The organism is Thermosynechococcus sp. GLH187, from assembly GCF_031583395.1.
GTDB lineage: Bacteria > Cyanobacteriota > Cyanobacteriia > Thermosynechococcales > Thermosynechococcaceae > Thermosynechococcus.
Map to the genome: position 1 here is coordinate 1,948,254 of NZ_CP134175.1, position 56,035 is coordinate 2,004,288.

The 56,035-nt window shown below is 53.9% G+C and carries 58 protein-coding genes, 2 pseudogenes and 1 riboswitch (2 of these 61 only partly in view); of the genes and pseudogenes, 31 read left to right on the forward strand and 29 right to left on the reverse strand.

Annotated features, from left to right (window positions below; genetic code table 11):
- Window positions 1-224, reverse strand: the 5' portion of a protein-coding gene (locus RHI63_RS09565; protein ID WP_206199967.1) for a thioesterase family protein. Its footprint begins 211 nt before the window's first position; only the first 224 of its 435 coding nucleotides appear in the window; it begins with the start codon at window positions 222-224; its stop codon lies off the left edge, out of view.
- Window positions 225-345: 121 nt separating this feature from the next.
- Between RHI63_RS09565 and RHI63_RS09570 the strand changes: the two genes are divergently transcribed.
- On the forward strand, window positions 346-1,392 hold the full coding sequence (locus RHI63_RS09570; RefSeq protein WP_310742966.1) for a WD40 repeat domain-containing protein: 1,047 nt from the start codon (window positions 346-348) through the stop codon (window positions 1,390-1,392).
- A gap of 88 nt (window positions 1,393-1,480) precedes the next feature.
- Here the strand turns inward: RHI63_RS09570 and sufB are convergent, their stop codons facing one another.
- Entirely contained in the window at window positions 1,481-2,917 is a 1,437-nt protein-coding gene (gene sufB / locus RHI63_RS09575; protein WP_206199969.1) for a Fe-S cluster assembly protein SufB, read from the reverse strand.
- A gap of 121 nt (window positions 2,918-3,038) precedes the next feature.
- Between sufB and sufR the strand changes: the two genes are divergently transcribed.
- The 5 genes from sufR (at window position 3,039) to aroQ (ending at window position 5,713) form a co-directional block, all read left to right on the forward strand.
- Entirely contained in the window at window positions 3,039-3,698 is a 660-nt protein-coding gene (gene sufR, locus RHI63_RS09580) for an iron-sulfur cluster biosynthesis transcriptional regulator SufR (protein ID WP_149818916.1), read from the forward strand.
- A gap of 1 nt (window position 3,699) precedes the next feature.
- Window positions 3,700-4,578 carry an alpha/beta hydrolase gene (locus RHI63_RS09585; protein WP_310821527.1) on the forward strand — a complete coding sequence of 293 codons (879 nt, stop codon included), beginning with the start codon at window positions 3,700-3,702 and terminating at the stop codon, window positions 4,576-4,578.
- Window positions 4,579-4,628: 50 nt separating this feature from the next.
- Window positions 4,629-4,961, forward strand: coding sequence for a photosystem II reaction center protein Psb28 (psb28, locus tag RHI63_RS09590; RefSeq protein ID WP_149818920.1), 333 nt, complete (start codon window positions 4,629-4,631; stop codon window positions 4,959-4,961).
- A gap of 126 nt (window positions 4,962-5,087) precedes the next feature.
- Window positions 5,088-5,216, forward strand: a complete 129-nt coding sequence (locus tag RHI63_RS09595; protein WP_255451719.1) for a hypothetical protein — start codon at window positions 5,088-5,090, stop codon at window positions 5,214-5,216.
- A 50-nt stretch (window positions 5,217-5,266) separates the two neighbouring features.
- Window positions 5,267-5,713: a type II 3-dehydroquinate dehydratase gene (gene aroQ / locus RHI63_RS09600; protein WP_190278250.1), complete on the forward strand. Its 447-nt coding sequence runs from the start codon at window positions 5,267-5,269 to the stop codon at window positions 5,711-5,713.
- Here aroQ and RHI63_RS09605 read toward each other — a convergent pair.
- Complete coding sequence (locus RHI63_RS09605; RefSeq protein WP_206199971.1) at window positions 5,710-6,249, reverse strand: YqeG family HAD IIIA-type phosphatase; 540 nt, start codon at window positions 6,247-6,249, stop codon at window positions 5,710-5,712. The genes aroQ and RHI63_RS09605 overlap by 4 nt on opposite strands.
- A 143-nt stretch (window positions 6,250-6,392) precedes the next feature.
- Between RHI63_RS09605 and RHI63_RS09610 the strand changes: the two genes are divergently transcribed.
- The 4 genes from RHI63_RS09610 to RHI63_RS09625 all read left to right on the forward strand — a co-directional run bounded on the left by RHI63_RS09610 (window position 6,393) and on the right by RHI63_RS09625 (window position 9,651).
- The gene (locus RHI63_RS09610; RefSeq protein WP_206199972.1) at window positions 6,393-6,890 is read left to right on the forward strand and encodes an HNH endonuclease; all 498 of its coding nucleotides are present in this window, start codon (window positions 6,393-6,395) and stop codon (window positions 6,888-6,890) included.
- 172 nt (window positions 6,891-7,062) lie between these two features.
- Window positions 7,063-7,773 (forward strand): Crp/Fnr family transcriptional regulator, encoded by a 711-nt coding sequence (locus RHI63_RS09615; RefSeq protein ID WP_206199973.1) that lies wholly within the window; start codon window positions 7,063-7,065, stop codon window positions 7,771-7,773.
- Window positions 7,774-7,841: 68 nt separating this feature from the next.
- On the forward strand, window positions 7,842-8,426 hold the full coding sequence (locus RHI63_RS09620; RefSeq protein ID WP_206199974.1) for a hypothetical protein: 585 nt from the start codon (window positions 7,842-7,844) through the stop codon (window positions 8,424-8,426).
- Window positions 8,427-8,538: 112 nt separating this feature from the next.
- Window positions 8,539-9,651: a sigma-70 family RNA polymerase sigma factor gene (locus RHI63_RS09625; protein WP_206199975.1), complete on the forward strand. Its 1,113-nt coding sequence runs from the start codon at window positions 8,539-8,541 to the stop codon at window positions 9,649-9,651.
- Here the strand turns inward: RHI63_RS09625 and ispE are convergent.
- On the reverse strand, window positions 9,648-10,583 hold the full coding sequence (ispE, locus tag RHI63_RS09630; protein WP_310821528.1) for a 4-(cytidine 5'-diphospho)-2-C-methyl-D-erythritol kinase: 936 nt from the start codon (window positions 10,581-10,583) through the stop codon (window positions 9,648-9,650). The two genes, RHI63_RS09625 and ispE, sit on opposite strands and share 4 nt — an antisense overlap.
- Window positions 10,584-10,665: 82 nt before the next feature.
- Between ispE and RHI63_RS09635 the strand changes: the two genes are divergently transcribed.
- The gene (locus tag RHI63_RS09635; protein ID WP_310438138.1) at window positions 10,666-11,520 is read left to right on the forward strand and encodes a metal ABC transporter permease; all 855 of its coding nucleotides are present in this window, start codon (window positions 10,666-10,668) and stop codon (window positions 11,518-11,520) included.
- Here RHI63_RS09635 and tsaD read toward each other — a convergent pair.
- A complete protein-coding gene (gene tsaD, locus RHI63_RS09640) occupies window positions 11,465-12,526 on the reverse strand; it encodes a tRNA (adenosine(37)-N6)-threonylcarbamoyltransferase complex transferase subunit TsaD (RefSeq protein ID WP_302678173.1) in 1,062 nt (353 codons plus the stop codon). The genes RHI63_RS09635 and tsaD overlap by 56 nt on opposite strands.
- Window positions 12,527-12,741: 215 nt before the next feature.
- Between tsaD and RHI63_RS09645 the strand changes: the two genes are divergently transcribed.
- Both RHI63_RS09645 and cysK read left to right on the forward strand, forming a co-directional pair.
- Complete coding sequence (locus RHI63_RS09645) at window positions 12,742-13,179, forward strand: Rrf2 family transcriptional regulator (RefSeq protein WP_149818936.1); 438 nt, start codon at window positions 12,742-12,744, stop codon at window positions 13,177-13,179.
- A 63-nt stretch (window positions 13,180-13,242) separates the two neighbouring features.
- Complete coding sequence (gene cysK / locus RHI63_RS09650) at window positions 13,243-14,208, forward strand: cysteine synthase A (protein WP_310821529.1); 966 nt, start codon at window positions 13,243-13,245, stop codon at window positions 14,206-14,208.
- An 85-nt stretch (window positions 14,209-14,293) separates the two neighbouring features.
- On the opposite strand, the pseudogene RHI63_RS09655 reads toward cysK, so the two are convergent.
- From RHI63_RS09655 to RHI63_RS09665, 3 genes and pseudogenes are all read right to left on the reverse strand, one after another.
- Window positions 14,294-14,569, reverse strand: a pseudogene (locus tag RHI63_RS09655) (transposase); the annotation flags it as partial.
- An 83-nt stretch (window positions 14,570-14,652) separates the two neighbouring features.
- On the reverse strand, window positions 14,653-15,174 hold the full coding sequence (locus RHI63_RS09660; RefSeq protein ID WP_206199980.1) for a hypothetical protein: 522 nt from the start codon (window positions 15,172-15,174) through the stop codon (window positions 14,653-14,655).
- A gap of 92 nt (window positions 15,175-15,266) precedes the next feature.
- Window positions 15,267-16,658 (reverse strand): ParA family protein, encoded by a 1,392-nt coding sequence (locus tag RHI63_RS09665; protein WP_310821530.1) that lies wholly within the window; start codon window positions 16,656-16,658, stop codon window positions 15,267-15,269.
- Between the two features lie 218 nt (window positions 16,659-16,876).
- On the opposite strand from RHI63_RS09665, the gene rpsB reads away from it, so the two are divergent.
- Both rpsB and tsf read left to right on the forward strand, forming a co-directional pair.
- A complete protein-coding gene (gene rpsB / locus RHI63_RS09670) occupies window positions 16,877-17,668 on the forward strand; it encodes a 30S ribosomal protein S2 (RefSeq protein WP_149818942.1) in 792 nt (263 codons plus the stop codon).
- A gap of 17 nt (window positions 17,669-17,685) precedes the next feature.
- A complete protein-coding gene (tsf, locus tag RHI63_RS09675) occupies window positions 17,686-18,612 on the forward strand; it encodes a translation elongation factor Ts (RefSeq protein ID WP_206199982.1) in 927 nt (308 codons plus the stop codon).
- 5 nt (window positions 18,613-18,617) lie between these two features.
- Here tsf and RHI63_RS09680 read toward each other — a convergent pair whose 3' ends face one another.
- Genes RHI63_RS09680 through RHI63_RS09700 form a run of 5 tightly spaced genes read right to left on the reverse strand, consistent with a single transcriptional unit; the run spans window position 18,618 to window position 25,421 of the window.
- Window positions 18,618-19,268: a riboflavin synthase gene (locus tag RHI63_RS09680; protein WP_302678174.1), complete on the reverse strand. Its 651-nt coding sequence runs from the start codon at window positions 19,266-19,268 to the stop codon at window positions 18,618-18,620.
- A gap of 7 nt (window positions 19,269-19,275) precedes the next feature.
- Window positions 19,276-21,126: a prolyl oligopeptidase family serine peptidase gene (locus tag RHI63_RS09685; RefSeq protein WP_206199984.1), complete on the reverse strand. Its 1,851-nt coding sequence runs from the start codon at window positions 21,124-21,126 to the stop codon at window positions 19,276-19,278.
- Window positions 21,123-22,571: an amidophosphoribosyltransferase gene (gene purF, locus RHI63_RS09690; protein ID WP_206199985.1), complete on the reverse strand. Its 1,449-nt coding sequence runs from the start codon at window positions 22,569-22,571 to the stop codon at window positions 21,123-21,125. The genes RHI63_RS09685 and purF overlap by 4 nt, the downstream gene beginning before the upstream one ends.
- The gene (gene purL, locus RHI63_RS09695) at window positions 22,572-24,857 is read right to left on the reverse strand and encodes a phosphoribosylformylglycinamidine synthase subunit PurL (protein WP_310821531.1); all 2,286 of its coding nucleotides are present in this window, start codon (window positions 24,855-24,857) and stop codon (window positions 22,572-22,574) included.
- A 39-nt stretch (window positions 24,858-24,896) separates the two neighbouring features.
- On the reverse strand, window positions 24,897-25,421 hold the full coding sequence (locus RHI63_RS09700) for a GNAT family N-acetyltransferase (RefSeq protein WP_302677753.1): 525 nt from the start codon (window positions 25,419-25,421) through the stop codon (window positions 24,897-24,899).
- Between the two features lie 71 nt (window positions 25,422-25,492).
- Between RHI63_RS09700 and RHI63_RS09705 the strand changes: the two genes are divergently transcribed.
- Complete coding sequence (locus tag RHI63_RS09705) at window positions 25,493-26,215, forward strand: hypothetical protein (RefSeq protein WP_149818954.1); 723 nt, start codon at window positions 25,493-25,495, stop codon at window positions 26,213-26,215.
- A 40-nt stretch (window positions 26,216-26,255) separates the two neighbouring features.
- Entirely contained in the window at window positions 26,256-27,914 is a 1,659-nt protein-coding gene (locus tag RHI63_RS09710; protein ID WP_310744492.1) for a Ppx/GppA phosphatase family protein, read from the forward strand.
- A gap of 10 nt (window positions 27,915-27,924) precedes the next feature.
- Here RHI63_RS09710 and RHI63_RS09715 read toward each other — a convergent pair whose 3' ends face one another.
- From RHI63_RS09715 to RHI63_RS09740, 6 genes are all read right to left on the reverse strand, one after another.
- Window positions 27,925-28,860, reverse strand: coding sequence for a branched-chain amino acid ABC transporter permease (locus RHI63_RS09715; protein WP_206199990.1), 936 nt, complete (start codon window positions 28,858-28,860; stop codon window positions 27,925-27,927).
- Window positions 28,861-29,244: a glycine cleavage system protein GcvH gene (gcvH, locus tag RHI63_RS09720; protein ID WP_206199991.1), complete on the reverse strand. Its 384-nt coding sequence runs from the start codon at window positions 29,242-29,244 to the stop codon at window positions 28,861-28,863.
- Between the two features lie 16 nt (window positions 29,245-29,260).
- Window positions 29,261-29,458 carry a hypothetical protein gene (locus RHI63_RS09725; RefSeq protein WP_206199992.1) on the reverse strand — a complete coding sequence of 66 codons (198 nt, stop codon included), beginning with the start codon at window positions 29,456-29,458 and terminating at the stop codon, window positions 29,261-29,263.
- 18 nt (window positions 29,459-29,476) lie between these two features.
- Entirely contained in the window at window positions 29,477-30,043 is a 567-nt protein-coding gene (def, locus tag RHI63_RS09730; protein ID WP_149818965.1) for a peptide deformylase, read from the reverse strand.
- 72 nt (window positions 30,044-30,115) lie between these two features.
- Window positions 30,116-30,457: a LapA family protein gene (locus RHI63_RS09735; protein WP_149818967.1), complete on the reverse strand. Its 342-nt coding sequence runs from the start codon at window positions 30,455-30,457 to the stop codon at window positions 30,116-30,118.
- 95 nt (window positions 30,458-30,552) lie between these two features.
- On the reverse strand, window positions 30,553-30,918 hold the full coding sequence (locus tag RHI63_RS09740) for a hypothetical protein (RefSeq protein ID WP_206199993.1): 366 nt from the start codon (window positions 30,916-30,918) through the stop codon (window positions 30,553-30,555).
- 78 nt (window positions 30,919-30,996) lie between these two features.
- Between RHI63_RS09740 and RHI63_RS09745 the strand changes: the two genes are divergently transcribed.
- The 4 genes from RHI63_RS09745 (at window position 30,997) to RHI63_RS09760 (ending at window position 34,868) form a co-directional block, all read left to right on the forward strand.
- Window positions 30,997-31,824: an aldose epimerase gene (locus tag RHI63_RS09745; RefSeq protein WP_302678177.1), complete on the forward strand. Its 828-nt coding sequence runs from the start codon at window positions 30,997-30,999 to the stop codon at window positions 31,822-31,824.
- 33 nt (window positions 31,825-31,857) lie between these two features.
- Window positions 31,858-33,378 (forward strand): anthranilate synthase component I, encoded by a 1,521-nt coding sequence (gene trpE, locus RHI63_RS09750; RefSeq protein ID WP_302677743.1) that lies wholly within the window; start codon window positions 31,858-31,860, stop codon window positions 33,376-33,378.
- A gap of 166 nt (window positions 33,379-33,544) precedes the next feature.
- Complete coding sequence (locus RHI63_RS09755) at window positions 33,545-34,162, forward strand: Crp/Fnr family transcriptional regulator (RefSeq protein WP_206199996.1); 618 nt, start codon at window positions 33,545-33,547, stop codon at window positions 34,160-34,162.
- A 124-nt stretch (window positions 34,163-34,286) separates the two neighbouring features.
- Window positions 34,287-34,371: riboswitch (Glutamine riboswitch) on the forward strand.
- Window positions 34,372-34,409: 38 nt separating this feature from the next.
- Entirely contained in the window at window positions 34,410-34,868 is a 459-nt protein-coding gene (locus RHI63_RS09760) for a DUF4278 domain-containing protein (RefSeq protein ID WP_310821532.1), read from the forward strand.
- Window positions 34,869-34,985: 117 nt separating this feature from the next.
- Here RHI63_RS09760 and RHI63_RS09765 read toward each other — a convergent pair whose 3' ends face one another.
- From RHI63_RS09765 to RHI63_RS13110, 3 genes and pseudogenes are all read right to left on the reverse strand, one after another.
- Window positions 34,986-35,534: a hypothetical protein gene (locus RHI63_RS09765; protein ID WP_302677741.1), complete on the reverse strand. Its 549-nt coding sequence runs from the start codon at window positions 35,532-35,534 to the stop codon at window positions 34,986-34,988.
- Window positions 35,535-36,085: 551 nt separating this feature from the next.
- Window positions 36,086-36,220, reverse strand: coding sequence for an FmdB family zinc ribbon protein (locus tag RHI63_RS09770; protein WP_225901716.1), 135 nt, complete (start codon window positions 36,218-36,220; stop codon window positions 36,086-36,088).
- A gap of 5 nt (window positions 36,221-36,225) precedes the next feature.
- Window positions 36,226-36,342: pseudogene (locus tag RHI63_RS13110) on the reverse strand (acetamidase/formamidase family protein); the annotation flags it as partial.
- 130 nt (window positions 36,343-36,472) lie between these two features.
- Between RHI63_RS13110 and RHI63_RS09780 the strand changes: the two are divergent.
- Complete coding sequence (locus RHI63_RS09780) at window positions 36,473-37,672, forward strand: DNA double-strand break repair nuclease NurA (RefSeq protein WP_310821533.1); 1,200 nt, start codon at window positions 36,473-36,475, stop codon at window positions 37,670-37,672.
- Window positions 37,623-39,143, forward strand: a complete 1,521-nt coding sequence (gene lnt / locus RHI63_RS09785; protein ID WP_310821534.1) for an apolipoprotein N-acyltransferase — start codon at window positions 37,623-37,625, stop codon at window positions 39,141-39,143. Before RHI63_RS09780 ends, lnt begins: the two co-directional genes overlap by 50 nt.
- On the opposite strand, the gene RHI63_RS09790 is transcribed toward lnt, so the two are convergent.
- The gene (locus RHI63_RS09790) at window positions 39,106-39,933 is read right to left on the reverse strand and encodes a DUF3598 family protein (RefSeq protein ID WP_302678180.1); all 828 of its coding nucleotides are present in this window, start codon (window positions 39,931-39,933) and stop codon (window positions 39,106-39,108) included. The genes lnt and RHI63_RS09790 overlap by 38 nt on opposite strands.
- A gap of 176 nt (window positions 39,934-40,109) precedes the next feature.
- Here RHI63_RS09790 and RHI63_RS09795 point away from each other — a divergent pair, with 176 nt between their 5' ends.
- The 3 genes from RHI63_RS09795 to RHI63_RS09805 are packed head-to-tail and all read left to right on the forward strand — an operon-like array spanning window position 40,110 to window position 43,566.
- Window positions 40,110-40,976 (forward strand): response regulator, encoded by an 867-nt coding sequence (locus RHI63_RS09795; protein ID WP_310821535.1) that lies wholly within the window; start codon window positions 40,110-40,112, stop codon window positions 40,974-40,976.
- A complete protein-coding gene (locus RHI63_RS09800) occupies window positions 40,973-42,220 on the forward strand; it encodes an FAD-binding oxidoreductase (protein WP_302678182.1) in 1,248 nt (415 codons plus the stop codon). Before RHI63_RS09795 ends, RHI63_RS09800 begins: the two co-directional genes overlap by 4 nt.
- Window positions 42,221-42,240: 20 nt before the next feature.
- Entirely contained in the window at window positions 42,241-43,566 is a 1,326-nt protein-coding gene (locus RHI63_RS09805; protein WP_310821536.1) for a heterodisulfide reductase-related iron-sulfur binding cluster, read from the forward strand.
- On the opposite strand, the gene RHI63_RS09810 is transcribed toward RHI63_RS09805, so the two are convergent.
- From RHI63_RS09810 to RHI63_RS09820, 3 genes are read right to left on the reverse strand one after another with little or no spacing between them, the layout of a single operon-like run.
- Entirely contained in the window at window positions 43,563-43,997 is a 435-nt protein-coding gene (locus RHI63_RS09810) for a hypothetical protein (RefSeq protein ID WP_206200005.1), read from the reverse strand. The genes RHI63_RS09805 and RHI63_RS09810 overlap by 4 nt on opposite strands.
- Window positions 43,998-44,024: 27 nt before the next feature.
- Window positions 44,025-44,396 carry a hypothetical protein gene (locus RHI63_RS09815; protein WP_149818994.1) on the reverse strand — a complete coding sequence of 124 codons (372 nt, stop codon included), beginning with the start codon at window positions 44,394-44,396 and terminating at the stop codon, window positions 44,025-44,027.
- Window positions 44,397-44,450: 54 nt separating this feature from the next.
- A complete protein-coding gene (locus tag RHI63_RS09820) occupies window positions 44,451-46,160 on the reverse strand; it encodes an AarF/ABC1/UbiB kinase family protein (RefSeq protein WP_206200006.1) in 1,710 nt (569 codons plus the stop codon).
- 357 nt (window positions 46,161-46,517) lie between these two features.
- On the opposite strand from RHI63_RS09820, the gene RHI63_RS09825 reads away from it, so the two are divergent.
- On the forward strand, window positions 46,518-48,443 hold the full coding sequence (locus tag RHI63_RS09825) for a DICT sensory domain-containing protein (RefSeq protein ID WP_206200007.1): 1,926 nt from the start codon (window positions 46,518-46,520) through the stop codon (window positions 48,441-48,443).
- A 48-nt stretch (window positions 48,444-48,491) separates the two neighbouring features.
- Complete coding sequence (locus RHI63_RS09830) at window positions 48,492-49,217, forward strand: segregation/condensation protein A (protein ID WP_310742979.1); 726 nt, start codon at window positions 48,492-48,494, stop codon at window positions 49,215-49,217.
- Here the strand turns inward: RHI63_RS09830 and RHI63_RS09835 are convergent.
- Both RHI63_RS09835 and RHI63_RS09840 read right to left on the reverse strand, forming a co-directional pair.
- On the reverse strand, window positions 49,214-50,065 hold the full coding sequence (locus RHI63_RS09835; RefSeq protein WP_206200009.1) for an inositol monophosphatase family protein: 852 nt from the start codon (window positions 50,063-50,065) through the stop codon (window positions 49,214-49,216). The genes RHI63_RS09830 and RHI63_RS09835 overlap by 4 nt on opposite strands.
- Before the next feature lie 6 nt (window positions 50,066-50,071).
- Complete coding sequence (locus RHI63_RS09840) at window positions 50,072-50,464, reverse strand: 2Fe-2S iron-sulfur cluster binding domain-containing protein (RefSeq protein ID WP_225901556.1); 393 nt, start codon at window positions 50,462-50,464, stop codon at window positions 50,072-50,074.
- 141 nt (window positions 50,465-50,605) lie between these two features.
- On the opposite strand from RHI63_RS09840, the gene RHI63_RS09845 reads away from it, so the two are divergent.
- Together RHI63_RS09845 and RHI63_RS09850 are read left to right on the forward strand one after the other, a co-directional pair.
- A complete protein-coding gene (locus tag RHI63_RS09845; RefSeq protein ID WP_206200010.1) occupies window positions 50,606-51,154 on the forward strand; it encodes a DUF1269 domain-containing protein in 549 nt (182 codons plus the stop codon).
- Window positions 51,155-51,385: 231 nt separating this feature from the next.
- Window positions 51,386-53,158, forward strand: a complete 1,773-nt coding sequence (locus tag RHI63_RS09850; RefSeq protein ID WP_206200011.1) for a hypothetical protein — start codon at window positions 51,386-51,388, stop codon at window positions 53,156-53,158.
- 6 nt (window positions 53,159-53,164) lie between these two features.
- Here the strand turns inward: RHI63_RS09850 and RHI63_RS09855 are convergent, their stop codons facing one another.
- Window positions 53,165-53,998: an acyl-CoA desaturase gene (locus tag RHI63_RS09855; protein WP_206200012.1), complete on the reverse strand. Its 834-nt coding sequence runs from the start codon at window positions 53,996-53,998 to the stop codon at window positions 53,165-53,167.
- Between the two features lie 702 nt (window positions 53,999-54,700).
- Here RHI63_RS09855 and RHI63_RS09860 point away from each other — a divergent pair.
- A protein-coding gene (locus RHI63_RS09860) for an MGH1-like glycoside hydrolase domain-containing protein (RefSeq protein WP_206200013.1) crosses the window boundary here: on the forward strand, window positions 54,701-56,035 show its beginning. Its footprint extends 1,392 nt past the window's final position; the window shows 1,335 of its 2,727 coding nt (coding positions 1-1,335); the start codon lies at window positions 54,701-54,703; its stop codon lies off the right edge, out of view.

The following is a 56,035-nucleotide window of genomic DNA, read 5'->3' on the forward strand; positions in this document are numbered from 1 at the left end:
CCACAGTAGAGGGGCTGAAGACAACGCACCTGCGCCTCCGTAATCGGCACAATCAGGCCATTGTTGCTAAAAAATTGCCGCAGATCCACCCCCAACTGGGCAAGGACATCCTCATAGGCCTCATGGCAAAACCGCAGCAGATTAGCAAAGTAAACTACCCCAGCGGCATCCGTGTCAGCAAAATAAACCGTGCGCTCATAGTCGCGAAGGGGTGTTGTATTCATTGATAACCATCCCATAGGGTTGCCCAACACAAGTCGTACAAGTCGTACGCAAAAACGCACCACAGCCTTTATTGTTAATGTAGAGTACAGCCCTTTCGCAAGCTATTGGGGTACGGGACGGATGAGGAACAAAGGCAGTTCTGATCTGCGACTTCTTTTGAGCACGCTTGTCATCAGCGGCTTGGTCGCAGCACTGGCCTATTGGCAACTCAGTCAACGCTGGACGCCCTCCCCCGATCAGAATGGTGGCTCCCCTACAGAAACCACCTCCAAGTGGCAAAAAATTGCCCTCGCTACGACGCTGCGCGGCCATCAAGATGAAGTGAACGCGATCGCCCTTAGTCCCGACGGTAATTTACTCGTCAGTGGTGGCGACGATCGCAAGCTGTATTTTTGGAATTTGGCTACGGGAACTGCCCTCGGACAAGCCACCGGTCACACCGATTGGATCTACGCCCTTGTGATCACGCCCGATGGTCAAACCGTAATTAGCGGCAGCAAAGACAAAACCATCAAACTCTGGGGTGTGAGCGATCGCCAGCTCCAAGCCACCCTCACTGGCCACCAAGATTTTGTAAATGGCTTAGCCCTCAGTCCCGATGGCCGCACCCTTGCCAGTGCCAGCTATGATCACACCGTCAAACTGTGGGATCTCCCTAGCCGTCAGGAAATCACTACCCTAAAAGGCAATGAGGGCATCATGCTCAGCGTTGCCATTAGTCGCGATGGGCGTTTTTTAGCCACTGGCGGAGTGGATAAGCTGATCCGCATTTGGGATTTGCCCTCGCGCCGCCTCCTGCGCACCCTCGAAGGACACACTAGCGATGTCAATAGCCTCGCCTTCACCCCCGACAGCAGCCAACTAGTGAGCGGCAGCGACAAAGACGGGATCAAAGTCTGGAACTTGGCCACAGGAGAACTTCAGCATCAGTTTGGCACCGAAGGTGGGCAAGTCTTTAGTGTGGCGGTGAGTCCCGATGGCAGCACCATTGCCAGTGGCCACGGCGATCAAACCGTCAAACTTTGGTCCCTCTCTGGTCAGCCATTGCGTACCCTCAAAGGCCACTCTGGTGCCGTGTACAGTGTCGTCTTTGGTCAGGATCAACTGATCTCCGCCAGTGAAGACAGCACCATTAAGGTGTGGCGCCTCTTTCCCGGAAGCTCATAGAGAACTTATATGTCTCAACTGCGAAGCAAAAAAAACGGCTAAGATGCCCAAGAATCTTAGCCACGGAGAACAACGGCTTGAATCTTCTTTAGCCAACACTCCCCTCGAGCTTCAGGCTCAGCAGGCGATCGGCCTCGACCGCGAATTCCATCGGCAACTGGTTAAAGACATCGCGACAGAAGCCACTAATCATCATTGAGACCGCATCTTCGGTAGAAATGCCCCGCTGGGCAAAGTAGAAAAGTTGATCCTCACCAATTTTTGAGGTTGAGGCCTCATGCTCCACCTGTGCCGTGGGGTTTTGCACCTGAATATAGGGGAAGGTATTGGCGGCTGCCGTATCACCAATGAGCATCGAATCGCATTGGGAATAGTTGCGTGCTCCCGTGGCCTTCGGCCCAATTTTCACCAAGCCGCGATAGCTATTTTGGGAGTGCCCTGCCGAGATCCCCTTGGAGACAATCGTGCTGCGGGTATTTTTGCCAATGTGGATCATCTTGGTCCCTGTGTCCGCCTGCTGGTAATGATTGGTGAGGGCAACGGAGTAGAATTCACCCACGGAATTATCCCCCACCAAGACACAACTGGGGTACTTCCAAGTAATGGCTGAACCTGTTTCCACCTGTGTCCAAGAAATCTTGGAATTGCGGCCAAGGCAGAGTCCACGCTTGGTCACAAAGTTATAGATGCCCCCCTTGCCGTTTTCATCGCCAGCGTACCAGTTTTGCACCGTGGAGTATTTGATTTCGGCATTGTCAAGGGCCACCAGTTCTACGACTGCTGCGTGGAGTTGATTGGTATCGAACATGGGAGCAGTACAGCCTTCAAGGTAGCTCACATAGCTGCCCTCATCAGCAATAATCAGCGTGCGCTCAAACTGCCCCGACTCCCCATTGTTAATGCGGAAATAGGTGGATAGCTCCATCGGACAGCGGGTGTTCTTGGGAATATAGACAAAAGAGCCATCGGAAAAGACGGCGGAGTTCAAAGCAGCATAGAAGTTATCGCCAATGGGGACAACGCTGCCCAAGTATTTCTGCACCAACTCGGGATATTCGTGGAGCGCTTCAGAAATAGAGCAGAAAATAATCCCTTGCTTGGCCAACTCCTCACGGAAGGTGGTGGCCACTGACACGCTATCGAAAATGGCATCTACGGCCACATTGCTCAGCCGCTTTTGCTCTGAAAGGGGAATCCCCAGTTTCTCAAAGGTTTCCAGCAGGACGGGATCCACTTCATCCAAGCTCTTCAGCTTTTCCTTTTGTTTTGGAGCCGAATAATAGACAATGTCTTGGTAGTTGATGGGGGGATAGCTCACCCGTGGCCATGTGGGTTCGCTCATCTTCAGCCATTGGCGATAGGCCCGCAGGCGAAACTCCAGCATGAACTCTGGCTCGTTCTTTTTGGCAGAGATGAGGCGGATAATGTCCTCGTTGAGACCTCGGGGAATGGTTTCCGTCTCAATTTGGGTGACAAAGCCGTATTTATAGGGCTGATTGACGAGGGATTGTACCGTTGCCGACATCGAGTGTTCTCTTGGGTGAAGGAATGGCCAAAATTTAGAGTATATTAAGCAACAAGATGGTTGCTTTATCTCTAGGACTAATTTAGCAACAAAACGGTTGTTTTAGTCAAGGGGGCGTTGCGTGACGCTCACATCAGATACTAAACAGGACATCTTACACTGCCTTCTCCGCGACGGTCACCTCAGTGCCCAGGAGTTGGCGGCACAACTGGCGATTAGTCCGCAAGCGGTGCGGCGGCACCTCAAGGATCTAGAGGCGGAGCAACTAGTGACCTATGAAGTCCTGTCGGGTACGGTGGGGCGTCCCCAATACCGTTACACGATTAGCGAGGCGGGACGAGAGGAACTACGGCAACTGCAACTGCGGCAACAGTCGAGTCAGACAAAGGGCTTTGCCGTTGAACTCTTGGAATCCGTAGCAGCAACCCTGGGCCCCGAGCAGATGCAGGACGTATTGCAGGCAGCTTGGCAGCGCAAGGCATTGGCCTATCGCGAGCAAATGGGAAGCGGTACGTTGGCGGAACGCTTGGCACGACTGGTGGCCCTGCGGCGACAGGAAGGGTATATGGCAGAGTTTTACCCCGTAAGTGAGCCTCAAGGTGCCTATCTCTTTACGGAATACAATTGTGCAATTTCCGCGGTTGCCCAGTCTTTTCCCACCGTCTGTAATCATGAGTTAGAGATGTTTGCGATCGCCCTTGGGGATTGTGCTGTGGAGCGCACCCATTGGCTTGTGGATGGTGAACATCGCTGTGGTTACCTGATTCGTCCTCTGAAGTAGCATGGCCTTTTGTCCGCCCACGTTTGTCCAGCAGAGCTTTAGCACCAGCAGTGGCCGTATGGTCTATTACACCCCCAGCGATCGCTACTGGGGTCAGGTGCAATCTCGCCCTCCCCTGGTCTTTCTCCACAGCTTGGGGGGTGGGTCTAGCCACTACGAGTGGTCGCAGGTGTATCCTGCCTTTGCGGCTCGCTACCGCGTTATTGCTCCGGATCTCATTGGTTGGGGGGAGTCGGATCACCCTGCCCGCGACTACAGCACTAGTGATTACTGGCTAATGATTGCTGAACTGTTGCGGATGCTGGGTTCCCCTGTGCCGGTGGTTGCCTCCTCCCTAACGGCGGGCATTGTGGTGCGCTTGGCGATTCAGCAACCCCATCTTTTTGAGCGTTTGTGTCTGGTCTGCCCCAGTGGATTCAATGACTTTGGTGAAGATCAAGGACAGGCGATCGCCAATGCCCTGCTGAGGGTGCCGATTCTTGATCGCCTCATTTACACCGTTGCTGCTGCTAACCCCTTGGCAGTGCGCAACTTCCTGAGCCAGTTTATTTTTGCCGACCCCCAGCGGCTTAAAGAAGAAACCGTAGAAGCGTACCTCCACTCTGCCTGTCGTCCCAATGCTGAATGGGCAGCTCTGGCCACCCTGAAGGGAAATCTCTCCTTTGATCTCAGCCAGTATTTACCCCAGTTAACGATCTCCACCGTGATCCTCTGGGGAGAAAAGGCCAAGCTCACGCCCCTTTCTCTAGGTGAGCGACTCTATGCCACCGCCCGCGATCGCCTGCAAGCATTCCATGTGATCCCCAACGCAGGGGTCTTACCCCATCTGGAGCAACCCGAATGGGTGATCTACAGCCTGCGGCGCGATTTCTTGCTTTAAGTTGTTCCCGATACAGGTATCCTAGAAGTATTGCTTGAAGTATTGGTGCAATGGCAGAAATTCAATTTATCCGTGGCGTTGATGAAGAAGTGGTTCCCGATGTGCGTTTGACGCGGGCACGGGATGGCAGCAGTGGTCAAGCCATGTTTTACTTTGATAACCCGAAAATCGTCCAAGAGGGCAATTTGGAGATCACGGGGATGTACATGGTGGACGAAGAAGGCGAAATTGTTACCCGTGATGTCAATGCCAAGTTCATTAACGGCCAGCCCGTTGCCATTGAGGCCACCTACACGATGCGCAGCCCCCAAGAGTGGGATCGCTTTATTCGCTTTATGGATCGCTACGCTGCCAGCCATGGCCTTGGCTTCCAGAAGTCCTAACCAGTCTTAAATTGATCGGGTGCCGATTCAAAAAGATTGTGCTAGCTTAAAGTTACGATGCCTTTTTTGTCTTTATTCAGGACACAGGGCATCTGCAAGTTCTATAGCGATACAGTAGGGACATCAATGGATTATCTAGAGAGCCTGCTTGACACCCTCAAATCGTGGTTAAAAAAACTGTTGGAACTTCTAGGTGGCGCCGATCCCACCCCTGAGCTGGAGCCAATTCCGATTCCCGTGCGCGATCGCCGATAGAGCGACAGCATTCAACACCATTGAGTCAGTTTTGAACGGTTAGGTTAAGCTTGGCCTTTCATATTTTGGTGCTTCATGGCCCCAATCTAAACCTGTTAGGGCAACGGGAGCCGGGGATTTATGGGGTTGTGACACTAGCGAGCATCAACCAATCTTTGGCAGCCTTGGCGCAGGAGTTAGGGGTAACCATTGAGTGCCTCCAATCCAATCATGAAGGGGTCTTGGTAGATGCGATTCAAGAGGCAATGGGGCGTGCCCAAGGCATTTTGATTAACCCCGCAGCCTATACCCACACCAGCGTAGCTCTACGAGATGCGATTGCTGCGGTTGCCCTGCCCACTGTGGAAGTTCACCTGAGTAACATTCATCAACGGGAAACTTTTCGCCATCATTCCTACATTGCGCCGGTGGCGATCGGTCAAATTGCTGGCTTTGGTGCTGATAGTTATTTGTTGGGGTTACGGGCACTGGTCAATTATTTACAAGCAAAAGGCTAATTCTCAGCGGGGGGGGCGATCGCCAGCGGTGTTCCCAACTGTCGTGCCAGCCAAAATTCCAGATTGCGTACCCAAGATTTACCATCAAGGCGCTTGACAAGAACGGGTTGCACCAAGATCGTGAACATCCCCAAGCGATTGCCCACGAGAATATCCGTAAACAGGCGATCGCCCACCATGGCCACCTGATCATAGGGCAAATTCATGGCTTGCACGGCCTGACGAATCTTACGCCGCGAGGGCTTGCCTGCCCCCATCAAAAAGGGTAACTCCACCTGCTGGGCAATACGTTCAATGCGGCGATGGTTCAAGTTATTGCTCACTAGCCAGATCGGCATCTGATGCTTGATCTCCAGTAGCCACGCCAGAATTTTCGGCGGCAGATCTTCATCCCACGTGGGGAGGAGCGTATCATCCACATCCAGCACCATGCCCCGCAGATGATATTTTTCCAACAGACTGGGGTGCAACTGTTCAATGGTGCTTTCAAGAATTAAATCCGGTTGCAGCAGTGCTGCTAGAGACCCAGTGGCCATTGAAAACGCAAATAACAAAGAAGAAGCTTCTGCCAGACTATCACGATCCTAGGGGAGAGTGGGAACTGCAAAAATCTTTCCTAGCGTTACTCCAATCACAAAGGATATGCTACCATCTGAGAGAATGCCGCGTGTCAACGGATATGGCGAAGGTTCTGGTACTCAATGCCTCCTATGAACCACTCAATATTACGAGTTGGCAACGGGCAGTTGTCCTTTTAATCAAGGGCAAGGCGGAGCAAGTCGAGCACAACGGCAAGATGGTTTACAACAATTTTCCCTTGCCGACCGTCATTCGCCTGCGGCATTATGTCGTCACTCCCTACAAAGAAATTCCCCTTACTCGCCGCAATATCCTGCATCGAGATGGCCATTCTTGCCAATACTGTGGCTATACCGGGGATGAGCTCACCCTTGATCACGTCATCCCCAAATCGCGAGGGGGAGGGGACACTTGGGAAAATATTGTGACCGCTTGTGTGCGCTGTAATGTCAAGAAGGGGAATCGCACCCCAAAAGAGGCCAATATGCCCCTACGGCAAACACCGCGGCGCCCCATTAGTAGTTTGTACTTTGAGGTTACAAAGCACGTGCGCACGGGTACTCACCAAGAATGGCGTAAGTATGTTATTGGTGCCTAGTTTTTTCCACTCCATTGAATCCTGAGGGGAAAAGTGGCGGCCTCTCTCTGCAAAAGCCTTACCGAGACCTTTGGCAAGAATCAGTGGCTAGCAAGGGAGAAGTGAGGCGATCGCGTATTCTAGTATCGTAGGGAAGAAGCTTTACCTTTGAACAACTCCACTTAAGGTCGTTATGTCAAGTATTGAGGCCGAAAACTTTAGTCAACTCTTTCCACTGTTTGCAGCCAGTTCCGAGGCGGCACTTTCTTCAATGCTGTCAGTGGCTTGGCATAACACCTACCCGGCGGGGCGTGCCATTCTAATTGAAGATGCGTGGGGCAATGCGGTTTACTTTATCCTCTCAGGCTGGGTGAAGGTGCGGCGACTGCTCGCTGATGGGGATTTCATGACCCTAGCGATCCTTGGGCCGGGGGATTTTTTTGGTGAAATGGCCATTCTTGACCAATCACCCCGCTCAACAGATGTGGTGGCACTGTGTCCAGCGGAAGTTTTGTCTGTGCCGGCGCAAAAATTTGTCCATGTCCTGCGCCATGAGCCGGATCTGCACTATCGGATGCTGCAATTGATGGCACAACGGCTACGCTTGACCAATACGCGCATTGAACTGTTGCACAAACCTCCTGCCGTCAAACTAGCCCATGTCTTGGTGAATTTGGCACGGCGCTATGGTCAGCATCCAGGGGGCAATGCCAACACAGCCGTGATTTTCAATGTGCCCATCAAGGATTTAGCGGATGTGGCCAACATTAGCCCTGATGAAGCCCATCAACTGCTGGATAAACTGGTGGCGAAAAACTGGATCAAGATTGATGCGGCCAAGCAACAACTCCAAATTCTCAATTTGCCGCAACTAGAGCAATTGGCACAGCAAGCGGTGAATTAAAGTTCTGTTGGCTTGTTGAGGCGCAGTGACCTCGCCTAGGATAACAATAGTTGCAAGCTCTTTCTGCTATGGCGATCGCCCCCAACCTCTACGAACACACCTTGGTTCGCTACACGGATCCGCTGCATGCGACAGAACTCCTGCGGCAATATCGCCCGTACCTAGAAATGATTCCCAGTATGCGGCGACCTCAAGAGAGTTTAATTCCAATTCCGCTGCCGATCGCCCATATTCAGGTTCCTGCCGCCACAACCTCGAACCAACGTCCCCAAGTGAAGTCGGTGATGGTGCCCTGTGATTTGGTCTTTGTCCTGTGCGATCCCGAGTGGAAAGTCAAAACCGACATTGAACTGCTGGTCTTTATCCATCGGCCAGGGGAAAGCTTTACGGAACTGCTGACCCGCTGGCGCCAATCCCAAGTGCTCCTCAGTCGCAGTTATAGCTGGGATATGCCCCTGCAACATCGCGATATATTTAGCGAGGGCGCCAATCGTCAATTTCCCCTCTTTGTCCTCTTTCAAGAAACCCTTGCCGTGATCAAGCGCGGTCTCAAGGCTGCCCGATTGCCCTGCGTGATTGATACCACGATTCTCAAGGAACAGCCGTCTTCAGCCACAAAGCTTATGACGGGTGCCTCAGAAAGCACAGAATAGGTTGATCAATATCACAACTTAAGCACCAGCTCCATCACTGCCCTCCCCCTCGCCAAGGGCAGAGAATACCACTATCGAGCTGAATTCTCGATGTTGTGAGTTGAGTTGTCCTATGGTGGCTACCCCCATTCAACCCGTGTCCGATCGTCCATTGACAACGGATTTGGTGCGGCAGTATTTGCAGGAAATTGGCCGTGTGCCCTTGCTCACCCCTAGCCAAGAACTGCGCCTTGCCCAACAGGTTCAGCAGTACCAAGCTCTGCTCGCAGTGCGAGATCAGTCCGATGACCCCCAGATCAAGCGCTATGTGGCGGCTGTGAGGGAGCGCGATCGCCAGCAGCGGCAGTTGGGGCGTCCCCTTACCCGTACCCAATGGGCTGCGCGACTTAAGATGAGTGTGGCTGAATTGCAAACCTGTGTGCAGGCGGGTCGTCAAGCTTGGGCAAAGGCAGCGAATATGACCCTAAGTGAACTTCAGCACATTGAGCGGCAAGGACAGCGGGCAAAAACCCAATTGCTGCAAGCCAACCTGCGCTTGGTGGTGAATATTGCCAAAAAATATCAACATCGCGGCGTGGAATTTTTAGATCTGATCCAAGAGGGGAGTTTGGGTCTAGAACGTGCCGTTGAAAAATTCGATCCGACCAAGGGATTTCGCTTTAGCACCTATGCCTACTGGTGGATTCGCCAAAGTGTCACCCGTGCCGTTGCTAGCCAAAGCCGCACAATCCGCTTGCCCATTCACATGGTGGAAAAACTCAATAAAATTAAGCGTGCCCAACGGCGTCTTGCGGCTCAACAAGGCGCGATGCCCAGTCTAGCGGACATTGCCCAAGAACTGAATCTGGAGGTGTCACAGGTGCGGGAAGTGCTCATGGCTGTTCCCAAATCCGTGGCCTTGGAACAGCGGGTTGGCTCCGACCAAGAAACGGAATTGCAGGAGCTAATTGAATCCACTGCCCCCACCCCCAATCAAGTGATCATGCGTGAGTCCCTGCGTACTACTTTGAAGCAACTCCTCAGTGATCTATCGCCCCGTGAGCGGCAAGTGATGGAACTGCGCTATGGCCTCGGCGAGCAGCCCGCCCTTGAGATGGCGGAAATTGCGGCACTGCTGGGACTGAGTCGGGAGCGGATTCGCCAAATTGAGCACCGTGCCCTGCAAAAGTTGCGGCAGCCCCAACGGCGCCGAGAAATTCAAGACTATCTTGAGGAGTTTGCCTAGGGCGTCTCCAACTGAATGCCGTGGGGACAGCACTCACAGATCCATAGATCAAGGTCGGGGTCTGGTAGGGCGCGCCGTACCCGTTGCATGATGCTGTAACCTTCATCGGCAGAGGGCGCTAGGGCAAACACTGTTGGCCCAGATCCTGACATCATGCTGGCGATCGCCCCAGCGGCGAGGAATTGCTCCTTTAACTCTGCCACCAACGGATAGCGGGGCAACACTACCTTCTCTAAATCATTACGGAGGCTGGCGGCCAATTTGGCGATGTCACGCTGCTGAATGGCCTGTAACAGGGTTGCGGATCCCCCCTCTTGGCGGGCTTTTTCCTGCTCGTTGGGGGTTTGGGCATAGGTGGCGGCGAATTCTTGCCGATAGGTTTGATAGGCCCAAGGGGTGGCCACACTGAGGGAGCGATACTTCCCTAGGATCACAGTTAATCCCTGTAAATCCGCTAGGGGTGTCAACTGTTCACCGCGCCCTAGGGCTAAGGCGGTTCCCCCTTGCAGACAGAAGGGCACATCAGCCCCCAATTGCGCTGCAAAGGTTTGCAATTCCGCTTGCGTCAGACCCAACTGCCACAGGAGATCTAAGCCCACGAGTACCGCTGCTCCATTGGTGGAACCCCCGGCCAAGCCTGCCCCCATAGGAATTCGTTTTTCAATGAAAATTTCAACGCCATCGAGATCGGGAAAATGCTGCTGGAGTAAGGCCGCTGCTTTGTAGGCGAGATTTCGTTGATCGCAGGGGACAGCCGGGTTGGTGCAATGGACTTTAATTTGGCGATCGCGCCGCGGGATGAGTTCAATGCGATCCATGAGGGAAACCGCCTGCATGACCATTACCAGCTCGTGGTAGCCACTGCCATCTAAACAATTGCCAACAATTTGTAAAAAGAGATTAATTTTGGCAGGTGCCAGCAAACGATACACGCAGCCCCATCCTCACAACCACCTCGTTCAATAGCATATTATTCTTCTATTCCTCTTTGGCAGGCGCTAAACAGAAGTCCCCATGATTTTGGAACGAATGATTGAGCTGTTGCAGTTGCCCTTTATGCAGCGGGCACTGTGGGCAGGGATCTTTACGGGAGGGATGGCGGGTGCCCTCGGTAGCTTTACAATCCTGCGGCAACTTTCTTTTTTTAGTGATGCCTTGGGGCACTCAGCCCTACTGGGAATTAGCCTAGGAATTATTCTAGGATTGAATCCCTCCGTGATGTTGCTGCCCTTTGCCGTGGTGTTTGCCCTCGGGGTGACCTATCTGCTGGAGCATACGCGACTGTGGACGGATGCCCTCTTGAATATCATCTACTCAGCCTCCTTAGCGCTGGCGGTGATTTTGCTGAGTATCAGCGATCGCTATCAGGGGGGGCTAAATAATTTACTCTTTGGCGATATTTTGGCGGTGCGCCCAGCCGATCTCGTCATGAGTGGCATGCTCTGCGCCCTTGTCGGCACTTTCATCCTGCTCACGTTACGGGTGCAATTGTTAATCACAGTGAATGAGGCCTTGGCGGTGGCGCGGGGGGCGGCGGTGGGGATTCAGCGGCTGCTGTTTATCACCCTATTGGCCTTGGTGGTTGCCGTCTCGATTAAGACAGTGGGGGTATTGCTCATTAGTGCTTTTGTGGTGATTCCCGCCTGTGGCGCTCGCCTGTGGAGTCGGCAATTTTCGCAGTACGTGGTTTTGGCGGCCCTAGTAGGGGTAGGCAGTGCCATTGTTGGTATGCTCTTGTCAGCAGGGATGAATTGGCCATCGGGGCCGAGTATTGTGGTCTGTCAACTGGTGTTCTTTTTAGGCTCGATCGCGATTAACTCACTGCGAGGGGCGTGGCTGCATAGAGGGCAGAAATCTCCAGCAAGCTGAGGCGTGAACGGGCTGTCAGCTCCAAGGGGGAGCGATCGCCCCGCTGGAAATGATCCACTGCCGCACAGCCAATCATCGCTGCATTATCGGTACATAGCCGCAGAGGCGGAAAAATCAACTGTAGCCCCAAGGGTTCAGCAGCCGCAGTCAGGTGTTGTCGCAGTCCAGAATTTGCCGCTACGCCTCCCCCAATGGCGAGGGTTTTGAATCCATGATCCACTGCTGCCGCGATCGCCCGCTTGGTCAAGGCCTGTGCCACCGCCTTCTGAAAACTGGCCGCAAGGTCAGCCACCGGCAATTCATCATGGGTTTGACGCAGCTCCTCCACGAGTCGTGCCACTGCGGTTTTCAGCCCACTAAAACTGGAATCGTAGGGATGCACCTTGCCATCGGGGAGGCGGATATTTCCCTCTGGTAGATCAAAGGCCTCTGGATTGCCCTGCTGCGCCAAGCGATCGAGCACTGGCCCCCCTGGATAGCCCAAGCCCAGTAGGCGTGCTACCTTATCGTAGGCTTCCCCCGCCGCATCATCCCGCGTTTGGCCAAAGAGTTGGTACTCGCCACAGCCATAAACGCCAATGAGACTGGTATGCCCGCCAGACACCAAGAGGCAGAGAAACGGTGGTTCAAGGGTCGGTTCCGCTAAGTAGGAGGCATAGAGGTGGCCTTCAAGGTGGTGAATTCCCAAGAACGGTTTTTGCTGCACAAGGGCAAGGGTTTTTGCCGCCGTAACCCCAATGAGCAGCGACCCCACCAATCCGGGAGCACAGGTGACAGCAATGGCATCAATGGCAGACCAATCACAACCGGCCTCACTCATCGCTGCTGTGATCACGCCGTTAATGTTTTCCAAGTGGGCACGGGAGGCGACTTCCGGTACGACACCGCCAAAGGGTTGATGGGCACGTACTTGGGAGGCAATCACATGACTTTCAATGGCGCGATCGCACACTACGGCTGCTGCCGTTTCATCACAACTGGTTTCAATGGCCAGAATTCTTACCATCGGGCAGACGTGGGCATGAAGCTAGAGCCTCTTTTCAGTCTAGCCGGTTTTTCGAGTGAAGTTGCTGAAGGGCGTTTGCGCAATGCCGTGAATTCTCGAGGTTGCAACCAGCGCTACGGTGAAGATTCTTAAGAATCTCCTAAATCCCGATCAAGAAGTAGGATATACTATGGGTTGGGCAATCTGCTCAATGTCGTGCGTGTGCCAAACGTCTTGTGGAACTGTCTGCCAAAAGTGAGTACGCCCTCTTGGCGCTCTTGGAAATGTCAGCGGCCTATGAACAGGCGGAGCCGCTACAAATTCGCCAAATTGCTGCCCTTCACAACATTCCCGATCGCTATCTGGAGCAACTGATGGCGACCCTACGCCGCAAGGGGCTGATTCGCAGTCAGCGGGGCGCCCGGGGTGGCTACTTGCTGGCAAAAGCACCTTGGCAAATCTCAATTTTGGACGTGCTCAACTGTATCGAGGGGATTGAGTCCAAGCTCGCCCAAAAGCCGCCTGAAAAGGGCGATCTGGAGCGTAGTCTGATCCGTTCAGTGTGGCTAGAGGCCTGCGCAGCAGCCAATGATGTTTTGAAAAAGCATACCCTTCAGGATTTGTGCGATCGGCGGCAGGCTTACCAGCAAGTGGATGTCATGTACTACATCTAGGCTGGGGTTGACATTCATCTAATTTTTCTAAGGTTTTTGTCTTGAATTGGAGATTGATATCCCATGAACATTGCCCCCGATATTACTGCCCTCATTGGTCGGACGCCCCTTGTACGCCTGAACCGCATTCCCCAAGCGGAAGGCTGTGTGGCAGAAATTGTCGTCAAACTAGAGAGCATGAATCCTGCGGCCTCGGTTAAGGATCGCATTGGCCTGAGTATGATTCAGGAGGCAGAAGCAGCGGGTCTCATTACCCCCGGTAAGACGGTTTTGGTGGAACCCACATCGGGCAATACCGGGATTGCCTTAGCAATGGTGGCGGCGGCAAAGGGCTATCGCCTGATTCTCACTATGCCAGAGACCATGAGTGCAGAGCGGCGAGCTATGCTGCGTGCCTATGGAGCAGAGCTGGATTTGACCCCCGGCACAGAGGGGATGAGTGGTGCCATTCGTCGCGCCGAAGAAATTGCTGCCTCCCTTGAAGATGCTTTCATGCTGCAACAATTCAAAAATCCCGCCAATCCCAAGATTCATCGTGAAACCACTGCCCTCGAAATTTGGCAAGATACGGACGGTCAAGTGGATATTTTGGTGGCTGGAGTGGGTACTGGAGGTACGATTACGGGAGTGGCAGAAGTGATCAAAGCCAAGAAGCCCAGCTTTCAGGCGATCGCTGTCGAACCTAGCAATAGTCCTGTCCTTTCAGGAGGCAAACCAGGGCCGCACAAAATTCAAGGTATTGGCGCCGGCTTTGTGCCCCCCGTTCTCAAACGGGAACTTATTGATGAAGTGATTACTGTTTCTGATGATCAAGCGATTTATTTTGGTCGCCGCCTAGCCCGTGAAGAAGGCCTTCTTTCAGGCATTTCCAGTGGGGCTGCCCTTTGCGCTGCCATTCAGGTGGCTCAACGACCCGAAAATGCGAGCAAGTTAATTGTCATGGTGCAGCCGAGCTTTGGTGAACGCTACTTAACCACACCCCTGTTTCAGGATGCACTGCCCTTGGTACCCAGTTACTTGCAACATTAGCCACAAGTGGAGTTCAGTGTCAGGGGTTGTTTTGTGCCAACTAAAACTTGGTTTGTAGGTTGCGGCGATCGCCTAGGGTGGGTCATCAGTTAAGCCAGATAACAGCGGCAGCGAGATATATCGCACCTAAAAAGTTTCGCGCTGTCTTATCGTAACGTGTGGCAATCCCTTGATACGGCTTGAGCCTAGCAAAAAAATTCTCAATCAAGTGCCGAGCTTTGTACAGTTCTTTGTCATAACCACGACGCTGTTTACGACAAGACTTGGGCGGAATGACAGCCGCGCACCCTTTCTCCGCTAGTCGTCTTAGCACCTGCTGCTCATCTGCATCATAGGCTTTGTCCGCCAGTAATGCCTCAGCAAAACACTGCCTCGATGGTCAATCGATCTGATGATACGCCCTAGAACTTCGGCCAATTGGGACTGAGTCACAGCAATTTTCCTCTAAACTCTGTCAAACAGTGTAATTTTGGCCAAGAGTCCTGCCACCATCAAAAAGAGTGCCACCAGTAATGCCCACAGGCGATTGTCCGTTGAACTTTGGCGTTTCCCTAGCTCCACTAACTGTTCGCGATTGTTCTGTACTTCTAGGCGAACGGCCTCGATTTTGGCCTCCATGGTGTTAAATTTTTCGTCAATAGTCTTGAATTTTTCATTAATGGTGGCTTCCATTACATTGAACTTCTCATCAATAGCCTTGAATCGTTCATTGATGGTCGCTTCCATCGTATTGAACTTTGCATCGAATTTGACTTCAATGGCATTGAGTCTTTCTTCAAACTTGGTCTCCATTGCTTGGAGCTTCTGATCGATGATGTTGAATTTCTGATCAATGGTGTTGAACTTTTCACGGATTTCTGCTTGCCCCACCTTCACTTCAAGGGTGAGTTCTGTCAACTGCGACTGGATTGCCTTCACGGTTTCCAGAACTTCAGACAGTTGGGATTGGGTGACAGGCTCGGTCATGATGGCTGCTCAGGGAGGGGTAATTTCATTTTAGGGGAGCAAGCAATTTCTGTTTTCAGATTTTTTATAAATCTTGTTAGGAAGGTTGTTGGTCAGGGGAGGTCATTGACAGCAGCTAAGGGGCGAAGATAGGTCTGCACCAATGTTTGATAGAAGCCTAAGACGCGCTTATCTTTGAAAACAGCAGGGACACGGGCAAAGGCGGCACGGGAAATAATGGCATATTCAGGAATGGCAAATACGCTTGTGTCATTGGCTTGATACTGTGGCCAAAAGTAGGGAGTGAGGTGGGGGAGTTTCTGGAGAATCCGTTCAATTTCTGTTTGGGCAACGGCCATTGCCTTGTCGGTTGTGGGAGCACCATTAAAGAAAATAGGCAAAGGAAGGGGGCCGCCTTCACGGCGCAATGTGTGAATTTCATTAAAGAGAAATTGGTGAATCACCTGAGCGGCATTGTTGAGGGAGGAGAGATCGGTGTGGCGGGTGGGAATCAAAACGGCGTCACTGGCATACACGGCGCTCTTACTTAAAAAGAGCCAAGCACTGGGGCAGTCAATGAGGATGTAGTCGTAGCGATCGCGCAAGGGGGCGAGGAGTTCCCGCAGGCGAGTAATGGGTGGATATTGGGTTTGCATCGCCTGAATAAGAATGCTTTGCAGTTGCGGCGCAGCGGGAATGACATCAAAAATATGGGCAGACTTGATACTGCTGCTGGTGCGGATGCGCAGGTCAAAAGGGCGAATCGTAGCCGTAATCGGCTCATCAGGGTTTTGCAGACAAGCCGCAAGGGTCGTACTGGTGGGGGTTAGCTCAAGGGCGCGGCTGAGATCCCCTTGGGGGTCGCAATCAATAAGCAAGACAGCGGCATCTGCCACAGCAAGGGTGGCGCCCAAGTTAATCGTGGTGGTGGTTTTGCCCACTCCCCCCTTATGGTTATAGAGACAGAGGGTGGTGGCACGGGGGCGCGATCGCAAGCAGGTTTTGAGGTCTTCGATAATGCCCTCAAGGCGATCGCCCGTCAGTTCATAGTTGGGCGTCACTGGATAGACCAAGTGACCATGGCGTTGAAAAAGCTGTAGATGGCGGGCATTCGTGATCAACCCCCAAGCGGTTCCTTGGCAATGGCAACCCCTGAGAAGTTGGCGGAGTTGTTGCAGAGCACGGCTATGATGGGTAGACCCATTCTCAAGGCTCAAGACCACAGTTTGACTGGGGGTATTGCGGGAGCGACGGGCAGGGGGTTTAATCTCCACAATTAAATCGGGGTCAACTTGAGTCTGACAAAAAGGAGGCTGATGTTCGCGGGGAAAACGGGCTGCCACATCGGCAATGCCCATACCTGTGTCAAAAGAGGAGACGCGATCGCGATCGCCAAAGCCCAACACACTCAGGAGCGGTTGCACAAAGTGCTGCTCAATAACGGCTTCAGAGGTTTCGTCACCGTGAATTTGTTGCCATTGCGATCGCAAGCGGGAAATATCCAACGTTCAGCACCATCCAGCCGTCTTGAATCTTTACAGAATAGGTTGGCCACCCCTGAGCGTCAAGATCACGACGCTACCAAATCACTGTGGATTGAGCTTTCCAACAGCCTTGATCATTGGCTATGATAGTAAATCTGCAAATCTTTCACATTCGTCCCCTTGGGTGTCCTCACCGGATGATGGACGGATGGTTGTTTAACCCATAGGAGTACAACTCAATGGCAGTTCTTAGCCTTGCCCAAATGCTGGAGGCAGGGGTTCACTTTGGCCACCAAGCCCGCCGCTGGAACCCCCGGATGGCACCCTACATCTTCACGGTTCGCAATGGGGTGCACATCATTGACCTCGTGCAAACCGCCCAACTGGTGGATGAAGCCTACAACTACATCCGCAACGCCGCTGAAAAAGGCAAACGCTTTTTGTTTATTGGTACCAAGCGCCAAGCCGCCGGCATTGTCGAACAGGAAGCGCTCCGCTGCGGCAGTTACTACGTCAACCAGCGCTGGCTGGGGGGGATGCTCACCAACTGGAATACCATCAAAACCCGTGTCGATCGCCTCAAAGAATTAGAAAGCATGGAGGAAAATGGCCTCATTGATCTGCGGCCAAAACAGGAGGCTTCAGCCCTGCGGCGAGAACTGGCACGTTTGCAAAAATACCTTGGCGGGATTAAACAGATGCGGCGGCTTCCTGATGTCGCGATTATTGTTGATGTCAAGCGGGAATACAACGCCGTTGCCGAGTGCCACAAATTGGGGATTCCGATCGTGGCGCTGCTGGATACCAACTGCGACCCCAATCAAGTGGATATTCCCATTCCCGCTAACGATGATGCCATCCGTTCGATTAAGCTGATTGTGGGTAAACTAGCCGATGCCATTTACGAAGGCCGCCATGGTCAGTTGGACGAACCAGAAGCGGATCTCGGTGATGAGGACGACGATGGGATGACCGCCAGCGACGATGGTGATGCTGACGCCCTAGATATTCCAGATGATTCTGACGCTTAATCCTTGAGGAACAGATCATGGCAGAGATTTCAGCCAAACTAGTCAAAGAACTGCGGGACAAAACCGGTGCCGGCATGATGGACTGCAAGAAAGCCTTGCAGGAGTCCAACGGCGATATGGAAGCCGCCATTGCTTGGTTGCGGCAAAAGGGTCTAGCCTCTGCGGGTAAAAAAGCCGGGCGCGTCACCAGTGAAGGTCTGGTGGATAGCTACATTCACACTGGCGGGCGCATTGGCGTGCTGGTGGAGGTGAACTGTGAGACCGACTTTGTGGCTCGCAACGAGAAATTCAAAGCCCTTGTCCAAGACATTGCCAAGCAAATTGCCGCTTGCCCCAATGTGGAATTTGTCTCAGTGAATGATATTCCCGCTGAGTACAAGGAAAAAGAACGCCAGATTGCCCTTGGCTCCGATGCTCTCAAGGGGAAACCTCCGGAAGTCAAGGAGAAAATCGTTGCTGGCAAACTAGAGAAAACCCTCAAAGAGCTGTGCCTGCTCAACCAGCCCTTTATCCGCGATCAGTCCAAGACCGTTGAAGAGTTGGTCAAAGAGCACATTGCCGAACTGGGGGAAAATATCCAGATTCGCCGCTTCCAACGCTTTGTCCTCGGTGAGGGGATTGAGAAGCAAGAAACCAACCTTGCTGAAGAGGTGGCTGCCCAAACCCAAGCCATGAGTGCTGCCGCAAAAACGGCCAAAGCACCCCCAGAAGTGGCCGAAACTGCCCCACCTGAAGTGAGTGCCCCTGAACCAGCAGCGGAAACAACACCTGACGAGCCAGCCCCAGAACCTGTCACAGTTTCTGAGCAGACAGTGGAACCAGTGGCTGAGCCTGCTGCCAAAAACCCTGAACCAGTCGCTGAACCTACGGCTGAAAGTAAGGGATTTGGTGCTGCTGCCAAAAAATCTGGTGGCAAGTCTCGGACTGCCAAGAAGAAAAAATAATGATCCTAGGCGTAGCCATGGGCTTGGAGAAAGGCGAGGTCAATTTCGACTGCGGTTGAGGCGTCTTGAGGCTGGAGAAACTTGCGGGTATATTTGCCCAACAGATCCGCCTCTAGGTTCACACCATCGCCAACCCTAAGAAATTGCAACGTCGTTTCTGCATAGGTATGGGGGATGACAGCAATGCTGAATTCATCCCCTTTTTCATTGCAATGGGCAACGGTGAGGCTAATGCCATTGATGGCAATGCTGCCCTTGGGGATGATGTAGGTTGCTACCGCTGCAGGGGCAGAGAAGGTGAATTCCCAACTCGTGCCTGTGGGCGCGATCGCTAGCACGCTACCCACACCATCCACATGACCGGTCACAAAATGCCCTCCCACCCTATCCCCAACGCGCAGGGCAGGTTCTAGGTTCACCATTGCGCCTGCTGCCGCTTTGGCCGCCAATGTGGTGCGTTGCAGCGTTTCCGGGGAGACACTGACCGTAAACCCCGTGGCATCAACTGTTTCCACTGTGAGGCAGACCCCATCCACAGCAATACTATCGCCAATGGCCACCTCAGCAAGGAAAGGGGCATCGGTAGCGTTAATTGCCAACTGGGACTCGGAGCGTTGCTGGAGGACACCGATCGCCTGAATAATGCCAGTAAACATTGTTCTTCTAGCCGTTGAGTAAACGCCTTTGATAAAACTTTAATTCTGCCTCAAGGGCGGTGGCGATCGTGCTGCTTTGGCGGAAGCCGTGTCCCTCTTCGGCAAAGGTGTAATATTCTACGGGAATGCTCTTGGCCTGAAGGGCGGCTACCATCTGTTCCGCTTGGCTGGGGGGAACAACGACATCCTTTAGCCCCTGAAAGAAAATCACCGGACAGGTGAGGCGATCCGCATGGTAGAGGGGCGATCGCTGGCGGTAGAGGTCTGCCCCTGCGGGATAGGGGGCAATCAGTTGATCAAAATAATGGGCTTCAAAAGCATGGGTTTCCTTGAGCAGGCTAAGGAGATCACCAATGCCGTAGTAACTTGCTCCCACATGGAAGGTTGTCGTAAACGTCAGGGCACACAGAGTGGTATAGCCCCCAGCACTGCTGCCGCGAATGGCTAAGCGATCGCCATCCACCTTTCCTTGGCGAACTAAATACTCTGCCCCAGCGCTACAGTCCGCCACATCCACCACGCCCCACTGTCCCCGCAGGGCATTGCGATAGGCACGACCATAACCCGTACTGCCACGATAGTTGACATCCAACACCGCAAAGCCGCGACTAGTCCAAAACTGGATGCGCAAATCGAGACCTGTGCCACTGGCTGCCGTTGGCCCGCCATGACTTCTCACGATTAAGGGGGGGCGTGAGTCTGCCGGGGGCTGTACTTGGGGATTTTGGGGCGGGTAGAAAAAGCCGTAGGCGGTTGCGCTGTCACTCGTCGGAAATTCCATCACCTCGGGCTGGGAAATCCACTCCCGTGGCAGAGGAGAAGCAATGGGTTGCAGCGGTGTGGTGGTGCCGTCATCCAGATTGAACTCAACAATATGGGGGGGCAACAGGGGCGAACTGCCAATCAAGGCAACGGCGCGATCGCTCAGGCGAACGAGAGAATGAATCTCAGTGTAGTCCGTCGGGACAGTTTGCCACTCACCCGTGGCTAGGGAGACGACTGCCAGCCGCCATAGGCCGCGATCGCTATAGGTTAACACCACCGTTTCCGGGTTCACCAAAGCATAGGTGGATTGACCAAAGACCCACAGGGGCACACCGGCATCATAACTGGCCTGCCAAACAGGTTCATGGTGGCCATCACGGTAGCGGTAGAGATTCCACCAGCCAGAGCGATCGCTGATGTAGTAGAGGGTCTCTCCCTGCCATTGGGGTTGCTGAACCGATTCATCGCTGCTGCCAGCAATACGGTAGGGGGTACCAAGGGAGCCGTCGTCATTGAGGGTTGCCCCCCAGAGTTCACAGCCATCCCAAGGCATCTGCGGTGCTGACCATTGCAACCAAACCAAGGTGTTGCCCCCTGGACTCAAGCGTGGCGCCGCATAGAAGCCCGCTCCTTGAACCAGCACTGTCCGTTTTCCCGACAGGTGAATGGCAACAATGGACTGTTGGCTGGAGCCATCGGCAAAATGCGCCTCTTCGACACACAACAGGCGATCGCGCCAAGGATCGACGCAACCATCGGCAAAGCGCGTATTCGCCGCTTGATAGATTAACTGAGGGCTGGGTTCCCCAAGGGCATAGATTCCCTGATCGGCATCATTGACAAAGTAAATCTGATCACCGTGGTACCAGTAGGCACCGCCGCCATACTCATTCACGCGCGATCGCGCACTCCAAGGGGCAGCCAAAAGTTCTTGCCCTTGACGCACCAGCACTACTCGCCCCTTTTCTTGGGGACGCCGCTCTAACCCCACCAAACCTAGGGGAGTGGCGCGCAATTCACTGAGACTGGTGGCCGCAGCACTGACTTCGGCGGCAGAGAGGATCGAAGGCCAGTGACCGTAGTCCAAACTCATTGGGGAATTTGCTCAAGCACCAACTTTTGCCGTTTCACTGGCTCTGGGATGCTAATCGGGTACTTGCCCGTAAAGCAGGCGGAACAAAAGCGATCGCCCGTATCATAAGTGGCGGCAATCATTCCCTGCCAACTGAGATAGCTCAGGGAATCGACACCAATCTGAGCGGCAATCTCAGCCACGGACTTGGTGGCTGCAATCAGTTGATCTTGGGTATCGGTGTCAATGCCATAGAAGCACGGGTGAGTGACCGGCGGCGAGGAAATGCGCATATGTACTTCCACTGCACCGGCATCCCGCAGCGCTTTGACAATTTTGCGGCTAGTGGTGCCCCGCACAATCGAGTCATCCACAATCACCACCCGCTGTCCCATCAGCACATCCCGCAGCGGATTCAGTTTCATGCGAATTCCCGACTCCCGCATCGACTGGGTAGGTTGAATAAACGTCCGCCCCACATAGCGATTTTTAATCAAGCCTTCGGCGTAGGGCACCCCCGTCGCTTGGGAAAAGCCAATGGCGGCAGGGATACCGGAATCCGGTACAGGAATGACGATGTCCGCCTCGGCGGGAGCTTCGCAACCCAACTGCTGTCCCAACCGCTGCCGGTAGCTATAGAGGCTCTCCCCCTGCATCACACTGTCAGGGCGGGCAAAGTAAATCATCTCAAAGATACACAGCTTGCGTTGCGACTCTGCCCATTGCACACTGCCAATCCCGTCGGCACTAATGTGGACGAGTTCCCCAGGCTCCACCTCCCGCACATAGTCCGCACCAATAATATCGAGGGCACAGGTTTCAGAAGCTAGCACGTAATGGGGCGTGGTCTCACCCATGAGGCGGCCAATCATTAAGGGACGAATGCCATGGGCATCTCGCAGGCCAAACAATCCTGCTGGTGTCCCCATCACTAGACTAAAAGCCCCTTGGCACTGTTGAGCAGCGGTAATGATCCCCTCTGACCAAGATTGACCGGTGGCCACGGCTTGGGCGATCGCCCAAGCAATGAGTTCCGAATCTGTGGTACTGGCTAACACCGCCGTAGGGGCATCACAGGCTAGGACTTGTTCGCGCAGAGCGTAGGTATTCACTAAGTTACCGTTGTGGGCTAAGGCCAAAGGCCCAAGGCGAGTGTCCACCACAACGGGTTGCGCATTGACAATGCGACTAGAACCGGTGGTCGAGTAGCGGTTGTGGCCGACAGCCAAATCTCCCACCAGCCCTCCAAGAATCTCTTCGTCAAAGACTTGGGAGACCAAGCCCATATCCTTGTAACAGTGGACGGTGTCACCCGCAAATGTGGCAATTCCCGCCGATTCCTGACCTCGATGTTGCAGGGCATAGAGACCAAAGTAGGCGAGGCGAGCCACATCCGCCCCCGGGGCATAGACCCCAAAGACACCACAGGCTTCTTCCGGCTTATCAGCAAATTGTTGTTCTGTCATTTAGTCCAAATACTTCGGCAGGGGCGATCGCCACGCAAGAGCTAACTCTTCCATCGTAACCTTGATAAGCGGAGAATTGTCACAGGTGTCAATACACAGTTCTGTATGTTCACCATTAACAACCCCTAGGCGTGTCCAAGCATTGGGCAGTTGCGCCTGCACATAGGCTTCCCACACCGTCTGTGCCGCTGGCGGCACCGAAACCAGAATGCGCGCCCCCCCTTCAGCAAACAGCAGCACATCCCACCGCGGATAGGTGCCCGCTGGCAATTGAATCGTTGCCCCCCGTTGGCTGCTGAGACAGCTTTCCGCCAAGGCCACGGCCAAGCCCCCCTCGCTGAGATCGTGGGCACTGGCAACCCACCCCTGCTGAATGCCATAGCGACACACCGCCTGCACTCGCTGCTCTAGGTCTAAATCAATCTGAGGTGGACGCCCCGCCACAAGGCCATGGATCTGGGCAAGGTATTCCGACCCACCGAGGCTCAGGCGCGGATCACTCAAGGGCGTGGTCAGAGGCAACCCCAATAGGTAAATGGCATCTCCGGGCGATCGCCAGCCCTGACCGACAACCCGCTGCAAATCGGGAATCAACCCCACCATCCCCACCACGGGGGTCGGATAAATCGGCTGTGGTTGGCCATTGCGATCAATTGTTTCGTTGTAGAGGGAGACATTGCCACCCGTGACTGGCGTTTGTAGAGCCCGGCAGGCCTCCGCAAGACCGCGGCAGGCATGGGCCAACTGCCAGTAACCTACGGGCGTTTCGGGACTGCCAAAGTTGAGGTTATCGGTGACGGCCAGAGGCTCTGCCCCCACACAACTCAGATTACGAGCGGCTTCGGCCACAGCTGCTTTGCCGCCTTCGTAGGGATCCAGATACACATAGCGGCTGGGGCAATCGACCGTCGCCGCAATCCCTTTGGAGGTGCCCCGCAGGCGAATGACCGCTGCATCAGCATCACCGGGGAAGACGAGGGTGTTGTTTTGCACCTCGTGATCGTACTGACGATAGACCCATGCTTTAGAGGCAATACTGGGGGTGGCGAGAAGAGTGAGCAAAATCTCCGCGGGCGATCGCGCCGGTAGCGCCAATTGATCCACCGACCATTGCCGCGCCTGTTGGACATAGACAGGTGGCTCACTGGGACACTGTCGCTCATAGAGGGGGGTATCTTCGGCAAGGGCACGGGCAGGCACCTCTGCGGCCACCTCGCCGCGGTAAAGCACCCGCACCAGCGGTTCAGCAATGACGCGACCCACAACCACCGCCTGCAAGCCCCAACGATGGAAAATCTCAATCAGTTCGGCTTCCCGCCCTTGCGCCGCCACAAAGAGCATCCGTTCTTGGGATTCCGAAAGGAGAAACTCGTAGGGCACCATCCCCTGTTCCCGTACGGGCACTTTGTCCAAGTCCAGTTCAATACCGACACCGCCTTTGGCAGCCATTTCCGAGGTCGAGCAGGTCAAGCCCGCTGCCCCCATATCTTGGGCGGCCACCACTGCCCCCGTTTGAAAGGCTTCCAGACAGGCTTCAATGAGGCATTTTTCCATGAAGGGATCCCCCACTTGGACGGCGGGGCGATCGCTCATTGATTCATCAGTGAGTTCGGCACTGGCAAAACTAGCCCCCCCCATGCCATCACGACCCGTTGTAGATCCCACATACAGCACCGGATTGCCAATGCCACTCGCTCCCGATTTAACAATTTCTGGGGTTTCCATGAGGCCCAAGGCCATGGCATTCACCAAGGGGTTACCGGCATAGCAAGGGTCAAAATAGACCTCGCCCCCCACCGTGGGCACACCGACACAGTTGCCATAGTGGGCAATACCCGCCACGACTCCTTTCACCAATTGTTGGGTTTTGGCTTCCTTGAGATCGCCAAAGCGCAGGGCGTTCAGCAGGGCAATGGGACGCGCCCCCATCGTAAAAATATCCCGCAGAATCCCCCCCACGCCGGTCGCTGCCCCCTGAAAGGGTTCAATGGCCGAGGGATGATTGTGGGACTCAATCTTAAAAGCAAGGCGCAAGCCATCCCCTAAGTCCACGACGCCGGCATTCTCACCGGGACCGACCAGTACCCGTGCCCCTTGGGTGGGAAACTGCTTGAGCAGGGGACGGGAGTTTTTGTAGCAGCAATGCTCTGACCACATCACCCCAAACATGCCCAATTCCGCGCGGTTGGGATGGCGGCCAAGGCGGCGGACAATTTCGGTGTACTCTTGGGGCTTGAGGCCTTCAGCAGCAATCTCAGCCTCAGTGACGAGGGGGATTTGGCTCATGGCAAAGGATGATTTCGGCTACGTTATTGATTATCGAGCCTAGCGGGAATTGGGGTACCAAAACATCCCCTTAATCCCCTCGGGATCCGGACGAAAACCCAACTGACGGTAAAAGTCGACAACATGGGGATCCGCAAAGAGGGTAATGTTGCTGATGTCCTCGCTGCGCAGTTCTTTGATCATCTGCCGCATTAATTCTTTGCCCAGCCCCCGTCCCTGAAACTCTGGATGCACGACCACATCCCAAATCGTGGCATTAAAGGCGTGATCCGAGGTCGCACGCGAAAAACCAATGAGGCGACGATAGGCACCCCGCTGCTCCCACATCGAGATCACTAAAAAGCTATGCTGAATTGCTTTTTTCACCTTGCGAATGGGGCGGCGCGACCAGCCCACGGCATCACAAAGTTCCTCGAGTTCATAGACATCAATATCTTTTTCTTTGCTGAAAATAATTTGGCTTTCGCTGCCATTGTCCCGCTCTACCTGAGAACCTACACTAGGGGACGTCGTGGTGGCGCTGGCAGTCGGTTGCGAATTGAACAGCGATTTCCAGAAGCTCATGCAAGTATGCTGGAGATGGGGAAACGACCAAGTGTAACCCGGCCTAGGCTATAGTATAGCGACTCTCACCCATGGTTTCCGATTTTCAACTGCGTAACCTTGATGTCCTGAAGCGATTCAACCGCTCCTTTCCGGACTTTTATGAGCAATTTGTTGGTCGGGATGTGCAACTGCAAAACCTGAAACTGGGGTTTCAAATTCATAAGACCAATCAGGCGGTGATTCAGATTGTCCCTGAGGGCGATCGCTCTGTTCTCCACTTTGCCCACCGCAATCACTCTTACCTGCTCAGTGATCTCTTTGGGGTGATGGCCGCCTACAAGCTGACAATTCACAATGTCTCGCTCTATGGCCATGTGCGACCACCGATGCTGGTGTTTGTCAAACTGGTGCTCTCAGAGCAGGGCAAACCCCTGACGAAAAAGCGTAGTGAAAGCGTGCGCCGTGCCCTCCAACAGACCCTCAGTGGTGAATTTGCCGTTGAGGAAATGCTGGCCATGGAGTTTAACCTCAACGAAGGCCTGCCGCAAATTACCACCAGCTTTTATCAGGATCAGGTCTTTCATCTGCCGGCACTGTTGGTGGAGTCCACCAATCATCCGGCGTTGCTCTACAAGGTGATGCACGCCATTTGGCAAGAGGAACTGCTGGTGGTGAATATCAACTTTATGCTTTGGCAGGGACGGGTGCGACTGTTACTCTATCTGCTGGGACCCAATGGCAGTGTGATTCCCGATTATTTAGGCTCGCGTATTGCTGCCAAGATTAAGGATCATCTAACGGGAAACACTTAGGGTAGGATAGGGGGTGTTTGTCTCCTTTGTTACAAGTCCAATGACGGCTGAACAACATCTCCACCTGTGGCGAGCAGTGAATCTCAGCGATCGCATTCTGGCGGCCATTGATGTTGGGACAAACTCAATTCACATGGTGGTGGTGCAAATTCAGCCCAGTTTACCCAGTTTCAAAATCATTGCTGCTGAAAAAGATATGGTGCGGCTGGGGGAACGTTGCCAAATTACGGGGCAACTGACAGAGGAAGCGATGAAGCGGGCGATCGCCACCCTGCGCCGCTGTCGCGAATTGGCCACGGGTCTGAAGGCCGAAGAAATTATTGGCGTGGCCACCAGTGCGGTGCGCGAAGCCCCCAATGGTCGCGAGTTTTTAGAGCGGGTCAAGGAAGAGACCGGCCTGACGATTGATCTAATTTCCGGTGAAGAGGAAGCGCGGCGCATCTACTTGGGGGTGCTCTCGGGGCTAGAGTTCAACGGCAAGCCCCACATCATCATTGACATTGGCGGTGGCTCCACAGAGTTAATCTTGGGGGATGGTCATGAACCCCGCTACCTCAGCAGTACCAAAGTGGGGGCAGTACGCCTGACGGACTTATTTGTCAAAAGCGATCCCATTAGCGATCAGGACTATGCGGCCCTGCGCGCCTATGTGCGGGGAATGTTGGATCGTGTTGTTGAAGACCTACGGCAGCAGCTTGGTCCCCATGAAAAACCGCAATTGGTGGGTACCTCAGGCACAATTGAAAGCCTGATGATGATTCACACCTGCGATCGCCTTGGTGCTTGTCCCCCCTCCCTACGCGGCTATGAACTGACGCTAGGGGACTTAAAGGCACTTGTGGCCAAATTGCGGCGACTCAACTTTAACCAGCGCTGTCAACTCTTGGGGATGTCGGAGCGGCGCGCTGAAATTATTGTTGCAGGGGCAGTGATTCTCGCTGAGGCCATGGAGATGCTTGGTCAAACCAGCCTGATCACCTGCGATCGCGCCCTGCGGGAAGGCATCATTGTGGACTGGATGCTTACCCACGGCCTGATTGAAGACCGCCTCCGCTATCAAAGCTCGGTGCGTCAGCGCAGTACCTACAGTTTGGCGCAAAAGTTCCATGTCAATCTTGCCAGCAGTGAACGGGTGGCCGATTTCGCCCTGACACTCTTTGATCGCACCCAAGGGATTCTCCACAACTGGACAGAAGCAGAGCGAGAACTCCTCTGGGCAGCAGCGATTCTCCACAATGCCGGTCACTACGTCAGCCATTCTGCCCACCACAAACATTCCTACTACCTTGTGCGCCATGGGGGTCTGCTCGGCTACACCGATACGGAAATCGAGATCATTGCCAACCTCTGTCGCTATCACCGCAAGAGTCCCCCCAAGAAAAAGCATGAAAACTTCCGCCAACTGGTGGGACGGCGAGAACGGCAAATTGTCGAGCAACTGAGTGCGATTCTACGGCTGGCTTCGGCCTTGGATCGGCGACAAATTGGGGCCGTGGATCACATTACCTGTGAGTGGCGCGCTCTACAACGGGAGTTTTGTGTGCAGGTACATCCCGCTGATCCGAGCGATCGCTGTGAACTGGAAATTTGGAGTGTCAACTACAAAAAAGAACCCTTTGAAAGCCAATTTGGCGTCAGTTTGAAGGTGGAATTAGTGCCCGCCAGTAGTACGGCTCTAGCCACAGCAGTCAACTACTAATTCAACAGCCTTAAACTTTTTCCACTGGGGGCTGCCCCAACAGCCCTTGGGGGCGCACAAGCAGCACCAGAAAGAGAATCGCAAAGGCCGCAGCATCCCGAAACCCCGAAGCAGCGGCAGGCACCATTGCCTCCACTAGTCCCAGCAAAAAGCCCGCCAACATTGTCCCCGGTAAGCTCCCTAGGCCCCCCAGAACAATCACCGCTAACCCCTTGAGACCAAAGATCACGCCAAACTGCGGCCCCGTAATCCCAACACTCAGGGCGACGAGGGTACCAGCAACGGCAGCCAAAGCACTGCTGACAAAAAACGTCACTTGAATAATGCGATCGCTATCAATGCCCAGTAATGTCGCGGCAGTCGGATTTTCGGCCACCGCTTGCAATCCTTTCCCCATGCGCGTCCCTTTGACCCAATAGGTCAGGGCAATCATCAAAACCACGGCCACGGCAAAGATGACAAATTGACTAGTGCGCAGGGCAATGTCCCCCAATCGCAGGGTGAGGGGCAATCCCCCCCAGAGTTGATCGGGATAGGTATAGACTTCGGCACCCACCAAATACTGGATCAGGTTGGTGAGGAGAACAGCCGCCCCAAGGCTGGCCACCACGGTCAAGAGGGTATCGGCGCGCTGTTGCCGCAGGGGTCGAAAGACGACCCAATCAATGCCAACCCCCAACAGGCCACAGCCAAGGGCACTGAGAACTAAGGCCAGCGCAAAGGGTAAGGCAATGGGAAGCTGTCCATTGGCCAACAGACCATTAAAGCCAAAGCGTCCCCCTAAGAGGGCATAGGTGAGATAAGCGCCAATGGCAAAAACAGCACCGTGGGCAAAGTTGATGATGCCCAAAATCGAGAAGACAAGGGTATAGCCGAGGGCAAAGATGGCATAAACACTCCCTGTGGCCAATCCATCCACAAGGACTTGCAAGCCGCTTGTTAGCACCTACGCTCCTTCCACAAGGGCACGATAATCCGCTGCTGAGAGGAGTCCCGTAGGGGGGGTACTGACTTGCACCTTCACCAACCACCCCTCCCCATAGGGATCGGCAGCAATTTGCTCCGGGTTGTCAATGACAGCTTGATTGACCTCAATCACGGTTCCGGCGAGGGGTGCATAGAGATCCTCAACGGCCTTGACCGACTCAATGGTGCCAAAGCGTTCGCCGGGTTCTAGGACATCGCCAACGGCAGGCAACTCAACAAAGACAATATCCCCCAGTTGATCGACGGCAAAGGCACTAATGCCGAGGGTGGCTGTATCGCCCTCAAGGCGCAGGTACTCATGGCTGTCGAGATATTGCAAGTCGTCAGGGTAGGTGAGCGTCATAGCAGATTCCAATCCATCAGGGGCGATCGCTGGCACGGGCAAGGCGCACCGCCGTTACAAAGGCTACTAAACCAAGGGGCACACTGAGGAGCAAAATCACGGTAGTTGGAAGGGTTCCCAACTGGGCTTCTCCCGAACTCAGTTCAAAAACACAACCCACCGTGGCGATCGCTGCCACACAGGCACCCAGTAGGTATAGATAACTCTTGGCCACAGACGATGATCCTCAGGGTTAGGCAGCAATGGGACGCACGGCACTGGCGGTAAACCCATGCTCTTTGAGTTCGTGGCGCAGTAGGGCTTGGTTCTCGACGCGATCGACAAACATCACCCCCGTCAGGTGATCAATTTCATGCTGGATCGCCCGCGCCAGTAGCCCACCCGCCATGATGACTTGGGGACGCCCCCACTCATCTTTGTAGGCCACCTCCACCATGGCCGGACGACGCACCTCTAGGTACACCCCCGGAATACTCAGGCAGCCCTCTTGGCAGACTTCAAGGTCTTCACTGAAGTCCTTAATGACCGGGTTAATCATCACCAACGGTTCTGCCTCGGGGTCATCGGGATGAATATCAATGACAAGAATTTGCTTATTGATGCCCACCTGCGGTGCCGCCAAGCCAATGCCATCGGCACTGTACATGGTTTGCAGCATTTTCCGCACAATATCGCGGATACTGTCATCCACTTTGCTGACCCGTTTGGCGGGTTGACGCAGCACGCGATCGCCCAAATAGTGCAATTGCAGGGGCGGATTTTTTAACTTTTTCTTTTCAACAGCCAGAGAGGTAGCCATAGGACACGCCGATTAACACAAAATAACAAAAGTTAATCATTTCCTAGCCTAACGAATTTTCAAGGCTCTCGGCTACTTTTCCGTCGAGGCACTGCTGACACTGGGCAAGAGGCGTTGTTGCTCCTCAAGGGCAGCTTTGTAGCGTTCCACATCCTCCTCAAGGTGGGCAATTTGCTCATCGCGGGCTTCCATTTCCACCCGGATTGTAAAGATGCGCTGCACCTGTACCCAGACGTTAAAGACCCAAGCAAAGACGGCACCAATGCCCATGGCCACGATGAGTTCAATGCACAATGGGGCTTGAATCACTTTCCCTTCAAAGAACTTAATACTTACGGGTTCGGTATTCTGAATACTAAAGAGAACTAAGCCCAAGCCAATGACAAATATCATCAAGAAGTTCAGTTGTCGCATAGGGCATCCTGTAACAAATCTAAGCATAGACAGGGATTGTCGCATCGGGCCTCTTGCCAGCGACCAACAATCTTGGGCTAATCATACCACTGTGGCTAGTCCTCAATCACTGAGTGACTGACTTCTACTGCTTGGACATCAATGGTGCCGGGGGGAGCCAAGCGTTGAAACTGGCGATCGCGCACCATCAGGATTTCGCCACAGGCGGGGCATTGGGTTTGGGTATTCTTCAAACTACTAAATTCAAAGCCACACACTGGGCAAGCCGCCGTCACCAACTTCCAGCGAAACCAAAGTTGTAACCCTGCAAAAAGGAGTACAGGGGTCAACATCAAGATGAAAAACAGCACCAGAAAGGATTGCACTAACCAGCCTAGCCCCAGTAGCCCCAGTAACCAAGTTACCAGCAACACACTGAACCAAAAACGCAGGGTGGGGTTTAGGGTAAATCTTAGGGACATTGGCCTCCCTCCAAGGGCATTGCCGCTATTCTAGCGTAGTCGCGAGTGTATCCTAAAAAGCAGGCGTACTGTCCAGCTATGGTAATGCCCTATACTCTCCACGCCGAACGTACTCGCGTTGAAGTAATTCCAGAGCGCGGTGGCCTGATTAGCCGCTGGCAGTGGCAAGGTCATGAGCTGCTGTACTTGGATCGGGAGCGCTTTGCCAACCCGCAGTTAAGCGTGCGTGGCGGTATTCCCATTCTCTTTCCCATTTGTGGCAATTTGCCCGAGGATACATTTCACCACAATGGCCAAACCTATCACCTCAAGCAGCATGGCTTTGCACGGGATTTGCCATGGCAGGTGTTAGATCAGCAGGAACATCTCTTGACGCTGGGATTGCAGGATACGCCAGCCACGCGCCAAGTCTATCCCTTTGCCTTTCATCTGACCTTAACCTACACCCTTGCTGCTGATGCCTTGGCGATCGCCTTTGAGGTGGCTAACCCCGGTGACACCCCCTTGCCCTTTAGCTTTGGCTTGCATCCCTACTTTGCCGTTGCTGACAAGCAGCAATTGCAGTTTGACCTGCCAATCCATGCCATGGTGGATCAGAAAACGCAACAACCCCTCACCTTTAGCGGCACGTTTGACTGGCATGCGGCAGAACTGGATTTGGCCTGTCGTCCCCTCACGGGTCAAGTGGCTCGCGTCTGTGATCTGCAACAACAGTACTGCCTGACGCTGCGCTATGATACAGCGTTTACAACCCTTGTTTTTTGGACGGTTCAGGGCAAACCCTACTACTGTCTAGAACCTTGGACTGCCCCCCGCAATGCCTTGAATACGGGGGTAGATCTCCTGCACGTGCCACCCCAAAAGCACCTCACCCTTGGCGTTGAGATTGCTGTTGCCCCCCTTTAGGGAGAAAATAGAAAGGTTTTCACAGACGCGACCATGTACCCCGATTTTCAGACCTTTTGTCAGCTTGCTGAGCAGGGTAACTTCATCCCCATCTATCAGGAGTGGGTGGCGGATATGGACACGCCCGTATCGGCTTGGTATCGGGTCTGTCGCGATCGCCCCTACAACTTTTTGCTCGAGTCCGTCGAGGGGGGTGAACAATTGGCTCGCTACAGCCTCCTCAGTTGTGATCCGCTCTGGGTACTAGAAACGCGGGGCAACCAAACCACCCAAACCCATCGCGATGGCTCACTCACCACATTTACGGGCAATCCCTTCACAATTTTGGCCAATTGCCTTGCCCCCTATCAACCCGTGAAGCTACCCCAACTGCCGGGGGGCATTGGCGGTCTTTTTGGTTTTTGGGGCTATGAACTGATTCAGTGGATTGAGCCGCGGGTTCCGATTCATCCTGCCACTGAAAAGGATTTGCCGGATGGCGTGTGGATGCAGGTGGATCAAATCCTGATTTTTGATCAGGTGAAGCGGAAAATTTGGGCAGTGGTCTATGCTGATACCCGTGAGACGGACTTGAAAACGGCCTATACCCATGCCAGCGATCGCCTAGAGCGGCTTTTGAGTCAACTGCGAACTCCGATTCCCGCTGCGGCCACCCAGCTGCACTGGCAACCCAGTCGCCAGACCCCTAGTTATACCAGCAACATCACTCCCGAAGCCTTCTGTACCAATGTGGCGCGGGCCAAGGACTACATCCGTGCGGGCGATATTTTCCAAGTCGTTCTCTCCCAACGCCTCAGTGCCACCTACAGCGGTGATCCTTTTGCCCTCTATCGCTCCTTGCGCCTGATTAACCCTTCCCCCTACATGGCCTACTTTCAATTTGGCACGTGGCAGATCATTGGCTCTAGCCCAGAAGTCATGGTCAAAGCCGAACACCATCCTGAAAAACGTGGGTCTCTCCTTGCCACTGTCCGACCCATTGCCGGTACCCGCAAGCGGGGTCACACCTACGCCGAAGATCAGCAGCTCGCCGCAGAACTCCTTGCCGATACCAAAGAAGTGGCCGAACACGTCATGCTCGTTGATTTGGGGCGCAATGATTTGGGGCGCGTGTGTCGTCAGGGGAGTGTCACCGTCGAGGAGTTTATGGTGATTGAACGCTACTCGCACGTCATGCATATTGTGAGTAATGTTGTCGGCGAACTATTGCCCGATAAAACGGCATGGGATCTGCTCCAAGCTTGTTTTCCGGCTGGAACCGTCAGTGGTGCCCCCAAAATTCGAGCCATGGAAATCATCTATGAATTGGAGGGCTGCCGCCGTGGCCCCTACTCTGGTGCCTATGGTTACTATGACTTTGAAGGTCAACTCAATACCGCGATCGCTATTCGCACGATGGTGGTGCAACTGCTAAGCGACCACCAACACCTCATTCACGTCCAAGCCGGTGCTGGTATTGTTGCGGATTCCGATCCGCAGCGGGAATACGAAGAAACCTTGAACAAAGCTCGCGGTTTATTGGAGGCCATCTCTGTGCTGGGCGGCAAGCCTTAACCAAATGATCAAGGAGCCATCATCTGATTTTTACATTTACCCCTTAATCTAATAGGCGGTTGTTGCTAACGTTACCCAGAACACAGGCACTGGGAATGTTGGAAAAACCACCCATCTCTCAGGCACACACCTAAGGGCTGGTTCCTTTGCTTGAGGTTCTACTGCCATGGCAAACGTCTCCACCGCTGCAATCACTCCCCCTGTGGATGGACGCTGGCGTTGCCCCTCTCGACTACACACGTTTGGCATGGGGGACAGCATCTGGATGGAGCCAGAGCGCATTTGGCTAGTGAGCCGGGGCGTCGTGCTGTTAAACCTTTTGCACCCCGATGGTGAAGAAGTGGTGGTGGGACTGGCCACACCCGGTACTGCTTTTGGTTTACCCTTGACCAGTTTAACGGCCTACCAAGCCAAGGCACTTTCCAAGGCAGAGTTGATGCTCTTTACACTGGTGGAGGTAGAATCCTCACCCAACTTGACCCAAAGCCTTGTGCGGGGTCTGGCTCGTCGCCTACGGCAAGCGGAAGGTCTTTTAGGAATTACCAGCCATCGCCGGATTGAGGAGCGATTACGCCATTTACTCTTGCTTTTGAAGCAAGAAATTGGTCAACCCCATCCCCTCGGCACTCGCTATAGTGTTCGCCTCACCCACCAGCAACTGGCAACGGCGATTGGCACAAGTCGAGTGACCATCACACGTCTGTTGGGCAAACTCAAAAAGGAGCAGTGGCTCACCTACGATCGCGATCGCCACATTATTCTCACCAACGCCGCTCAGATTTAGGTGATTTAGGTTAGTTCTCCCCTGATCAGGGCACCTCTGGCACAAAAGAGAAGGTTTCTAGTGTAAATTTTTGTAACCACTTGCACTCATAGTGGCAAAACTGTTAAATTAGATACAGAAATAAATCGTTCATCTTTGCTATCAACCACCAAAAAACTTAGGTGAATAGCGAAGACGGAAGTAGGGCAATTGTCCCGAAGGAACGCGCCTCAGCTGACAACAACTAGCCAGTACATCATTTGGGGCGATGATGATGACAACTACACTCACCTATCGCGGCGTTCAATACGACTACGTTCCTCCGGCAGTCCGTACTGAAGCAACCGATGTTGTAGCCAAATATCGGGGTTGGAACTACCACTGCACTCGAGCAGTGAATCCTCCGGCTCAACCTGTGCGGGATTTAATCTATCGCGGTGTGGTCTACCGTACGGGTCAAACGGAAGCTGTGAATACGACAGCAACCACTGCTGCCAACACAGCCAAGGAAGTGAATATGCCAGCGCTTGATCTCAATCAACTTTCGCGGGTCATTCTCACCCATCACCACCAAGTGATCAAAAACCGCGAACAATCCCTCCTCACGCGAATGATTGCCCAAATGGGATTACCTGCGGCCGCAGGTCACTATTGGAACCAAATTCAGGGCAAAATTAAGCCCCATGTCTGGACAAGCTACGATCGCAGTCATGCCACGATGAGCTAGCACAGGGGTGTGATTGTCCTCTCTCAAGACTGATTCGTAACGGCACTCGCATGGGAGTTATCTCTGGTGCGAGTTTTTTATTTCAGCCTAGGGCGTCAAGCAATGGCTGCACTTGGCCTAACTTAGCCATTCAATCTCATTAAGATCAAAATCAAGATCGAGATCGATCTCCGCCAAGTCCTCTGGATCGGCCACCTTCTTCAGGGAGGCAAGGGATTGTTTTGAAGGCTTGCGACTTTGGGGAGTTGGGCGCTTGATATCCGATAGGGTAGCCTTCTCGATGCGCGTCCTTTCTTTGAGGGCATTGGGGTTGACGTATTCTAGGAAGAAGTTTACTGTTTCCTGTTTTACCCAGCCATTGAGGACAGCCAAGGCACCGAAGCGATAGTTCACCTGCCACTGCTCCTTGAGAATTTGTTTTATTTGCTCTTCCGTCAATAAGCCTGCCTTTTTCAGGTAAAAACCAATCGGCCGTTTTGCCTTGTCTTGGATCAGTTTTGGCCACTCTTCTACAAAAAAGTCAATGGTTTTTTGGGGCAACCAACCATGGAGGGCAACAATTTCACCAAAGCGCAAGTTGGTATAAATGCTTTTTTCCATTAAGGCGACTTGGAGTTGGCCTCGTGTAATTAACCCCGCCTTCAGTAGTAATTCACCAATTCTCATGATTGCCCCTACGAGTAGAAAATCATCAACTTTCAACAACAATGGGACATCAATTGGGTACAGCCCCTTTCACAGGGATCGAACATCCTTGCAGCAGCCAACGCCGCTGTAGGACGGGTCACACATTTTTGTGCTTATTGTGTTTAGGCACAATATGTTATGACATATTTCAGAAAAGGGCTGCCGTTTTTTCAAGGACATACATCCGTTACTCTTGACAGTACCTCTCACAATAGCTGAAGTTACGCGAAACTCCTAATTGTAATAAATCTTAATACAGCTCTTTTCAGAGGGATCTCTTCACACGAATTCAGCGTGGCCAGTACAGCTCTTTTAAGAGAAGCTAGATGTTCGGATGTCAGTTTAGCCAAGGCTGAAAAAGCGGCAAAAATGCTCACCTCATCCTGTGTGAGCGGTTAATTAGTGGTTGAGCATCCACGGGCGACCACAGGAGTGCTGCAGAAAGCGGGGAGGCTTGGGTTCTTGGGGCGATCGCTGCACCAGTTCTGGGTCACTCCCCCGCGAGGGTCGGGGTAAGGAAGAAGAGAGATTTACCGCTGGTACGGAAAAATACGTCGGCCAAGCTGCTGACACTCTGGACAAAAGGCGGGTTCACTAGATTGGGCGAGCGATCGCCATTCCTCAAAAATGCCACACGTAGAGCAGCGAAACTCATAAAGGGGCATCTTTCATCACCGGGATTGACTGAAACCACTGCGGGGATCTCTGGATGCCAGCGATTATGCCCCGGCAGTTCTTGCTGATCCATGGGCTTAGTCAAATCCACTTTGAACAGGGTCTTCGGCATAGGGACGGACTCCAACGATTAGCAGTGTGCTCACCTGTAACTCAGTACCCATGAGCAATTATTGAGATGTTGTTTAGATTTAGTATTGGAGCAGGTCTTCAGGACAGCTGTATCTCCAGATACGAAAACAGTGTTGGACTTCGTCAAAGTGGCTGCTCAAATGGGAACGGTGGGTCAAGTGATCCGCCAAGGGGCGATCGCTAGCCAACAAAAACAAGCCCATGCCCTCGAAGTGTTGACAGCGATGGCAGAAAATTTAGAGCACTATCGCCAAGCCATCCAAGCGTGGGGCGAGTCCTTTCCCTTTAATGCTGCTGAACCCATTGAATCCCTGACGGTGAAGCACGCTGTCCCCCCTGCCCCAAGGTCACACATAATTTTTGCCACCGATGGCTCGCAAATTGCCCCCAGTCACCACGAAATTGCCTATTGCTATTTGATTAATGTGGGACGGGTGGCGATCGCCTACGGTCAAGGGCAACGCCCCCATTTAGATAGTGTGCCGCAGTTGGTTTATGACCCCGATGAATTGGGGCGATCGCGGGGCTGGGGACTCACCATAGAAGACTGGTTACGCTACCGCCGCACTCAAGCGGAAATTCTTGCCCTTGTTGAACTCATTCAAACGCAAAACAAGAAAGCCCCCCGCCTAGCACTCGTGGATGGTTCACTGATTTTCTGGGCGTGGGAATCACTGCCGCCAATGGTGCGTGAGGAATTGTTGACGCCCATTTTAGCTGCTTGGGATGAATTGCGCGCGAAGCGAATTCCCTTGGTGGGCTATGTCAGCGCCTCCCGCAGTCATGAAACGGTGAATTTTCTGCGCTTGGGGGTTTGCCCTTACCCTGAACCCAACTGTGCCCTCCACTGTGGTCAGACAAGTCAGACTGGCCTCGAGGCGACTCGCGATCGCCCCCCTTGTCAAGTCTTTGATCCCCTGCGGGATGTGCTCCTCTGGCAAGCACACTTGGCACCGCAACAGTATAGTCCCCTCTGGCGGAGCCGCAGTCGCATTCTGGAACATTACGGTGAACATCAGATCTACGTTGCCTATCTCCACAGTGGCTCGGAAGTGGTGCGTTTGGAAGTTCCTCAATGGGTGGCGCGGGATGCAGACCTGTGGCAACAGGCAGTTGCGTTGACGGCAGCACAAATTGAAAAAGGGCGGGGTTACCCCGTGGCATTAGCAGAAGCCCACAATTTAGCCGTTGTGCGCGGCAGCGATCGCCAACGCTTTTTTGCTTTACTGGAACGGGAACTGATTAAAGCAGGACACTGGCATGTGGCTCCTTCCCCCAAAGAGCAACGCAAACGCCAAAGTATTGCCTAGGTGGCTGCTGTGTGTTGGTTTAGGCATCGCGGGCTGGGGAACGCAGTTGGCGCTACCGCCAGTAAGCGGGTGGTTCTTGGCCTTCATAGGAATTGTGCCCCTGTGGTGGCAGTGTCAGGTTTTATCGCCACTGTGGGCAGCGATCGCCGGCCTGTGTTGGGGACTAGGGTTCTACGGCAGTAGCTTAGTCTGGGTGTGGGATTTGCATCCCCTGACGTGGATTGGCATTGCGCCAGTGTCCAGTTGGTTGATCTCGCGGGGGATTTGGCTTTTCCTGAGTGGTTGGGGGGCAGTCCTGAGTGGGAGTTGGGCCTTTTTGATGGCACGCTATGGGGTACGGCGATCCGCCCCTTGGCAACTTCTGTGGGGTGTCACCCTTTGGTGTGCCCTTGAAGCCCTCTGGAGCTATTCGCCCCTGTGGTGGATTAGTTTATCCCTGACCCAAAGTCCAACGGGACTCCTTCAACTGGGTCGTCTGGCGGGACCCACCACGATTACGGCAGTCGTGATGACACTGAATGGCTTGGTCACCCTCAGTCTGCGGCGGCACACATGGGCAAAGCGATGGCTCGTTGTTACTCTTTTGGGGGCGATCGCCCTCAATGCTGTTTTAGGCGCTAGGGTCATGGCGGATCAAGGGGAACCCCTACGGGTGGGTTTGATCCAAGGCAATATCCCGACACGGGAAAAGCTCACGCCAGAGGGTATCCGCCGCGCTTGGCAGGACTATCCCCGTGGCTATCGCCAACTGGTGGCTCTAGGGGTTGATGCCGTCTTGACTCCGGAAGGGGCACTGCCGATTTTGTGGCAACCACACCAAGTCAATCCCATCACCAGCGCTGTTCGCGAGGCAGGGGTTCCCCTGTGGTTAGGGACATTCATGGAGACGCTAGGGGGGCATCATCAGGTGCTCCTGACCCTCGATGGGCAGGGGGAGATTTACAGTCGCTACAACAAAGTCAACCTTGTTCTTTTGGGGGAATATATTCCCGATTGGCTGGCGGGGGTAGTACAGCGGTTATCCACGTTGCGATCGCGCCTCCTGCCGGGGAACCCTGATCAGGTCTTTACCACCCCTTGGGGCAAGGCCGTTGTCCTGATTTGCTTTGAATCTGCCTTTTCCCACCGCAGCCGCTGGCAACTGGTTCATGGGGGGCAGTTTATCCTCAGTGTTGCCAACAATGATCCCTACCGTCGCCAACTGATGACCCAGCACCATGGCCATGATGTGTTGCGTGCCGTCGAGGGCGATCGCTGGCTCGTGCGCTCCACGAATACGGGCCTTTCTGCGGTGATTGCGCCTACGGGGGAAACTGTTTGGCTCTCCAATGCTGATGAGTTTGTGATTCATGCGGCAACGATTTTGCGGCGGCAAACCCAGACCCTCTACACTCGCTATGGGGATTGGTTGCTACCCCTCTTGCTGGGGATGCTTAGCTTATCCGTTCTTCGACAACGAGTGTCGCACTGACCCATTCGCCGCGATCGCCATAGGTGCGAATGAGGCGCTGCCGCTGTCCTTCTGCCCACAACCAGCCCACCTCCACAAAAAAGGGGTGACGAAAGGACACCTGCAAGGGGGTTAGGCTAGAGGTACCGTCGGGGAGCAACAAAAGCTGCTTGGGTTGATCCGTATCCGTAAAGAGTAGGCGCGACCCAGCAATTGTGGCCGTTGTTTTCACCTCGTGGTCGGGGGTTTGCAGCCGCTGGTAGAGCCGATCGCCCTCGCGCCAAAGGCTCAGCTGGGTCGGGGTTTCCGTGGGCGATCGCCAGTCGGCATAGACGGTGTAGGCGGTACCGCGCCATTCCCCTAGGAGTTGATCCACGGTTAAGGGAGGACGTTCAACGGCGTTACTGTGGGCACGAAACTCGCGAATCAGAGTCATGGATTGGAGGTGCTGATTTTTGTCAAAGAGTTGGACAAACCGCAGTCGGCGATCGCCCATGACAAAGCCATACTCCGCACCAAACTCGGCAAAGGGCGCCACCTGCAACGATCCCTTAGAAAAAGCCCCCGTCGGAAAAAAGACATTTTGGCGGCCAATGGTGGCATACTCCTGCACCGTTTCACTCGTAGGGGGCTGGTCAAGGCCATTACCAAAGCGTCGCAGTTCAAAGCGCACCCGTTGACCGTCAGCAGTATCGGCAAGGATCAAAATCGAGGGCACTGACGCTCCCACGTCTCCCGTAGGGCTGACCGCCGTAAAGGAGCCATGCCATTCCCCAAGGTTTTTGCGAAAATTTTCCCAATTTGTTGTCATTGATTATCCTTGATTATCTTTACCGCTGTGTGCCACCATCATCACTATAGAAAAATAAAGTATTGGAGATCTTGCCAATTGGGAAGTGGCCGGCGATCGCCGGCGCTCAGAAAAAACTTTGATAGGATGGGGAGTGTCAGGGCGCTGACAAACGATCGCCATTGGGAGACCCGTGCATGACCACCGACCTCTTTGATTCAGGGGCTGGTCGCATTTTAATTGTCGATGATACCCCCGAAAATGTTGAAGTTCTCACAACGCTGCTGCAACTGGAAGGCTACGATGTGCGCGGTGCCATTAGTGGCCAAATGGCGCTCATGGGGATTGAGGCCGAACCCCCGGATGTCATTCTCTTGGACATCATGATGCCTGATATGAATGGCTACGAGGTCTGTCAAACCCTGAAGGAGAATCCCAAGACCAAGCATATCCCCATCATTTTCATTAGTGCCCTCGATGATGTCTTTGACAAGGTCAAGGCCTTTGAGATTGGCGGCGCCGACTACATCACCAAACCCTTTCAGCAGGCGGAGGTGCTGGCACGGGTAAAAAATCAGTTGACGATCGCTCTCCTACAGCGGAAGCTGCGGCAAAAAAATGCCCTCTTGCAAAAGCAAAACCAGCAGTTGCAGGAAATTGTTGAGGAGCGGCGCGACTTGGTTGCCTCACTGCAAGCAGCGCAAGAACAGTATCGGCAGATGTTTGAGGAAGCCGTGGTCGGGATTTACCAAAGTTCGCCCGAGGGGGTTTACTTCAAAGTCAACAATGCCTTGGCACGCATCTATGGCTATGCCGATGCTGAAGACTGGCTAGCGGATATAGAACACCATAATCATCGTCCCTACGTGGATGACAGCGCTTGGGAAAAATTCCAACAACAAATTGAAACTCGTGGCTTTGTGCGCAACTTGGTTTCCAAGGTGTATCGTGCTGACCAAACAATCACCACCATTTGCGAATGCGCCCGCCCGGTCAAAAGTGAGGACGGTCAACTTTTATACTACGAAGGGTTTGTTTTTGAACTGCCCACCCGTAATCCATGAAACGCACACTGAGCGCACTGTTGGGGGATGCCGCCGTCCATTCTGTGGCTGAATTGGGCGATCGCGCCCCCCACCTGCGCCCCTACCTTCCTGAGCGAGCCCTGCTGCTGACTCCCCCCACCCCAGAAGCGGGGGCAGAAGTGATTGCCTGTGCCCGGCGCCAAGGCTGGCGAGTGTTGCCCATTGGAGCAGGCACCAAACTCAATTGGCTCGGGAACACCCCCAAGGCAGATATTTTTCTGCGGACAACGGCGTGGCAGAAGCTCATTGATCATGCGGCTGCCGATATGACCGTCACCACCCAAGTGGGTATTCCCTTTCAGCAGCTCCAGCACCACCTAGCACCCGCAGGACAGTGGATTGCCGCAGATCCCCTCTTTCGAGAAACGGCCACCCTTGGCGGCTGCTTGGCCACCCAAAGCAATGGCACACTACGGCAGCGGTATGGGTCATGGCGCGATCAATTGTTGGGGGTGAAGTTCATTCGCAGTGATGGCCAAATCGTCAAAGCGGGAGGGCGGGTGGTCAAAAATGTTGCCGGCTACGACCTGATGAAACTCCTGATCGGCAGCTATGGCACACTGGGGATTCTGACAGAGGTGACGCTGCGGGTGTATCCTCTGCCGGATGCGGTACAAATCTGGCAGTTGCGGGGGGAAGTCTCTGCTTTGGCCAAGGGACTTGAGGTGATTTTGACGAGTTCCCTTGCGCCCGCGCGGTGTGTGTTGCGCCTTGAACCACGGGGGACGCTGCTGTTGGAATTGGAATTCCATACCCTGCGGGAAGTGATTGCTGCGGGTACGTTGGGCGATCGCCTGAGTCAGATTGCCCAGACCCATAATCTGCAACTGGAACCCCAAGCCCCTCTAGGCATTACCCTCAACCCCACCCCCGATCAAGTGACTCTCAAAATCGGTGTGCCTCTAAGCGAAATGTTGCCCGCTCTCACCCAGCTTCAGCAGTTGGCAAGGGAATTGGCCTGCGAGTGCCGAGGCGAAATGAGTGCAGGGGTCGGTTACGCCTATCTCCACGGACAGGAGGAGCATCTCCGTCAACTCATTCTCAGGCTGCGCCAAGGGCTACCACGGGGCTATGTCACCGTCTTAGCCGCCCCCCTGAACCTCAAGCAGCAACTCGATCCTTGGGACTATCGCGGCAACGCCCTTGAATTGATGCGGAATCTTAAGCAACAATTGGATGCAACGGGTGTCTTTGGCACTGGCGTTTTTGTCGGCAATCTCTAGACAAGTTTCAATACTTACGAATGACTGCAACTGATCCTGTGGCTGGCTTTGATGCGCAGTCGCCTCCTGATCCACACCTGATTGATGCCTGTGTCCACTGCGGGTTTTGCCTATCCACCTGTCCTAGCTATCGGGTACTGGGGACGGAAATGGACTCTCCGCGGGGTCGTATCTATCTCATGGATGCCATTCATGAGGAACAGGTGCAACTGGCGGATGTCGTACAGCACTTTGACTCCTGTTTGGGTTGCTTGGCCTGCGTCACCACCTGTCCATCGGGGGTTGAGTACGATAAGTTGATTGCTGCCACGCGGGTTCAAGTGCAGCGCCATTATCAGCGGCCCGTGGGCGATCGCTGGTTGCGGCAGTTGATTTTCCAAACGCTGCCCTATCCCCAACGGCTGCGTGCCCTCCTGTGGCCGCTCTGGCTCTACCAAAAACTCGGCTTGGCCAATCTCGAAAAGCGGCTGGGACTCCTGAAACGGCTCTTGCCCAAGTCCCTTGCGGCCATGTATCAAATGCTACCGCCCCTTTCAGCCAAAACATTTCGCGATCGCTGGCCTGAAGTGGTGCCTGCCCAAGGGAAACAGCGTGGCCGCGTGGGGGTGATTCTGGGCTGTGTCCAACGGCTCTTTTTGCCGGAAGTGAATGAAGCCACGATCTCCGTCTTAAGTGCCAATGGCTTTGAGGTGGTGCTGCCGCCGCAACAGGGATGCTGTGGTGCCCTGCCCCATCATCAAGGGGAAGAGGATCAGGCGCAAACCCTTGCTCGCCAGATGATTAATTGTTTTACTGCCGCTCATGTGGATGCGGTTTTAATCAATGCCTCGGGTTGTGGCCACACCCTCAAGGAATATCATCGCCTTTTGGCTGCCGATCCAGAGTACCGCGATCGCGCCCGTGACTTTGTGCAAAAGGTGGAGGATGTGCAGGTCTTTTTGGTCAAACAGGGCTTGGTGACACCGCTCCACCCCTTGGGCGATCGCCCCTTGGCCTTGGTGTATCAAGATGCCTGCCACATGATCCACGGCCAAAAAATTCGCCTTGAACCGCGGCAACTGCTGCGACAAATTCCCCAAGTGCAACTGCGCGAACCCCTCGATGCAGCCCTGTGCTGTGGCAGTGCCGGGGTTTACAACATTCTTCAACCCGATGTCGCAGCGGAATTGGGACGCCAAAAGGTACGCAACCTGCTGAATACGCGCCCTGATGTCATTGTCTCAGCCAATGTGGGCTGCACCGTGCAATTTCGGCAGTATCTCCAAGAGCAGAGTAGCTCCGTGCCCATTTACCACCCGATGCAACTGCTAGACTTGGCGATTCGTGGTGAGCAGCTTCCGTCCTAGGCCATATCCGGGGGGGCACTGAGGATTGCGCGCACTTGAGCTAGTAACCATTCTCGCCCCACTTCCCAGCCTCGTTCGCCATCCGCCTCAAGGATCATCAGGCTATCCACTGGCTCTGCCGCCAACAGTTGAAACAAAAGGGGAATAATTGGCATGGGCACTGGGATCACTTGTTCATCACAGGCCTCTTGAGCCATGGCTTCACTACCGTAGGCGTGGATCACATTTTTTTGCTGGTGGGGGGGCTGCTGTTCCTCAAGGGTAATCACCTGCCACTGACCATCGGGAGTTTGCAGGACGTAGTAAACCGTTTGCCCGTAGCGCTGGGCTTCCTCGTAGAGAATGGGGGCGATCGCCTGTACCGCCGCCACAGTCGCAGGGTCATCGGGGGCGTTGGCAATCAGTTCATCCACTTGGGTCAGTAAATCCACAACGCCTCCTTTAGGAGTTATAAAAAACTATTCCTTGGCCTCAAGGGCATCGAGATCAAGGGCACGGGAGCCACCCGTACTTAAAATGGTCAGCACTTTCCCCAGTTGATACCACACCAAAAGGGCGGTGGCGATCGTCAGCACAAAGGCAATGACCATACTCAGCCCTGCACCAAAGCCATAGGTCCACAATCCCGCCATCAGGAAGAGCCAGATACCAATGGAAATCCCCAAGTAGGGCAACTGAAGTTGGGGGCCGCGCAATTGACTCAGAACACGGGTGGAACGACTGCGGTTCCATTCTTGGACACTCTGCTTGAGGGTGGCTTCAAATGCTTTACCACTGGTCAACCCCATAAAAATACCCGCCAGTAGCAAGACAATGGGTGGATCAAACACGGGATACCTAATCCTTCTTGGACACTCAGGAACGTTGATAACCGCTGCCAACCCTTAGCTGGCCACCACCAAGGAATTGCTGTCTTCTTCTTTACCGAGCGTGTGGGAGACAGAGGCCTTGAGGGCTTCCCATGCCACATCAATCAAGAAGAGCGGACGCAGATCAGACTTGACCAAATTCCAAAGGCGTTGCACCTCTTCGGTGTGGAGACGGTCATCTTCGGTTAACGCTAGCACAATTTGCCGCCGCAGGTACTGCCCCTCCTCAGAAAAGAGATACTGCAAGCCCAAGGTGGCGGTTGGCGCGAGGTTAAAGTGCTGATCCTGCCGGGCGATCGCAATTAGGTTTTCCAGGCGTTGCCACTGAAGACGACCATCCTTGAAGAGGACATCCAATAACCGTCGCCGCAGTTGGGGCGATTCTCCTTGCAGCAGACGCCGTGCCACATAGGGATAGCTGACATCAACAATGCGGAAGTTAGGGTTGAGACACAGGGCAATGCCCTCTTGGGTGACTAGAGAGCGAATGATCAGGGCAAACTTAGCGGGAACCCGGAAGGGGTAGGCATACATCAACTCGGAGAAGCGATCGGTGATCACTTTGAAGTTGAATTCCCGCACACTGGAGCCAATCACCTCTTCAAAGACCGACTCAAGGGCAGGGATAATCGGCGTAATATCCGTTTCCGGGGTCAAAAAGCCCAGTTTGACAAAGTCCGTCGCCAAGGCTTGATAGTCCTTGTTCACCAAATGAACGACGGCATCCACCAAGGATTCTTTAGTGCTCTCCTCCAGTTGATCCATCATGCCGAAGTCAATGTAGGCCATACGGCCATCGGGCATGGCGAACAGATTCCCCGGATGCGGATCCGCATGGAAAAAGCCAAATTCCAAGAGTTGCCGCAAACCAGAAATCACGCCAACACGGATCAGCTCATCGGGATTGACGCCCGCCGCCACCATACAATCCGTACGGGTGAGTTTAATGCCATGGATCCACTCCAGCGTAAGCACGTGCTCCGTGGTGTATTCCCAATAGATTTTCGGTACCTTGACCGTGGGATCATCGTGGAAGTTGGCAGCAAATTTCTCGGCATTGCGCCCTTCATTGAGGTAGTCAATTTCCTCGTAGAGCTTGCGGCCAAATTCATCGACAATGTCTCGCAAATCATGGCAGAGGTTAATCGGTAGCCAAGGCTTGACCCACTGCACCAAAAGGCGAATCAAGAAGAGATCGCGGGTAATCACGGGCAAAAGGTTGGGACGCTGCACCTTGACGGCCACTTCTTCACCACTGTGGAGTTTGGCTCGATAGACTTGGCCGAGACTGGCGGCGGCCACCGGTTGGGGTGAGAATTCGGCAAAAATATCCCCTAGGTTTAAGCGCAGATCTCGCTCAATAATGGCAATAGCAATCTCATTGGCAAAGGGGGGCAATTTGTCCTGAAGGAGCGTCAGTTCTTCGAGGTAGTCGGGACAAATCAAATCGGGGCGAGTGGAGAGGGCTTGACCGACTTTAATGAAGGTTGGGCCTAAACGGATTAGGAGTTTGCGCAGTTGCATTGCCCGCAGGGGACGCTGACTTTCCTGTTGCCCTAACCACTTGTCCCACTGCAATAACAGCCAAAATGTTAGGAAAGAGACCGCAATGTTCAGGAACCGCCAGATAACTCGCCAAGGATGTCGCCAGTAGTAGCGGGCGATCGCCTCAGGATCATACCGACGATGACCAGCACTAGGGACAGCAGAAATACGGGCAGTCACAGCTTTTTCACCTTATTCTCTGAAACCCAACTTACTACACCCCTCTTGCTTTGCCATGGGTGTTTCCACGGAGCGCTTTTGGGAACACTGTAAGCAACCATTGCAATGATGAGGATTTTGTTGATCCCCGGTGCTAGAGGAGCTGATCTTTTGAGGTTTGCTTAAATATAGTATAGAAAACTACACATAAGCCCTGCCGATCAATAAAATTCTTAACAAAAGTTTAAGATTGAAGGTTCCAGCAATTCAGCCGTTGGTTGACTTAGGTACAGCCGCTCGAACTGAATTTCAATAGGTTCGCTGGTGCGGATTTGCCGATAATGGTACCGTAGGGCATCTTCTTATTCACACCCTTCCATGGCCAGCAGGATCATTGCCACATCTGTTCTTGAGGAGTTGTTGGCGCGGTTGCCTCGCTTGCGATCGCAACTGTACTTCAAGACATCGCTGACGGCGCTTTCCCATGCAATGGAGGATCAGGTTTTGGCCAATGAGGATGCGCCGATTATTATTGCCTGCTTTCAGCGGGAACGCTTTTATCGCCAAGAAGCCCATCGCTACCGCCGTATTGCCACCAAGTCCCACCACGTTTACGTTTTGGCTGCCCCGGAAACCGAGTTTAAGAACTGCTCGGGAGACTATGAAACGGTTGCCTTTGATCCCGCCGATGCCCTCAGTCAAGAATGGCATTTGACCGTCTTGGGCAAAAATTACAGCACTTGCTTGGTCTGCCGCGAAGTCCAGCGATCGCCTGCCCAGCGCTTGGATGTGTTGCCGCCGATGGATGCGGCGCGTCGTTTTGAGGGCATTTGGACCTTTGATCGGCAGGTGGCAGCGACAACCGCTGAAATCCTCCTCAACCGTATTCGGGAGTACCGCCCTGAACTGAAGGAGAAACTCAAGGAAGGTCTGGCATGGGTTGAGACCTATCGCCAAGTGGCGGGGTGCAATAGTGATCCTGCCCCCTTTGCCGATCGCCTAGTGACCTATCTCCAAGCTGGCCAGTACAAGCAAATCAAGGCCTACCGCCAAATTGCCATTCAAGAGCGCAAGGAACGCCTCACCAATGCAATTACCACGGCGATTCGCAACTCCCTTAATCCCACAGAAATTCTCACTCGTGCGGTGGCAGAACTAGGGGAAGCCCTCAAGGGCGATCGCTGTCTCATTTACCGTTGCCGCAGTACCGATACTCGCGTGCGCATTGAGCACGAGTACACCAGCGGTGCCCTACTGCCATTGCAGTACCAGTATTGGCCCGTGAGTGAACACCCCTACACCCAGCAGGCACTGGCGCATCAGCAGGTGATTCAGGTGGATGACGTAGCCGCCGATCCCCACTACGAGGCGACCCGTTTCAAACCCCTCGAGGCCGCCGGCGTCAAAGCCCTCCTACTGGCACCTGTTCTCTATCAAGGGCGGCTGTTGGGCATTGTTGAACTCCACCGAGGCGAACCGCTGCCGTGGCACGATATGGACGCAGAATTAGTGGAGGCGATCGCCACCCAAGTGGGGGTTGCCCTGATTCAGGCGGAGGCCTACGCAGATCTGGAGGAACTCAACGCGCAACTGGAGGCCTTAGATCGCACCCGCAGTAATCTCATTGCAATTACGGGTCATGAACTGCGCACGCCCCTTTCGACTATTCAAGTCTGCCTCGAAAGTCTAGCGAGTGAACCCGATATGGATCCAGAACTGCGGCAGGTGATGTTGAGTACGGCTCTCGCTGATGCCGAGCGCATGCGGAAACTGATTCAGGACTTCCTCACCCTCTCGCAGTTGGAAAGTGGCCGGGTGCAGTGGCGACCGGAACCCCTCCCCCTCCAAGAACTGGTGGACCTAGCCCTCAGTAGTCTGCGCACCCCCAAGGATCAACTACCGACCATTCGCACAGTCTTGCCCAAGGAATTGCCCTTGATCCGAGCAGATGGCGAATGGCTAGTGGAGGTGCTCTCGAAGCTACTCGATAATGCCTGCAAGTTTACGGAACAGTCGGGTCAGGTTTCCATTGCTGCCAAGCCTCGTCCCGATGGTCTATTGGAAGTGACGGTTGCCGATACGGGGCGCGGTATTGAGCCGGATCGCTTGGAAACGATTTTTGATCGCTTTTATCAGGAGGAGGGAGCACTGCGGCGCTCTGCGGGTGGGACGGGCTTGGGTCTCGCGATCTGTCGCCAGATCATTACCAATTTGGGGGGGCAAATTTGGGCGGAGTCGGCGGGGCGCGATCGCGGTAGTGAGTTTCACTTTACGATTCCCATTGCTGAGCCTTTTTCTGGATAGGGGCTGCCAAGCCTCCTAAGATAGACAACAACGAGTGGGCAGCCAACCATGAGCCAATCCTTTGCCGATACCGCGATTGACATTTTGATTGACTTGGCTGAGCGGGGGGAAATTGACCCTTGGGATATTCAAGTGATTGAGGTCTTCGATCGCTGTTTGGCGGAGTTGACACGGCGGGGGGAACCCAATCTCAGTGAATCAGGGCAGGCCTTTTTGTATGCAGCGATGCTGGTGCTCCTGAAGAGCGATCGCCTAGTTGCAGTTGCTGAACCGATGCCCGAGGAAACAGAATTCCCAGAACCGCCAGAGATCAGTGAAAACCAGTCCTTTGTGGTCTTGCCCCATGCCCTAGAGCAGCATTTGCATCGTCGCCCCGTGGCTCCCCCCCAACAACGGCGCCGCGTCACCCTTGAGGAATTGATTGCCCACCTGAAAACCATGGCAGTTCAGAACGACCGTGCAAAGGTGCTGCGGCCGCATCAACCGCGGCGGCGTCGCTGTCCCACAACCCTCAAGGCAATTACCCAACTGGCGCACCAAGAAAACCTGACGGAGATAGCTAATGAAGTAGAAAGTCTCCTCGGAGAAATGGCTCCCGAAGGGACATGGCTAGACTTCCAAGTGCTACTGCAGCGCAAACCCGATCCTGTGGGGGTCTTTTGGGCGCTGCTATTCCTCGCTGCCCAGTCTAAGGTGGATCTCCAACAAACGAATTTCTATCAACCCCTACAGGTACGGACGTGTTTAGCTGAAGCGATACGCCTAGAGGCCTAACCTCCCTCTGGCAGAAACGAAAAGCCCAAGGGTTTTACCCGCAGGAGTGCCTCACTCAGGGCAGTGTGGAGATACCCATTCGTCGCTAAAATCCGCCCTGATGTCAGTTGAAAAGGGGATTGATCGTAGGCAGTGACGACGCCCCCAGCTTCACGAACAAGGACTACACCAGCGGCCAAGTCCCAAGGGGAGAGACCCCGTTCCCAATAACCATCAAGGCGACCACAGGCAATGTAGGCCAAGTCAATGGCTGCCGCTCCGCCCCGCCGTACCCCTTGGCTGAGATGGGTGAGATAGCAAAATTCCGCATAGTTGTTGTCTTCGGTTTCACGGCGATCGTAGGCAAAGCCCGTGACCAAAAGGCTATGACTCAGTTCTGCGGTGGTGGAAACCTGAATGGGCTGGCGATCGCGGGTGGCACCGAGGCCTGTAGCAGCCCGAAACAGTTCGCGATGAAAGGGATCATAGACGACACCAATGTGGGGTTCTCCCTCTACTAAGAGAGCCACCGATACCGCACTAAAGGGGTATTGATGGGCATAGTTGGTGGTGCCATCCAGAGGATCAATCGCCCACAGAAATGGATTATCCTTCAGTCCCGAAAGACCCGATTCCTCCGCGAGCACCGCATGGTCTGGACAATGGCGATGAATGACATCCAGTACCGCTGCTTCTGACTGGCGATCGGCCACCGTGACGAGGTCACCAGAGCGCCCCTTTTCCTCAATCTCACTCAGTTTGCCCCAATAGTGCTGCAGGACAGCGCCCCCCGCCAAGGCTGCCTCCGTGGCAATTTCTAAATAGCGCTGTCGCTCACTCGCCGGCAGTGGGCAACTCACAGCTGTCATGGATCACTAGTCCTCATCGAGGGGCAGCCCCAGCTGTACCCGTCCCTTGCCAAAGTAGCGGCCAAATTGCAGCTCATAGACCTCATCTTCATCTTGGGTTTCTACCTCAAGGTCAGAGCGGGCATAGCTGACACACAAGAGGGCATAGCCTTGGGCTTGCAGGGCGGGGGAGAGTCCCATGGCTTCAGGTTGATAGACATGGCCAGAGAGAATGCGCACGGCACAGGTAGTACAGGCACCGTTACGACAGGAAAAGGGCAACTCAAGGCCTTGGCTCTCAGCGTATTGCAGGATATAGCGATCGCTCGGAACAGTAATTGTGTACGTCCGCGTGGGTGGATCCCCCGGCTTGAGGGGACGCACGTGAATGGTCACAGTGTAGGTTTGTGGCGTGCTCATGGTCTCGCTATCTTACCGTGAAAAGGGCTGTCAAAGACCTTGCTTCGTCCCTTAGCTACAATACCGCAATCCCAACCTGCTAATGACAATGCTAGGGTAGGAGCGGTTCTATGGCCCACATTCGTAGGGAGACCTAAAGTTATGAGTACCTTAGTGGTCATTGCGTTTGATGATGAGTACAAGGCGAACGAAGTATTAATCCAGCTATTAAAACTCCAGCGTGAGCATCTCATTGACCTTGAGGACGCGGCTGTTGTCGTGCGCACCAAAGATGGCAAGGTTAAAATCAACCAGACTCAGGATTTGACCCTCCAGGGGGCCCTTGGCGGTGGCTTTTGGGGGCTGCTCATTGGTCTATTGTTCTTCAATCCCCTCTTGGGCTGGGCTGCGGGTCTTGTGGCCGGGGCGATTTCCGGCAAATTTACCGATATTGGCATTGACGATAATTTCATCAAGGAATTGGGACAAACCATTGCCCCCGGCAGCTCGGCCATCTTTACGTTGGTGCGTCAAGCCACACCCGACAAAGTCCTTGAGGAAATTGCTCCCTTTGGCGGTAAAGTCCTGCGCACCTCCCTGTCAAAAGAGGATGAAGCCAAGTTGCAAGAAGCCCTTAACCGAGGCAATCTGGCCTCCCAATCGCCTGCCCCGAGCGAAGCGACAACCCCCAGTGAAACGGCGAACAGTTAGTTTGTTGAGTTTGTCTTGGGTCTAGCTCTCGCTCTAAATTGATTAGGATAATTTTGAAAGGCTCGGCCATTCCCTAGGTACAGCCCTTTTCCCAAGGATGGAACCCAGGCAACACTGCGCAAGTGAGTGTCGGGAACATTTCAGTTCCTTAACGCCTAAGAAAAGGGCTGTCACTGGGCATTGTGCTCACAGTTAGGGATGCCAATAGGGAGTGTTGGGGAGTGGGAGACGGTGCAGGATCAAACTAAATCAACCGCAGTGATCGCGATCTTAAAACGCTTTGGTGGGCGATCGCGCCAACTCAATCGTCTAGTCCCCCTTGTCCAAAAGCAGTGGTATGCCTGCTTACCTTGGTTGCAACACTGGCAAGTGGTGGCCAGCCTCTCCCTCCTCACCTCCGTCGGGATTTCCGGGCTATCCCTGTGGCTGCTGCTGCGGCAACCGACGACTCCCGGCAATTGTGATTTTGTCCTTTGGCCTTTGGCATCGGCCTCCTTTCGCCTCTACTGCGCCCAACAAGCGGCGGAGCGACACACCCTTGAAGATTTGCTCCATGCCATTGATCTCATTGATGACTTGCCTCGCGATCATCCCCTTGCCCCTGAGATTAATCGCCGCCTAGAAGCGTGGTCAGATCAGGTTTTGGCCTTGGCAGAGGTAGCCTTTCATGAGGGGCAATTACATCGGGCGATCGCCTTTGCGCGGTGGATTCCTCGGGATGTCCAAGCCTATACCAAGGTGGAAGAACGCATTCAACGCTGGCAGGAAATTTGGCAAGAGGGGGAGAGCATCTACCAGCGCGCCGAAGCCGCCCTAAAAAACCTCGAATGGCGAGAAGCTTTTCAAATCTCGCTCCAGTTGCAATTTGTTGCCTGTCGTTATTGGGCACAGGATCAGTTTGGCGCCTTTAATGAGCGGATTATCCGTGCCCAACGGGAAGATCGGCAGTTGGATGAAGCCCGTGCCCTCGTGGCACAGGGGGGAGCCGATAACTTGGCCGCTGCCATTGCAATTGTGCGGCGAATTCCCCCCACCAGTGATATTTATCCCGGTGCGCGGCGATTGCTCAATGAGTTGGGTGAACAGTTACTTGCATCAGCAGTGGCGGCTCTGAATCGCTATGACCCCCAAGAGGCAAGGCGCATTGCTGGTTTAATTCCCCGTGATGTCAGGAGTGCCCGCAGCGCTGAGGATGTAGCCAAGCTAGCCGCAGCGGAAGAATTTGCTCAAGCGGGGATGGGACAGGACATTGATCGAGCCATTGCCCAAGCGCGGACGATTACGGCAGAACGCCCCCTCTACTTTGAAGCCCAGCAGGCCATTCGGCGCTGGCAAACAGATTTGCAGGTACTGCGAACCCTCGCAGAAGCGCAAGCCATTGCCCGTGGCGGCACGCTGGATCACCTCTACCTTGCCCTCAACCGCCTCAACATTCCTTTGGCGGACGCGAGTCCCTACCGCCAAGACCAAATCCGCGATCAGCGACGGCTGTGGCAACGTCAAATCGAGATTGCTGAGGATCAACCCCTGATCGATCAGGCCAACGCCCTTGCCCGCCAAGGCACCCCTGAAGCCCTGCTGCAAGCCCGCCAACTCCTTGAGCGAATTCGTCCCCAGCGTGCCCTCTATGAAACGGCTCAAAATCGCCTCAAAGAACTCTTTCCCCCCGTGGCAACGGAAGCAGTGAGCTGGCAGCTTGATCCGGAGATGGCTCGCCTGAATGAAGCCCAGCGCCGTGCTCGAGGGGGGCGCGATCGCGACTTTGCTGCTGCCATTGCCATTGCCCAAGAAATCTCCCCCAACTCCAGTGTCTATGCCACCGCCAACCAGTTGATTGTGCAGTGGGGCAATAATATCTTGGAGCAGGCGCGCTATTGGGTGGGGCGGGACAACCAGCAGGCGATCGCCACCGCCGAACTCATCCCCCCCACGCATCCCCTCTACCCAGAGGCGAGGGAATTGATCCGCATTTGGCAAGAAGCGGAACCCCAGTACCCCTTTTAAGGGCTTTTACTGATTCGTGGGGGCTTCCACGAGCCGCACCTTTTGGGCCAGACCAATCGCTTGCAATGCCCGAATCGTGATCCACGTAATATCAAATTCCCACCATTGCAGACCGTGACGTGCCGAATGGGGGTAGGTGTGGTGGTTGTTGTGCCAGCCTTCGCCAAACGTCAGCAGGGCAACCCACCAACAATTTGTGGAGCGATCGCCCGATTCAAAGGTGCGGTAGCCAAATTTATGGGTGGCACTATTGACAAACCAAGTGAGGTGATACACCAGCACAAGGCGGACAAAGATGCCCCAGACCACAAAGGGCAGTCCCCCCCACAGATACAGCAAGACCCCTAAAACCACTTGAATGGGCACAAAGTACTGATTCAAAAAGCGATACACCGGATCAGTGTTAATGTCCTTGGTGAGGCGTTCTACCTCTGCCTTGGCGGGCACTTCTTGGAGCATCCAACCCATGTGCGACCACCAAAACCCCTTTTGGGAATTGTGCTGATCCAGTTCTTGATCGGAGTGGAGGTGGTGATTACGGTGGAGGCCAACCCATTCAATAATTCCACCCTCACAGGCCAAGCTGCCGCAAAAGCCAAAAAAGTATTCCAGCCATTTCGGGCACTGGAAACTGCGATGGGTGATCAGGCGATGCCAGCCTAGGGTGATGCCAAGGCCTCCAGACACCCAATAGAGAACAACACACAACAGCACAGCCGGCCAAGAAAACAGCCCCGGTACCAATGCCAGCAACGCTCCCAAATGCACAATGCCCATAAAAAAAATCACCCCCCAATTGGGACGCAGGGGGCGCGCAGGCAACGAAGAAACAGATGTCATAAAACTCTCGAACAAATTGACAAACTCACAGGGGAGTTGAGCCCTGTAGGCTGCTCCCTTAGAGCAAAGATGGTTACGACTGCTTTTTACCTAGATGCCTAGAGAAATGGCTTCCTAAACAATCTACGTTTAACGAGCAAACAACCAACCCTTACTTTCATCGTAGCAGAGATTGGAGAAGACTTGACCTCCTCCCCGGCCTGAAAGCCGCAGATTCCTACGACGGGGATGACTGCGCAATCGTTTCGGCGGGTTCTAACCGCTGCTTGTATCTTGCCGGCATGCCCTGCCGTAGGCCACCTTGGGTTTCAGTGGCAATACCATGATTAGGATGCCGCCGCCATCCGCACTATCCTTCGCCGCCGACATGAATGCCGGGGCTTGCCGCGCATCAGGTCAAGCAAAATCTGGGTCGGGTACTACCTCTTTCACGAAGACGCTCAACACTGCGACAACTCCTACTGTAGCGGATTGGATTCCCAGATGTCCCCCTAGTTCAGGAAAGGGCTATATCTGCCCTAGCAGATTACTAAGCCTTAATGTTTCCTTTCTTGGAGTTTAGGATATTTTGCTTATACTCAAAATCTATGAGCTTAAGCTCTTTATCTCTTTTTATTTTTTTTATTTATAAGAGTTTTCGCTTAAGTTCATATAAGTTTGTAGGCCTTTATGGAATTTTTGAGATAACAAGCGAGGTTAAAAATGGCTTCTCCTGTCAATCCTGAACTGGAACGACTCAATCAAGTTCATGGCCAAGCCAACCCTTGGAAATTTTGGGGACCTTACTTGAGCGAGCGGCAGTGGGGCACTGTACGGGAAGACTATTCCGCCGACGGCAATGCTTGGGAGTATTTTTCCCATGATCAAGCGCGATCGCGCGCCTACCGTTGGGGTGAAGATGGCCTCGGTGGCATTTGTGATGCACAGCAACGGCTTTGTTTTGCCTTGGCTCTTTGGAATGGCAACGATCCAATTCTCAAGGAACGGCTTTTTGGCTTAACCAACAATGAAGGCAATCATGGGGAGGACGTTAAAGAGTATTACTTTTACCTCGACAGTACGCCCACCCATTCCTACATGAAATACCTCTACAAGTATCCCCAAGCTGCCTATCCCTACATTGATCTGGTGATGACCAACCGCCACCGCAGCCGCTTTGAAATGGAGTATGAACTCTTGGATACAGGGGTCTTTGAGGGCGATCGCTACTTTGATGTCTTCATCGAATATGCCAAAGCGGCTCCCAATGACATTTTGATTCAAATCAGCATTCACAATCGCGGCAACGAAGCTGCCCATTTGCACGTTCTGCCCACCCTCTGGTACCGCAATACGTGGAGTTGGACACCGGACAAGGTTCTCGCCAAACCAGAACTGAAGCAAATGGATGCGACACTGGTGCGGGCACGCCATGGGGAGCTAGGAGAGTATGAATTTGTGAGCGATCGCCCGGTGCCCTTCCTCTTCACCGAGAATGAAACCAACTTTGAGCGGCTCTTTGGCCAGCCCAATGCCTCGCCCTACGTTAAGGATGCCTTTCACCGCTACCTGATCAATGGTGAGCAAAATGCCGTCAACCCCGACAAAGTCGGCACCAAGGTGGCTGCCCACTATCAAGTCACAGTTGCCGCCCAAGGGGTTGAGATCATTCAACTACGCCTAGCATCTGCCAAAAGTAGCCCCCTCAGCTTTGGCAATGCCTTTAGCGATCGCCTCAACCAAGCCCGCACCGAAGCGGATCTCTTCTTTGATCACCTCATCCCCAGTGACTGCACGGCTGATCAGCGCAATGTGGTTCGTCAAGCCTTTGCCGGCATGATGTGGACAAAGCAGTACTACTACTACCCTGTCAAGCAGTGGCTGGAAGATAAAGCGCTGCCCCCCGATGTGGAAGAGCGCATCGTTACCCGCAACAAATCGTGGTTCCACCTTGAAAGCGCCGACATTATCTCCATGCCCGACAAGTGGGAATATCCTTGGTTTGCCGCTTGGGACTTGGCCTTCCACTGCTCGCCCTTAGCTCTGATGGATATCGAC

Excerpts from the sequence above, each read along its gene's own strand:
- RHI63_RS09610 (WP_206199972.1), top strand. The coding sequence starts at position 6,393 with ATGGCGAAGGTTCTGGTACTCAATGCCTCCTATGAACCACTCAATATT.
- gcvH (WP_206199991.1), bottom strand. The coding sequence starts at position 29,244 with ATGACGCTCACCTACCCTGACGACTTGCAATATCTCGACAGCCATGAG.
- RHI63_RS09830 (WP_310742979.1), top strand. The coding sequence starts at position 48,492 with ATGAGCCAATCCTTTGCCGATACCGCGATTGACATTTTGATTGACTTG.
- RHI63_RS09790 (WP_302678180.1), bottom strand. The coding sequence starts at position 39,933 with ATGACAACAAATTGGGAAAATTTTCGCAAAAACCTTGGGGAATGGCAT.
- RHI63_RS09825 (WP_206200007.1), top strand. The coding sequence starts at position 46,518 with ATGGCCAGCAGGATCATTGCCACATCTGTTCTTGAGGAGTTGTTGGCG.
- RHI63_RS09740 (WP_206199993.1), bottom strand. The coding sequence starts at position 30,918 with ATGTCCCTAAGATTTACCCTAAACCCCACCCTGCGTTTTTGGTTCAGT.
- RHI63_RS09835 (WP_206200009.1), bottom strand. The coding sequence starts at position 50,065 with ATGACAGCTGTGAGTTGCCCACTGCCGGCGAGTGAGCGACAGCGCTAT.
- sufB (WP_206199969.1), bottom strand. The coding sequence starts at position 2,917 with ATGTCGGCAACGGTACAATCCCTCGTCAATCAGCCCTATAAATACGGC.
- cysK (WP_310821529.1), top strand. The coding sequence starts at position 13,243 with ATGAACATTGCCCCCGATATTACTGCCCTCATTGGTCGGACGCCCCTT.
- RHI63_RS09710 (WP_310744492.1), top strand. The coding sequence starts at position 26,256 with ATGACGGCTGAACAACATCTCCACCTGTGGCGAGCAGTGAATCTCAGC.
- RHI63_RS09635 (WP_310438138.1), top strand. The coding sequence starts at position 10,666 with ATGATTTTGGAACGAATGATTGAGCTGTTGCAGTTGCCCTTTATGCAG.
- RHI63_RS09845 (WP_206200010.1), top strand. The coding sequence starts at position 50,606 with ATGAGTACCTTAGTGGTCATTGCGTTTGATGATGAGTACAAGGCGAAC.
- psb28 (WP_149818920.1), top strand. The coding sequence starts at position 4,629 with ATGGCAGAAATTCAATTTATCCGTGGCGTTGATGAAGAAGTGGTTCCC.
- RHI63_RS09770 (WP_225901716.1), bottom strand. The coding sequence starts at position 36,220 with ATGCCCCTTTATGAGTTTCGCTGCTCTACGTGTGGCATTTTTGAGGAA.
- RHI63_RS09620 (WP_206199974.1), top strand. The coding sequence starts at position 7,842 with ATGGCGATCGCCCCCAACCTCTACGAACACACCTTGGTTCGCTACACG.
- purL (WP_310821531.1), bottom strand. The coding sequence starts at position 24,857 with ATGAGCCAAATCCCCCTCGTCACTGAGGCTGAGATTGCTGCTGAAGGC.
- RHI63_RS09680 (WP_302678174.1), bottom strand. The coding sequence starts at position 19,268 with ATGTTTACTGGCATTATTCAGGCGATCGGTGTCCTCCAGCAACGCTCC.
- RHI63_RS09700 (WP_302677753.1), bottom strand. The coding sequence starts at position 25,421 with ATGAGCTTCTGGAAATCGCTGTTCAATTCGCAACCGACTGCCAGCGCC.
- RHI63_RS09605 (WP_206199971.1), bottom strand. The coding sequence starts at position 6,249 with ATGGCCACTGGGTCTCTAGCAGCACTGCTGCAACCGGATTTAATTCTT.
- RHI63_RS09805 (WP_310821536.1), top strand. The coding sequence starts at position 42,241 with ATGACTGCAACTGATCCTGTGGCTGGCTTTGATGCGCAGTCGCCTCCT.
- tsaD (WP_302678173.1), bottom strand. The coding sequence starts at position 12,526 with ATGGTAAGAATTCTGGCCATTGAAACCAGTTGTGATGAAACGGCAGCA.
- RHI63_RS09735 (WP_149818967.1), bottom strand. The coding sequence starts at position 30,457 with ATGCGACAACTGAACTTCTTGATGATATTTGTCATTGGCTTGGGCTTA.
- RHI63_RS09660 (WP_206199980.1), bottom strand. The coding sequence starts at position 15,174 with ATGACCGAGCCTGTCACCCAATCCCAACTGTCTGAAGTTCTGGAAACC.
- RHI63_RS09570 (WP_310742966.1), top strand. The coding sequence starts at position 346 with ATGAGGAACAAAGGCAGTTCTGATCTGCGACTTCTTTTGAGCACGCTT.
- RHI63_RS09765 (WP_302677741.1), bottom strand. The coding sequence starts at position 35,534 with ATGAGAATTGGTGAATTACTACTGAAGGCGGGGTTAATTACACGAGGC.
- RHI63_RS09705 (WP_149818954.1), top strand. The coding sequence starts at position 25,493 with ATGGTTTCCGATTTTCAACTGCGTAACCTTGATGTCCTGAAGCGATTC.
- RHI63_RS09800 (WP_302678182.1), top strand. The coding sequence starts at position 40,973 with ATGAAACGCACACTGAGCGCACTGTTGGGGGATGCCGCCGTCCATTCT.
- RHI63_RS09625 (WP_206199975.1), top strand. The coding sequence starts at position 8,539 with ATGGTGGCTACCCCCATTCAACCCGTGTCCGATCGTCCATTGACAACG.
- rpsB (WP_149818942.1), top strand. The coding sequence starts at position 16,877 with ATGGCAGTTCTTAGCCTTGCCCAAATGCTGGAGGCAGGGGTTCACTTT.
- RHI63_RS09760 (WP_310821532.1), top strand. The coding sequence starts at position 34,410 with ATGATGATGACAACTACACTCACCTATCGCGGCGTTCAATACGACTAC.
- RHI63_RS09745 (WP_302678177.1), top strand. The coding sequence starts at position 30,997 with ATGGTAATGCCCTATACTCTCCACGCCGAACGTACTCGCGTTGAAGTA.
- purF (WP_206199985.1), bottom strand. The coding sequence starts at position 22,571 with ATGACAGAACAACAATTTGCTGATAAGCCGGAAGAAGCCTGTGGTGTC.
- def (WP_149818965.1), bottom strand. The coding sequence starts at position 30,043 with ATGGCTACCTCTCTGGCTGTTGAAAAGAAAAAGTTAAAAAATCCGCCC.
- RHI63_RS09755 (WP_206199996.1), top strand. The coding sequence starts at position 33,545 with ATGGCAAACGTCTCCACCGCTGCAATCACTCCCCCTGTGGATGGACGC.
- lnt (WP_310821534.1), top strand. The coding sequence starts at position 37,623 with ATGTGGCTCCTTCCCCCAAAGAGCAACGCAAACGCCAAAGTATTGCCT.
- RHI63_RS09595 (WP_255451719.1), top strand. The coding sequence starts at position 5,088 with ATGGATTATCTAGAGAGCCTGCTTGACACCCTCAAATCGTGGTTAAAA.
- trpE (WP_302677743.1), top strand. The coding sequence starts at position 31,858 with ATGTACCCCGATTTTCAGACCTTTTGTCAGCTTGCTGAGCAGGGTAAC.
- RHI63_RS09685 (WP_206199984.1), bottom strand. The coding sequence starts at position 21,126 with ATGAGTTTGGACTACGGTCACTGGCCTTCGATCCTCTCTGCCGCCGAA.
- tsf (WP_206199982.1), top strand. The coding sequence starts at position 17,686 with ATGGCAGAGATTTCAGCCAAACTAGTCAAAGAACTGCGGGACAAAACC.
- RHI63_RS09585 (WP_310821527.1), top strand. The coding sequence starts at position 3,700 with ATGGCCTTTTGTCCGCCCACGTTTGTCCAGCAGAGCTTTAGCACCAGC.
- RHI63_RS09795 (WP_310821535.1), top strand. The coding sequence starts at position 40,110 with ATGACCACCGACCTCTTTGATTCAGGGGCTGGTCGCATTTTAATTGTC.
- RHI63_RS09615 (WP_206199973.1), top strand. The coding sequence starts at position 7,063 with ATGTCAAGTATTGAGGCCGAAAACTTTAGTCAACTCTTTCCACTGTTT.
- RHI63_RS09840 (WP_225901556.1), bottom strand. The coding sequence starts at position 50,464 with ATGAGCACGCCACAAACCTACACTGTGACCATTCACGTGCGTCCCCTC.
- RHI63_RS09855 (WP_206200012.1), bottom strand. The coding sequence starts at position 53,998 with ATGACATCTGTTTCTTCGTTGCCTGCGCGCCCCCTGCGTCCCAATTGG.